General features: G+C 63.8%; 36 protein-coding genes, 3 tRNA genes and 1 other RNA gene. 15 read left to right on the top strand and 25 right to left on the bottom strand.

Features of this window, described 5'->3' with window-relative positions:
- Positions 1-245: 245 nt before the first annotated feature.
- From GGR17_RS18430 to acuI, 10 genes are all read right to left on the bottom strand, one after another.
- Entirely contained in the window at positions 246-1,328 is a 1,083-nt protein-coding gene (locus GGR17_RS18430) for a DNA cytosine methyltransferase (RefSeq protein WP_082386618.1), read from the bottom strand.
- A complete protein-coding gene (locus tag GGR17_RS18425; RefSeq protein WP_162231824.1) occupies positions 1,325-2,662 on the bottom strand; it encodes a DNA cytosine methyltransferase in 1,338 nt (445 codons plus the stop codon). Before GGR17_RS18425 ends, GGR17_RS18430 begins: the two co-directional genes overlap by 4 nt.
- Before the next feature lie 741 nt (positions 2,663-3,403).
- A tRNA-Ser gene (locus GGR17_RS18420) sits at positions 3,404-3,493 on the bottom strand.
- 94 nt (positions 3,494-3,587) lie between these two features.
- A complete protein-coding gene (locus tag GGR17_RS18415) occupies positions 3,588-6,029 on the bottom strand; it encodes a DUF3772 domain-containing protein (protein WP_054539394.1) in 2,442 nt (813 codons plus the stop codon).
- 5 nt (positions 6,030-6,034) lie between these two features.
- Entirely contained in the window at positions 6,035-7,060 is a 1,026-nt protein-coding gene (locus GGR17_RS18410) for a cysteine synthase A (RefSeq protein WP_054539395.1), read from the bottom strand.
- Positions 7,061-7,115: 55 nt separating this feature from the next.
- On the bottom strand, positions 7,116-8,240 hold the full coding sequence (locus GGR17_RS18405; RefSeq protein ID WP_054539396.1) for an NUDIX domain-containing protein: 1,125 nt from the start codon (positions 8,238-8,240) through the stop codon (positions 7,116-7,118).
- A 3-nt stretch (positions 8,241-8,243) separates the two neighbouring features.
- Entirely contained in the window at positions 8,244-8,687 is a 444-nt protein-coding gene (locus GGR17_RS18400) for a TrgA family protein (RefSeq protein WP_054539397.1), read from the bottom strand.
- A 105-nt stretch (positions 8,688-8,792) separates the two neighbouring features.
- On the bottom strand, positions 8,793-10,214 hold the full coding sequence (locus GGR17_RS18395; RefSeq protein WP_054539398.1) for a cryptochrome/photolyase family protein: 1,422 nt from the start codon (positions 10,212-10,214) through the stop codon (positions 8,793-8,795).
- Between the two features lie 26 nt (positions 10,215-10,240).
- Positions 10,241-11,464, bottom strand: a complete 1,224-nt coding sequence (locus tag GGR17_RS18390; protein WP_054539399.1) for an aminotransferase class V-fold PLP-dependent enzyme — start codon at positions 11,462-11,464, stop codon at positions 10,241-10,243.
- Positions 11,465-11,562: 98 nt separating this feature from the next.
- Entirely contained in the window at positions 11,563-12,552 is a 990-nt protein-coding gene (acuI, locus tag GGR17_RS18385; RefSeq protein WP_054539400.1) for an acryloyl-CoA reductase, read from the bottom strand.
- Positions 12,553-12,819: 267 nt separating this feature from the next.
- On the opposite strand from acuI, the gene GGR17_RS18380 reads away from it, so the two are divergent.
- The 7 genes from GGR17_RS18380 (at position 12,820) to GGR17_RS18350 (ending at position 18,450) form a co-directional block, all read left to right on the top strand.
- Positions 12,820-14,328 (top strand): SLC13 family permease, encoded by a 1,509-nt coding sequence (locus GGR17_RS18380; protein WP_082386620.1) that lies wholly within the window; start codon positions 12,820-12,822, stop codon positions 14,326-14,328.
- A gap of 9 nt (positions 14,329-14,337) precedes the next feature.
- Positions 14,338-14,688: a transfer-messenger RNA gene (gene ssrA / locus GGR17_RS18375) on the top strand.
- 61 nt (positions 14,689-14,749) lie between these two features.
- Positions 14,750-16,009, top strand: a complete 1,260-nt coding sequence (chrA, locus tag GGR17_RS18370; RefSeq protein ID WP_054539401.1) for a chromate efflux transporter — start codon at positions 14,750-14,752, stop codon at positions 16,007-16,009.
- A gap of 85 nt (positions 16,010-16,094) precedes the next feature.
- Positions 16,095-16,559, top strand: coding sequence for an SspB family protein (locus GGR17_RS18365; protein ID WP_037208113.1), 465 nt, complete (start codon positions 16,095-16,097; stop codon positions 16,557-16,559).
- An 81-nt stretch (positions 16,560-16,640) separates the two neighbouring features.
- Positions 16,641-18,035: a class II fumarate hydratase gene (fumC, locus tag GGR17_RS18360; protein ID WP_054539402.1), complete on the top strand. Its 1,395-nt coding sequence runs from the start codon at positions 16,641-16,643 to the stop codon at positions 18,033-18,035.
- Positions 18,035-18,220 carry a DUF4169 family protein gene (locus GGR17_RS18355; RefSeq protein ID WP_054539403.1) on the top strand — a complete coding sequence of 62 codons (186 nt, stop codon included), beginning with the start codon at positions 18,035-18,037 and terminating at the stop codon, positions 18,218-18,220. Before fumC ends, GGR17_RS18355 begins: the two co-directional genes overlap by 1 nt.
- Positions 18,217-18,450 carry a ribbon-helix-helix domain-containing protein gene (locus GGR17_RS18350; protein WP_054539404.1) on the top strand — a complete coding sequence of 78 codons (234 nt, stop codon included), beginning with the start codon at positions 18,217-18,219 and terminating at the stop codon, positions 18,448-18,450. Before GGR17_RS18355 ends, GGR17_RS18350 begins: the two co-directional genes overlap by 4 nt.
- Before the next feature lie 35 nt (positions 18,451-18,485).
- On the opposite strand, the gene GGR17_RS18345 is transcribed toward GGR17_RS18350, so the two are convergent.
- Positions 18,486-18,911, bottom strand: a complete 426-nt coding sequence (locus tag GGR17_RS18345; RefSeq protein ID WP_054539405.1) for a SufE family protein — start codon at positions 18,909-18,911, stop codon at positions 18,486-18,488.
- 127 nt (positions 18,912-19,038) lie between these two features.
- Here GGR17_RS18345 and GGR17_RS18340 point away from each other — a divergent pair, with 127 nt between their 5' ends.
- Positions 19,039-19,524, top strand: a complete 486-nt coding sequence (locus GGR17_RS18340) for a hypothetical protein (protein WP_054539406.1) — start codon at positions 19,039-19,041, stop codon at positions 19,522-19,524.
- On the opposite strand, the gene rnd is transcribed toward GGR17_RS18340, so the two are convergent.
- The 3 genes from rnd to purM all read right to left on the bottom strand — a co-directional run bounded on the left by rnd (position 19,521) and on the right by purM (position 22,398).
- Entirely contained in the window at positions 19,521-20,672 is a 1,152-nt protein-coding gene (gene rnd, locus GGR17_RS18335; protein ID WP_054539407.1) for a ribonuclease D, read from the bottom strand. The two genes, GGR17_RS18340 and rnd, sit on opposite strands and share 4 nt — an antisense overlap.
- A gap of 89 nt (positions 20,673-20,761) precedes the next feature.
- Positions 20,762-21,355 (bottom strand): phosphoribosylglycinamide formyltransferase, encoded by a 594-nt coding sequence (gene purN / locus GGR17_RS18330; protein ID WP_054539408.1) that lies wholly within the window; start codon positions 21,353-21,355, stop codon positions 20,762-20,764.
- Positions 21,352-22,398 carry a phosphoribosylformylglycinamidine cyclo-ligase gene (gene purM / locus GGR17_RS18325; RefSeq protein ID WP_054539409.1) on the bottom strand — a complete coding sequence of 349 codons (1,047 nt, stop codon included), beginning with the start codon at positions 22,396-22,398 and terminating at the stop codon, positions 21,352-21,354. The genes purN and purM overlap by 4 nt, the downstream gene beginning before the upstream one ends.
- 112 nt (positions 22,399-22,510) lie before the next feature.
- Between purM and GGR17_RS18320 the strand changes: the two genes are divergently transcribed.
- Positions 22,511-22,587, top strand: a tRNA-Ile gene (locus GGR17_RS18320).
- Here GGR17_RS18320 and GGR17_RS18315 read toward each other — a convergent pair.
- On the bottom strand, positions 22,588-23,898 hold the full coding sequence (locus GGR17_RS18315; protein WP_054539410.1) for an ATP-binding protein: 1,311 nt from the start codon (positions 23,896-23,898) through the stop codon (positions 22,588-22,590). It lies immediately after the preceding tRNA gene.
- A 44-nt stretch (positions 23,899-23,942) separates the two neighbouring features.
- Between GGR17_RS18315 and GGR17_RS18310 the strand changes: the two genes are divergently transcribed.
- The gene (locus tag GGR17_RS18310; RefSeq protein ID WP_054539411.1) at positions 23,943-24,845 is read left to right on the top strand and encodes an MBL fold metallo-hydrolase; all 903 of its coding nucleotides are present in this window, start codon (positions 23,943-23,945) and stop codon (positions 24,843-24,845) included.
- A gap of 70 nt (positions 24,846-24,915) precedes the next feature.
- Positions 24,916-24,990 (top strand) — tRNA-Asn (locus GGR17_RS18305).
- A 192-nt stretch (positions 24,991-25,182) separates the two neighbouring features.
- Here GGR17_RS18305 and GGR17_RS18300 read toward each other — a convergent pair.
- The 10 genes from GGR17_RS18300 to GGR17_RS18255 form a co-directional block, all read right to left on the bottom strand.
- The gene (locus GGR17_RS18300) at positions 25,183-25,830 is read right to left on the bottom strand and encodes a hypothetical protein (RefSeq protein WP_054539412.1); all 648 of its coding nucleotides are present in this window, start codon (positions 25,828-25,830) and stop codon (positions 25,183-25,185) included.
- Between the two features lie 324 nt (positions 25,831-26,154).
- A complete protein-coding gene (gene folK / locus GGR17_RS18295; RefSeq protein WP_054539413.1) occupies positions 26,155-27,000 on the bottom strand; it encodes a 2-amino-4-hydroxy-6-hydroxymethyldihydropteridine diphosphokinase in 846 nt (281 codons plus the stop codon).
- Complete coding sequence (gene folP / locus GGR17_RS18290; RefSeq protein ID WP_157445578.1) at positions 26,997-27,827, bottom strand: dihydropteroate synthase; 831 nt, start codon at positions 27,825-27,827, stop codon at positions 26,997-26,999. Before folP ends, folK begins: the two co-directional genes overlap by 4 nt.
- A complete protein-coding gene (locus GGR17_RS18285; protein WP_082386621.1) occupies positions 27,809-28,687 on the bottom strand; it encodes an aminotransferase class IV in 879 nt (292 codons plus the stop codon). The genes folP and GGR17_RS18285 overlap by 19 nt, the downstream gene beginning before the upstream one ends.
- Positions 28,674-29,270 (bottom strand): anthranilate synthase component II, encoded by a 597-nt coding sequence (locus GGR17_RS18280; RefSeq protein ID WP_054539414.1) that lies wholly within the window; start codon positions 29,268-29,270, stop codon positions 28,674-28,676. Before GGR17_RS18280 ends, GGR17_RS18285 begins: the two co-directional genes overlap by 14 nt.
- On the bottom strand, positions 29,261-30,679 hold the full coding sequence (gene pabB / locus GGR17_RS18275) for an aminodeoxychorismate synthase component I (protein WP_054539415.1): 1,419 nt from the start codon (positions 30,677-30,679) through the stop codon (positions 29,261-29,263). Before pabB ends, GGR17_RS18280 begins: the two co-directional genes overlap by 10 nt.
- Before the next feature lie 124 nt (positions 30,680-30,803).
- Positions 30,804-31,415: a GTP cyclohydrolase I FolE gene (gene folE / locus GGR17_RS18270; RefSeq protein ID WP_054539416.1), complete on the bottom strand. Its 612-nt coding sequence runs from the start codon at positions 31,413-31,415 to the stop codon at positions 30,804-30,806.
- Positions 31,416-31,959: 544 nt separating this feature from the next.
- Positions 31,960-33,285: an NAD(P)/FAD-dependent oxidoreductase gene (locus GGR17_RS18265; RefSeq protein ID WP_054539417.1), complete on the bottom strand. Its 1,326-nt coding sequence runs from the start codon at positions 33,283-33,285 to the stop codon at positions 31,960-31,962.
- On the bottom strand, positions 33,282-33,656 hold the full coding sequence (locus GGR17_RS18260; RefSeq protein WP_054539418.1) for an SHOCT domain-containing protein: 375 nt from the start codon (positions 33,654-33,656) through the stop codon (positions 33,282-33,284). The genes GGR17_RS18265 and GGR17_RS18260 overlap by 4 nt, the downstream gene beginning before the upstream one ends.
- Positions 33,657-33,740: 84 nt before the next feature.
- Positions 33,741-34,541 (bottom strand): hypothetical protein, encoded by an 801-nt coding sequence (locus GGR17_RS18255; protein ID WP_235974540.1) that lies wholly within the window; start codon positions 34,539-34,541, stop codon positions 33,741-33,743.
- Positions 34,542-34,727: 186 nt separating this feature from the next.
- On the opposite strand from GGR17_RS18255, the gene GGR17_RS18250 reads away from it, so the two are divergent.
- The 4 genes from GGR17_RS18250 (at position 34,728) to GGR17_RS18235 (ending at position 40,662) form a co-directional block, all read left to right on the top strand.
- The gene (locus GGR17_RS18250) at positions 34,728-35,342 is read left to right on the top strand and encodes a TetR family transcriptional regulator (protein WP_054539420.1); all 615 of its coding nucleotides are present in this window, start codon (positions 34,728-34,730) and stop codon (positions 35,340-35,342) included.
- A 146-nt stretch (positions 35,343-35,488) separates the two neighbouring features.
- Complete coding sequence (locus tag GGR17_RS18245; RefSeq protein ID WP_235974539.1) at positions 35,489-36,640, top strand: efflux RND transporter periplasmic adaptor subunit; 1,152 nt, start codon at positions 35,489-35,491, stop codon at positions 36,638-36,640.
- Positions 36,641-36,643: 3 nt separating this feature from the next.
- A complete protein-coding gene (locus GGR17_RS18240; protein WP_054539421.1) occupies positions 36,644-39,808 on the top strand; it encodes an efflux RND transporter permease subunit in 3,165 nt (1,054 codons plus the stop codon).
- A 185-nt stretch (positions 39,809-39,993) separates the two neighbouring features.
- Complete coding sequence (locus tag GGR17_RS18235) at positions 39,994-40,662, top strand: TetR/AcrR family transcriptional regulator (protein WP_054539422.1); 669 nt, start codon at positions 39,994-39,996, stop codon at positions 40,660-40,662.
- Positions 40,663-40,766: the final 104 nt, after the last annotated feature.

The following is a 40,766-nucleotide window of genomic DNA, read 5'->3' as shown; positions in this document are numbered from 1 at the left end:
TGTCGCCAGAAAGGGTAAAGGTGGACGACTTTTACGCCGCCCGCAGCAGGCTCATCCCGCCGCTACCGTGGCCGACTTTTGCACCGCCGTTCTCACACGTCGCTGTCCGTCGCTCCATCACTCGACAAAAGAACTCGAAATCCCCCTTCAGTGATAGTACGGTCAGGACCATGAGTTAGCGCCCGCAAGAGGTCTGGGAAATTCCCGGTCATTCCGCCAGCCCAAGTGGTCAGTAGCGGCATCGTTCAGGCTTCTCGCAGTAAGGGTAGAGCGGTATCTTCATCGAAAAGCGACGCATCCTCTAGCAGAGTTTGTCGCAGTGAAGTCCCGACCGCCTTGGCCAATGGGGGAGGAATGGCATTTCCGATTTGCTTTGTCATTTCACGTTTCGAACCAACAAAAGCGTAATCGTCAGGAAACCCCTGAAGACGTGCTCCTTCACGTAGGGTCAGGTTCCTGTGCTCGAATGGATGCCCAAATCTACCACGCGTGAAACTATCGAACATCGCGGTGATGGTTCCAGCGGGCTTGTCGGGATGCAGTCGTCCATACACCGCACGATGTCCGATACGTTCAGCGCCCGCCTTGTGGCAGTTCGACCGTAGTTCTAGCGGCAGGTCTTCGAAGCCGCCACCTGGTGGCACAGCTTCGATTCTCAGCCTGTTAAGAGGCGATAAAGGTGTCACGATGTGCAGGGGATCAGCTGGCATGGTACAACGCTCTTTAGCGGGAGGCGGTAGTCCTGCCAAAGCCTCAGCGACAGTTTGATGCCGCAAAACGCATGGCTCGGGAAATACAAAATCTCCTGAAACATCATGTCTTATACCAACGACGAACACACGCTTCCTCAACTGCGGCAGGCCAAAATCAGCCGCATTGAGAACCTTCGTCCTGACCTCGTATCCCAATGTTTGCGCGAGTTCCTCAAAACGATTTAGTACAACTCGTCCACGCGCTCCGAGAAGGCCGGTAACATTCTCCATAAGGAAAACCTTTGCGCGCATAGCTGCCGCTAAGCGGACGAACTCCAAAACCAAATCATTTCTGACATCTTCGTCAGCACCAATTCGTTGAATGGAAAACCCCTGACAGGGAGGTCCACCAGCAACTAAATCGACTTCCTTGGGCAGCCCAAGCCGACCGAGGCGTTCAGAGGTAAGCGCAGCCACATCTTCCTTAAAACACGGGTGATGGCGAAAATTCTGACGATAGCTTCTTACGGCCGGCTCCCATGCATCAAAGGCACCGACAACGTTGAATCCGGCAGATTGCAAACCGAGCGACAGCCCTCCAGCTCCGCAAAACAAATCAATGGCGGTAGGTTTCATCGTGCGGCCATTGGTTCATGAGCGGCCTGCCGACCAGCTTTCAGAGCAGGAATTCTGCGAGAGAAAGTGGAACCTAGGGAGCCCGAGATGTCCATCTCACGATCTGTTACTTCAGCAGGCTCGCCGAACATTTCCCCGAGAATGTGAACAGCAAGGAAGGCGGCGAACGGCGGTGGCACCGCATTGCCAACCTGCAGGAAAGCTGAGCTCAGGCCCCCTGCGAACGTCCATGATCGCGGAAAGCCCTGGAGTAGGGCAGCCTCTCGTACAGATAGACCACGGTGTTGCTCAGGATGTACATACCTACCGCTCGCCGGATTTCTTGCATGACCTGTTATGGTGATCGCCGGGCGGTCCCACCAAAGCCTGCTGTAGACATCCTTGAAAGCCAACTCGCCCGTGCGTTCTGCGTAGCGACGTAGGCTCTCCGGGCCGACGTCAAATGGACGCCGCCCGCCGTCCAAAGGAACAGCTTTGATCGTCTCCACTGTCGACGACTTGTGTCCCGCCGTATAATGCATCCGATCCGAAGCGCAAACTTCTCCTGGAGTAATGCTCGGTAGAAACTCAATTGCTTGCCGAACTGTGCGACGTCCCTCTCCCGTCAAGAATCCCCTTGGCATTTTGAATGGTCTCCGCATGCCAACCATTACGGCGCGATATCGGTGCTGAGGGACGCCGAAATCTGCCATATCGTGAGCGGTCAATACGACTTCGTAGCCAGCGCTCTCGAGAACACGTCGCGCTTCAGCGACAACGGGCCAATAGCGGTCTGTCGCTACCTCCGGAACATTTTCGACAATGACTACATCCGGAAGAATTGCGATCGCTGCCCTTGCGAACGTAACAAACAGCGTGTTGCGAAGATCTGCTTCCCCTGCGGAATTCCTATGTGAGGAGAAGCCTTGGCAAGGCGCACAGCCGATTAGCACAAGCGGAGCATCGGGCGCTCTTCGCGCCTCATTCACCAACTGGACTAAGCCTTCTTGGCTCTCGGAATATGCATGCAAGTCAAGCTTCAAGGGCTTGAGACCCAAGTTCGCTTCGTAAGTTTTCATCGCGACGTCATCGATATCGATGGCCGTCGCAAGACGATACGCTGGCAAAAGCGCGTTCGCCGCCAAAAAGCCCGCAGACATGCCTCCACATCCCGCGAACATGTCGACCACGTCCACGGGACCAGTTTTCGCAACCCGGGCGGCCGACCACTGTTCGTCTAACGACAGCGCAAGCTCAACACCTGCTTCACGTACTGCGTCACGGCTCTGCGCAAATTCACGTAGCTGCGCCAGTGTCCCGCCGGGCTCTTTTGTCCCGTTTATGCGATCCGCCATCTCACTAGTCCCTCCTGAAGCGTCCACGTGCTGGTCCGAACTCCGGCAGCACGTCTCGCTTGCGTAGGAAGATCGGCTCGCCCCGGCATTTCTTGATCGCCCGAATACATCTTGTACCTTATCATCTTGGCATCCCCCGTCCATAGTAGTTTGTCTCGCTCGTTCCAAGTCGAAAAGCTGTCAACCGCACCCGCAATGGAAGCGGCGACAAAGTCCTAGGCATAGGCTCCCGCCGACACGCAAGGCCACTCTCACATGCACGCCCGCGCGACGGCCAGCTGAGGTTGCGAAGTTGGACTGCGCCTTTCCAGAAGCCTGCACAGGTAAGTGGCACGACGGTAGTCTTCCGGCCAGGCTGGTCGTGGGGGCCCGTCAGCGTTTGGATCGGTCTAAGCGCTTGCTGCAAAACGGCAATGTTGCTACCGGTAGCGAGCGCAGCGGCTAAACCGTCACCCAGCTGCTTCGCCACCTTTGGTATTGTTCGATTTCGGTTCCTTTTCGAAGCTTGACCCTGAAATCGAAGTGTTCAGCAGGCAGGGGATTAACCCTCGCAATTTCAGTGGCTTGTCAAGACTTCACCAAATCGGCGCAGTCATCAGGTCCAGAGAATATCGGCCCGGAGAGACCGCTTCCGGCCCGTCTGGCGCCGGGGCCAGTTCTTAGCCCTTCCCGCATAACCCTCGAAAACAACGGAAAAATCCGGCCGCAGCCGGATCGAGAGAACGCTTTCGCGAGGGCAAGTGGCGGAGAGACAGGGATTCGAACCCTGGAGACGGTCTCCCGCCTACACACTTTCCAGGCGTGCGCCTTCGACCACTCGGCCACCTCTCCGTTCCCCTGCTCCTACAAAAGTCGCGCAGGGCATGCAAGCGCTGTTCTGATCTGTTTTTCTGATCGGCCGGAAGCGTGGCTTCCCCCTGCCCCTCTACCGGTCGCCATCACCGTCGGCGCCGCTGTCCTGCACCGGCTCGCGCAGTGCCACATCCGCTGCGGACGGGGGTCGTGGCCCGCTGAGTTGCGGCGTCTCCGTCTCTGGCGTGGCCGCGCGGCCCGCAAGCGTTTCGGGATTGCGCAGCCAGATGTCATGCTGCGCAAACGGAATCTCGATGCCCTCTTCAGCGAAACGGCGGTTGATCTCGTGGTTCATCTCCGAGCGCGCGCTCAGGCTGAAGCCGACGTCGCGCAGGATCACGCGGATCTCGAAATCCAGTGAACTCGCGCCGAACCCCATGAACAACACCTGCGGCGGCGGGTTGACGATGACGATCGGGTGCGATTCCGCCACTTCCTTCAGGATCTGTTCCACCTTCCGCGTGTCCGAACCATAAGCCACCCCGACGGGCAGGATCAGCCGGCCGGTCAGGTTGTGCTTGGTCCAGTTGGTCACGGCACCCGACACCAGATCGGCATTGGGGATGATCACGTCCCGGCGGTCGAATGTCTCGATCGTGGTCGAGCGGACGGAAATGTCACGCACCGTGCCCATCACCCCGCCGACCTCGATCCAGTCGCCCTCGGAAACCGGGCGCTCGATCAGCAGGATGATGCCGGACACGAAGTTCGACACGATGTTCTGAAGGCCAAAGCCGATCCCGACCGACAGCGCACCGGCGACGATGGCGAGCGAGCTGAGGTCGATCCCGGCGGCGGTAATGGCCAGTATCCCCGCGATGAAGATCCCGACATAGCCAAGCCCCGAAACGATGGCATTCTGCCCGCCTGCATCGATCTTCGTTTTCGGCAGCACGGTAGAGCGCAGCCCCCCCTGTACCAGGCGGGTGACCGTGTAGCCGATGGCGAAAACCACCAGGAAGGTCACGAAATCGCTGGGGGAGATCCGGGTATCGCCGACCACGAAGCCTTCGGCGAACCGGGCCCAAAGCTCTGTCAGATCGGCCACGCGCGCGCCCCAGATCAGCGCCAGAAGCGGCAGCGCCAGAACCGACAGGAACAGAATGATCAGCACGGGCGCGAGCGCGTTCTCGGCGCCCTCTTCATCGCCCGCCAGCAAGGCGTAGACGTCGACGACAAAGCGCTGCAGAACCGCCAGCATCCCCACAAGCCCGAGCGAGCCGATCGCGGGATAGGTGAAAAAGGTCGCCGCCTCGGCATAGCCGACGGCCGCCAGCGCGGGCCCGGCCACCGCCACCGCCATCATCCCCCGCCCGGCCAGCTGCGCCAGCCGGTTGCGGTACACGCGGTCTTCGCTTTCGGCCGCGTCGGCCCGCACATGGGCCAGCAGCAACTGGCCCAGCCGGAACATCAGGATGCCCGCCAGAACAAGCAGCGGGAAGCCGAGCGTCACCTCCGCCTCTATCGGGAAGTTCCCGAAATCCGCCACCTGCCGCAGCAGGCCGCCCAGCGCCAGCACAAGGCCCAGCCCGGAGGCAAGCCAGCGCCCCTCGGCCGTGCGCTCGGGCGACAGGTTGAACAATGGTGCCCGCAGGCTGACCTTGGGAAAGATCCGCCCGCCCAGCCAGCGCCCGAAAAAGAAGATCATCACCGCCGGCGGGATCAGATTGGCGATCTGGCCGCCGCGCAGGCCCAGAACCCCGGCCACCGAAAACGCCTTGATCAGCGCCAGAAGCCCGATGAAAGGCAGGAGGATCTGGCCCAGCGAAATCAGCGAGGCCCACACGCTGCGGGCGCGGTGCGATTTGCTCTGCGACAGGCGCATCGTCGCCGCTTCCATCCAGCGCCGCCCACGCAGCAGCAACAGCAGCGCCGCTGCCAGATACAGGATGATCGCCGGCAGGCCGTTGCGCAGTTCGGTGCGCAGGATCGGGCTGTCGAGCGCGCGCGTCGTTTCCTTGGTGACAATCCGCAGCGTGCCCGTCACCGCCGACAGCCCAGCGCGCCAGTTCGCCGGGTTCAGCGGCGACGGCCCCAGACGAAGCAGTTCGTCCGCCTGCCTTTCGCGGATGATCGTGTCAATTTCCCGGATCAGGCCATCGGCGCGGCGATAGGCCTCCTCGGCGCTCAGCACCGGCGCCTGAAGCCGGGCAAGCTGGGCGTCCAGCGCCGCCCGCCGCTCGGCGATCTCGGGGGCTTCGACCGCGCCATCGGTGGGCGCCGGCCCAAGCGCGGCGATCTGCTCGCGCAGGGTCTGGATACGGGTCTGGTTGGTCGACTGGGCGCTCAGGAAGGTGCTGCGCCATGTGGCCAGTTCCTCGCGCAGCTGCTCCAGCGCCACGTTCGACGCACGCCCGGCCTCGATCGCATCCTCGGCGCGCCGCGCCGTCGCCTCCCATGTGGCGTAGTCGGGGGCGGTTCCCTGCGAGATGTCGGCGACGGCCCCGCCCTGCGCCAAGACCTGCGGCACCGGCCCGGCAAGGGCAAAGATCACCAGCGCCAGAAGGCGCAGCATGACAATCACGGTTCATACACCTCGGGCAAGGGGCGCGGTGCGGCGTCCAGCCAGGCAGGAACGGGCAGCCCCTTTTCCTTCAGGAAGGCGGGGTTGAACAGCTTGGACTGATAGCGCGTGCCATAGTCGCACAGCACCGTCACGATCGTATGGCCCGGCCCCATGTCGCGCGCCATGCGCATCGCCCCGGCCACGTTGATGCCGGTGGAGCCGCCAAGGCACAGCCCTTCGTCGGCCAGCAGATCGAACACCACCGGCAGCGCCTCGGAATCAGGAATCCGATAAGACATGTCGGGGCTGAAGCCCTCCAGATTGGCGGTGATGCGGCCCTGCCCGATCCCTTCGGTGATCGAGCTTCCCTCGGCCTTCATCTCTCCTGTCGTGTAATAGCTGTGCAGCGCGGCGCCCTCGGGATCGGCCAGGCCGATCTTTACCCCCTTGGGCTGAAGCGCCATGGCCACGCCGGCCAGCGTGCCGCCCGAGCCGACCGCGCAGATGAACCCGTCGACCTTGCCGCCGGTCTGTTCCCAGATCTCGGGCCCGGTGGTTTCGACATGGGCCTGCCGGTTGGCGATGTTGTCGAACTGATTGGCCCAGATCGCGCCGTTTGGTTCGGATTGTGCAAGTCTTTCCGCCAAACGTCCGGAATACCGGACGTAATTGTTCGGATCCTTATAGGGTTTCGCAGGCACCTGAACCAGTTCGGCACCGGCCAGGCGGATCATGTCCTTCTTTTCCTGGCTCTGCGTCTCGGGGATCACGATGACGGTGCGGAACCCCATCGAGGCCCCGACCAGCGCCAGCCCGATACCGGTATTGCCCGCCGTGCCCTCGACGATCGTGCCGCCGGGGCGCAACAGCCCGCGCGCCACCGCGTCGCGGATGATGTAGAGCGCGGCGCGGTCCTTGACCGACTGGCCGGGGTTCATGAACTCCGCCTTGCCCAGGATGTCACAGCCCGTTGCCGCGCTGGGGCCCCGCAGCCGGACAAGGGGCGTGTTGCCGATAAGCTCTGCCAGATCTTTGCGCATGGTCCTCTCCCCTTGTGCCAGGTTGCTTCCTGAGTATCGCCCGCACCGCGGGAACTCAAGCTTCGGCGCGGAGACGATCACGGTTGCGTGCCAGCCAGAAGGCCGAAAGCAGCAGCGGCGCGTTGTCCAGCTCGCCCGCGTCCAGCAGCGCCATCAGCCGCTCATAGCCGATGACATGGGCGCGGATGTCCTCTCCCTCGCCCGGCACACCGCCCAGCCCGGCGGCGCTGTCGGGCAGATCTGCCAGCCCGACGAAGGAATAGAGATATTCGCTGACCGAACCGGGCGACGGGTAATAGCCATGCACCCGGTGCAGCGCGCCGATGTCCAGCCCGGCTTCCTCTTGCGCTTCGCGGCGCACGGTCTGCTCGGGTGTCTCGCCCGCGTCCACCCGGCCGGCGATCGCCTCGAGCAGCCAGGGCTGGCGATCGCCCCGTGCCATCGGGCCGACGCGGAACTGTTCGATCAGCAGCACCCGGTCGCGCCCCGGATCATAGGGCAGCACCGTGGCCGCGTCGGGCGCGATGAAGGCGGCGCGGGAGAGTTCCGCGCTGATCGTGCCGTCAAAGCGGCGATGGGTCAGGTCGAACTCTTCGACCGCGAAATAATGCGCATAGGGCTGGCGCGTCTCACGGATCGTCACATCGCCGTCCCGCGCCCGGTGGCGTAGCGCGGTGGGCCCGGGCGTGGCCGCGCGCAGGCGCGAGGCGGCCCTGGCGCGGATCTGCGGAAAGCGGCGCGCAACCTCGGCCGCGGGCCGCTGCCCGAAGGCCATCATAACCTCTTGCGCGGCCAGCAGCGTCACCGCGCCCTGATCCGCGACCCAGTCAGACAGCCGCCAGTCCCCGTCGGGCGTTTGCACATGATCGGGAAAATAGACCTGCGCGGGGCGCGGCCCTTCCGCCGTTTCCACCGTGGCCGGGCGCAGGGAATAGCCGTGGCCGCCTTCGTAGAAATCGAGCCGCGCCAGCGCCGCCGCCGTCAGCCCGCGCGCCAGCACCCCGGCGGCGCGTGCGCCTTGCTGCGCCGTGATCGTCGGATAGTCCTGCCCCGCGACGCGCCGCACCGCGTACCCGGTCAGATGCGCCGGTTCACCCGTCACCCCGCCCCGTTCGGGGCCGAGCACGCAGTCAAGCAAGGCGGGATGGCACAGGGTGCCATAGAAGAACAGATCGGCCAATTCTCAGCTCCAGCGCCTTGAAACCCATTCGGCCAGCAAGCCGGCCAGAACGCCGCCGATCAACAAAATTGCCATGACCTGCGGCGATGTGACCATCAGCGTGCCATATTTGACAGCAAGATCGAAGGCAGAGACGATCGCATCCATCACCCCGTCATAAACCATCCTGGTGGAGCGTTTCAGCATCTGGTAAACTGAATGAACCAGCAGCGTGTAGAACATCAGCGTCAGCGCCGTCCGCAGGCCCGACGCCATCGCCGGCTGGTACCCGTCGCCCACGAGCCGCCCCATCACCCGCCATCCGATCACGGCGCCCAGCAGCGCGTTCAACTCGCTGAACATGCGGGTGTTGGTGCCGGTGGGCAGCAAGGGCTTGTAACTGTCAGAGGCCAGAAAGGCGATGGCGGCAAAGCATAACGCGGCGACAAGGCGGGCGGCGGTGGGCATCGTGCGGGTGGCCTCTTATCTTTCCTGCATCGCTGCCAGTTTCCGCGCGCGGCACGGTTTGCGCAAGGGGCGCGCGAGATTTTCACGCCCCGTTGCGGCGGCGCGTCAGCCGCCCCGGTTCGCAAGGGCGGCAAGGGCGCGGGCGCGGCCCTCGGCCAGCCCGACTACCGGCGCCGGGTAGATGTCATGCGGCGACAGGGCCCAGCGCCGCGGCACCGCGTCGAAATAGCGGAGCGCGGAGGGATGCGGCGTGCGCCGCCCCTCGGCCAGCCAGGTGTCGGCATAGGTGCCGTCGGGGTCGAACTTTCGCAGTTGCGTGTCGGGGTTGAAGATGCGGAAATAGGGCGCGGCATCGGGGCCGGACCCGGCCACCCATTGCCAGCCCATCGCATTTGCGGCCGGGTCCCAATCGACGAGGCATTGCTCGAACCAGGCCTGCCCGACGCGCCAGTCGGTCAGAAGATGTTTGGTCAGGTAAGAGGCCGCGATCATCCGCGCGCGGTTGTGCATGGTGCCGGTCACATACATCTGCCGCATCGCCGCATCGACAAAGGCCACCCCGGTGCGCCCCTGCTTCCAGGCGATGACCTCGGGCCGGCCGTCCTCTTGCGACCAGGGGAATCCGTCCCAGCCGGCGCGCCAGTTGCGGGTCGCCATATGGGGCGTGTGATACAGCAGGTGCCAGGCGAATTCGCGCCAGATCAGCTGTTTCAGGAAGGTCTCGGCCCCGGCCGCCCCCGCATCGAACGCGTGCCGGGCCGCGCGCCAGACCGTGCCCGGGCTGATCTCGCCGCAGCTCAGGTTTTCCGACAAGCGCGAGGTGGCCGCCCGCGCCGGGAAATCCCGCGCCTCGCCGTAGCCAGCGATGCCTTCGGACAGGAAATCATGCAAACGCGCCCGGGCGGCGGCCTCTCCCACCGCCAGATGCGGGGCGACGATGGCCGCGCCACGCCCCATCGCCGCACCCATGCCCCAATCGGCCGGGTCATCGCTTCGCGGCCAGACATGCGGGCCGGCAAGTGCCGCAGGCGCGGGCAACGGCGCGGGCGGGTCGCGCTGCTTTACCGCGCGCCAGAACGGGGAATAGACCTTGTAGAACCCGCCTGCCCCGGTCGCGACCGTCCAGGGCTCGAACAGCAGATGGCCGGGAAAGCTCTGCGCCGTCAGCCCCGCCGCGCGCAGCCCCGCCTTGACGCCGGTATCGCGCGCCCGGCTGTCGGGGTCGTAGAGCCGCGACCAGAACACCGCCCCGGCCCCGGTTTCCGCCACCAGCGCCCGCAGCACGGCCAGCGCGGGGCCCCGGCGGCAGATCAGCCGCGATCCGGCCCCGGCCAGCGCCTGCGCGAACCGCTCCACCCCCAGCCCGAGGCGCCATTTCGGCGCCGCGCCGAGGCGCTCCACCACCTCATCATGAATGAACACCGGGATCACCGGGCGCCCGGTCCGGCAGGCCGCGTCCAGCGCCGGATGGTCGGTCAGGCGCAGATCGCGGCGCAGCCACAGAAGGATCGGGCGTTCATCGGTCATCGGCCCTGTTTCCCGGCGCGGGCCGCCTAGAGATGCTGGTCGAGCGCCGCGATCAGGCGGTCGACCTCTTCGGCGGTGGTGTAGTGAACGAAGCTCAGCCGCAGCACGCCCCGGTTCGGGTCCACCCCCAGCGCCTCGAGCGCGCGCACGGCGTAGAAATCTCCGCCACCCGCCATGATGCCGCTTTGCGCCAGACGCGCGGCGACCGGCCCCGCCGGTTCCTGCAGCGACAGCGCGACGGTGGGCGCGCGCCGCTCGGCCTGCCCGGGCCCCAGAAGGCGCACCGCGTTCTTCGCGCCGAGATAATCCAGCAAGGGCTTGAGAAGCGCGGTTTCATGCCCCCGCATCAGATCATGCACCGCCTGAGTGCGCACCGTGGGCGCCGGATGGTGGCCGAAGTGATGATCATAAAGCGCATCGTTGTAATCCGCGATGCCGGCACAGGCCGCCACCTGCGCATGATCGGGCCCCGCCGGTGTGAAGCGTTTGTAAAGCGTGCCGCCGTTGAAGAAATGGCCCTGGTTCGGCAGTTGCTCGGCCAGCGCGCGGTTGACGACCATCAGCCCCTGATGCGGCCCATAGGTCTTGTAGGCCGAGAACAGATAGATATCGGCCCCCAGATCGCCCACGTTCGGAAGACCATGCGGCGCATAGCTGACCCCGTCAACGCAGGTGAACGCCCCCGCCGCCTGCGCGGTGGCGCAGATGGCGGCGACGTCATTGACCTCTCCCACCACGTTGGAGCAATGGGGGAAGCACACAAGCCGCACGTTTTCATCCAGCAGGTTTTCCAGATCGGCCAGATCCAGATGGCCGGTCTCTGGGTCCATGCGCCATTCGCGCACCCGGATGCCATCTTCGACCAGCCGGCGCCACGGGCCGGAATTGGCCTCGTGATCCTGGTTGGTCACGATGATCTCTTCGCCCGGCTTCATCCAGCGGCGGAAGGCCTGCGCCAGAACATAGGTGTTCTGCGTGGTCGACGGGCCGAAGCTCAGCTCATCGCTCTCGACCCCCAGAAGGGCGGCAAGGCGCGTGCGCGCCTCGTCCATCTCCTCGCCCCCCAGGCGGGACGCGTCATAGGGGCCGTAGGGCTGCACCTTGCGCGCGTGATAGAACCGGGTCAGCCGGTCGATCACCGCCCCGCAGGTGTAGGAGCCGCCCGCGTTTTCGAAAAACGCCTGCCCCTCGAGCGTGGGTTCGCGGAACGCCGGAAAGCTGGACCGGACGAAATCAATATCAAGCTGCACCTTCTGCCCCCTCTCGCGAATCTGTCACGCGTTTTGCGCAGACGAGCTTACAGCCCTCTGCAAACCGCTGACACCCCACAGAATTTTCGCACCGCGTGTCAGGCGTTCACATCCACCACCACGCGGCCCCTGACGTGCCCTTTCAGGATATCGGCGCCAAGCCCCGGCAGATCGGCCAGCGTGGCGGGCCGGATCATCGCCTCCAGCTTGTCCATCGGCAGGTCGGCCGCGACGCGTCGCCAGGCCCGAAGGCGGTTATCATAGGGCTGCATCACGCTGTCGATGCCCAGCAGGTTCACGCCGCGCAACAGAAACGGGATGACCGTGGCCGGAAGCCCGGCCCCCCCGGCAAGCCCCACCGCCGCGACCGAGGCGCCGTATTTCATCTGCCCCAGCACACGGGCCAGCATCGCGCCGCCCACGGCATCGACGCAGCCGGCCCATGTCTCGGCCTCCAGCGGGCGCTTGACGGTCTCGTTGATCTCATCGCGCGGCACGATCCGCGCGGCGCCCAGCGCCGTCAGGTACTCCGCGGTTTCGGGCCGGCCCGTCACCGCCGCGACCTCATGACCCAGATGCGCCAGAATGGCGGTCGCCACCGAGCCGACACCGCCGGCCGCGCCGGTCACCAGCACCGGGCCGCCCCCCGGTTTCATCCCGTGATCCTCCAGCGCCATCACCGCCAGCATCGCGGTGAAGCCCGCGGTGCCCACGGCCATGGCCTGCCGGGTGGTCAGCCCCTCGGGCAGCGGCACCAGCCAGTCGGCCTTTACCCGCGCCTTCTGGGCATAGCCGCCCCAATGCACCTCTCCGACGCGCCAGCCGGTCAGGACCACCTTGTCGCCGGGGGCATAGCGGGCATCCTCCGACGCCGCGACCGTACCGGCGAAATCGATGCCGGGCACATGCGGATAGCTCCGCACAAGTCCGCCGCCCGGCCCGATGCACAGCCCGTCCTTGTAGTTCACGGTGGAATATTCGACCGCGACAGTCACCTCGCCTTCGGGCAGGCGCGCCTCGTCCAGCTCCTGCACGGCGGCATGTGTCTTGCCCTCATCGTTCTTTTCGACAACCAGTGCCCTGAACATGATTTATCTCCTCCTTTTCGATGACGTCCCGCAAAGCCTTCGCCGTTGCGACGGGAAAGGCGTGCCTCCCGGCCCCGTTCGTGTCGGGCAAAAAAGTGTCACACATTCGGGCTTGCGACAAATGGAAAGGGCAACCGGCGGGCCCGGCGGATTTCCGGCTTGTGGGCGCGGCGGGGCTTTTCTAGCCTCGGGGCGTACGGTCGAGATCAGGCCCCGGCACAAACGCCGAAAGCGGGCGCGGCAAAATGTTCCGCGCGAGGAGTGGCAATGCCCGAAACATACGAAGACCCCGGCCGCAGTCCCATCCCGCCGGGCAGCCCCACCCCGCGCGCCCTGCCCCTGAAGCGCCGTATCGGGCTGGTCGGCGGCCCGGCGCTGGCGCTGATACTGCTGTACTGCCCCGCCCCGGCGGAGATGCCGCCAGAGGCTTGGCGCATGGTCGCCCTGGCCGCCTGGATGGTGATCTGGTGGCTGACCGAGGCCATCGCGATCGCGGCGACCGCCCTGCTGCCGCTGGTGCTGATGCCGCTTCTGGGCATCGCAGACATGAACAGCACCGCCGCAAGCTATGCCGATCCGCTGATCTTTCTGTTTCTGGGCGGTTTTCTGATCGCCGCCGCGATGCAGCGGGTGGGGCTGCACCGGCGGATCGCGCTGAAGATCATCACCCTGGTCGGCGGCACGCCCGCGCGGATCGTGCTGGGTTTCATGATCGCCACCGGCTTTCTGTCGATGTGGATCTCGAACACGGCGGCAACCATCATGATGTATGCGGTCGGCCTGTCGGTGATCGACTTCCTGCGCCGCAATACCGATGACGCCGGCGCGGTGCGCCGGTTCGGCGTGGCGTTGATGCTGGGCATCGCCTACAGCGCCTCTATCGGCGGGGTCGGCACGTTGATCGGAACGCCGCCCAATGCGCTTCTGGCCAGCTTCCTGCGCAGCGCCCATGGCATCGAGATCACGTTTCTGGACTGGATGAAGCTTGGCCTGCCGGTGGTTGCGGTGATGCTGCCCGCCGCGTGGCTGTTGCTGACGCGGATCCTGTTTCCGGCCGGCCGGATCGCTGTCGGCAACCCGGGCACGATCGTGGCGGGCGAGCTGCGCGCGCTTGGCCCCATGGACGCGGGCGAGCGGCTGGTCGGCGTGGTCTTTGCCTGCGCCGCGCTGGGGTGGATCTTTCGCGCCCCGTTGGCCGGGGCGACGGGCCTGCCGCTGAACGACACGATCGTCGCGCTGACGGCGGCGCTGGCGCTGTTCGCCATTCCGATCCCGTCCGCGCAAGGCGGCAGCTTCGCGCTGGATTGGCAGGCCACCCGCGCGCTGCCCTGGGATGTGCTGATCCTGTTCGGCGGCGGACTGGCGCTGGCCGGGGGCTTCGGCAGCAGCGGGCTGGCGGAATGGATCGGCGCGGCGGTCGGCGGGTTCCGGATCGGCACGGCGGCGCTGGTGCTGGCGGTGACGGTGGCCATCGTCTACCTCACCGAGATCACATCGAACACGGCCTCGACGGCGACCTTCCTGCCGGTGCTGGCCGCGATCGCGGTGGGCATGGGGCTGAACCCGCTGGTGCTGACCGTTCCGGTGGCGCTGGGGGCATCGATGGCCTTCATGATGCCGGTCGCGACACCGCCAAACGCCATCGTTTTCGGCTATGAGGAGATGCGCATGGGCGACATGGTCCGGGCCGGATTCGCGCTGAATATCATCGGCATTCTGGTGACCTTTGCCATCTTCACCCTGCTGGGTCCGATGATCTTCGGAATCTCGTTCTGAGTACGGCACCCCCTTGCACAGCCCCCGCCGCGCGCCTAGATTAGCGTTGTTCCTTCGGGAACTATGGCGATAAACGCGCCCGTAATAAGCGGATCGGACCCGGGGGCGGTACCCGGCGGCTCCACCAAACATCCCTCATTTGGGGATCATGGGGCCGAAACAGGATCGACGGACGTCTAAAGGGGTTAGCTTTCGCTCGGTGAGGAACCACCGTTATCGGTCCGACAAAGCTAGTTGCAAATGACAACAAAGCTCCGATGGCTCTGGCTGCTTAAGCAGTTCGATCTATCGAAATCTAAGCCCTTGCGCCTAGCAGCGTAAGGCGGGGTTCGCAGGCACCTGGCAACAGAAGCCTGCACTTAATTCCCCGAACCGTCGCGCCGCTGTTGCAATTTCAGGCCAATGCTGTTGCCTGATCACCATGGCCGACGCTTATCTCCCCTTTTCCGCCCTTCTCCGCGTCTTCGGACGCATCGGCCTGCTGTCCTTCGGCGGGCCGGCGGCGCAGATCGCGCTGATGCACCGGGAACTGGTCGAAGAGCATGGCTGGCTGAGCGAAGAGCGGTTCCTGCGCGCGCTCAGCTTTTGCATGCTGCTGCCGGGGCCCGAGGCGATGCAGCTGGCCACCTATGCGGGCTGGCGGCTGCGCGGCACGCCCGGCGGGCTGATCGCGGGGCTTTTGTTCGTGCTGCCCGGCGCTTTCGTGGTGCTGGGGCTGGCGATGGCCTATGGCGCCTATGGCAACCTGCCGCTGGTGCAGGCGCTGTTTCTGGGGGTCAAGGCCACCGTGGTGATCATCGTCATCGAGGCGCTGCTGAAAGTGTCGAAACGGGCGCTGCACGGGCGGGCGCGGTGGGCCATCGCAGGGCTTTCGTTTCTGGGCATCTTCGCCCTTGGCCTGCCCTTTCCGCTGATCATCGCGCTGGCGGCGCTTTACGGTTTTGCCACCGCCGACGGAACGGCGCCCGCACGGGCCGCGCCTCAGGGCAGGCCCCGCACACTGCGCACCATCGCCATCTGGGGCAGCCTGTGGCTGGCGCCGGTCGCCGCGCTGCAACTGTTCTGGCCGGGGCTTCTGGCGCAGCTCGCGATGTTCTTTTCCAAACTGGCCGTGGTCACATTCGGCGGCGCCTATGCGGTGCTGGCCTATATGACCCAGGCCGTGGTGGGCGAATTCGGCTGGCTGACCACGCCCGAGATGATGGATGGGCTGGGTCTGGCCGAGACTACGCCGGGGCCGCTGATCCTGGTCACCGAGTTCGTGGGCTATCTTGCCGCGTTCAAGGCGGGCGGCGCGGCGATGGGCATCGCCGGTGCGGCGCTGGTGCTCTGGGTCACCTTCACGCCCTGCTTCCTGTGGATCTTCACCGGCGCGCCCTATATCGACCGGCTGGCCGGGCTGCCGCGCCTCTCGGCGGCGCTGGCCTGCGTGACGGCGGCGGTTGTCGGGGTCATCCTGAACCTGTCGCTTTGGTTCGCCGCCCATGTGTTCTTCGGCGAGGTGGGGATCTGGCGATCCGGCCCGCTGCGGCTGATCGCACCGGATCCGGCCACGCTCGATCCGCTGGCGGTGGGGCTCGCCGCGCTGGCGGCCGTGATGCTGTTGTGGCGGCACTGGCCGCTTCCGGCGGTGCTGGGGGCGATGGCGGCGCTGGGGGCCGTGGTTTCCGCCGTTTTCTGAGCGCGGAAAAATTCCGGCGCGCCTCCCCTTTTATAAAATCCCGAATCCCCTATGCTGACGTTCAACTCAGGCGTTAGAGGGCCACATGTCCCGCGGGATCGACTACGGAAATCTGATGCACAGCGCCATGCGCGGCCTGATCCGGCAGGTATTGTCGGACGTCGCCGAACGGGGCTTGCCAGGACAGCACCATTTCTTCATCACCTTCGACACGACCCATCCGGAGGTCGTGATCGCCGACTGGCTGCATGATCGCTATCCCGAAGAGATGACGGTGGTGATGCAGCATTGGTTCGACAATCTCGAGGTGGGCGAAGACGCCTTCTCGGTCACGCTCAACTTCGGCGACAGCCCGGAACCGCTTTTCATTCCCTACGATTCCATCCGCACCTTCGTGGACCCTTCGGTCGAATTCGGCCTGAGGTTCGAAACCCAGGACAGCGGCGATGACGAGGATGAGGACGAGGATCTGCCCGAGCTGCACGAGGTCGAGGAAGACGACACGCCGCAGGATGCCGAAGTCGTCAGCCTCGACAGTTTTCGCAAATAGCGCTAACCCCGAAACTGAAGATTGTCATGCCCGCCCCCCGGCGGTAAACCGCATACAACCGTATGCCGGAGGAGCCTATCCATGACCCAGACCCGCACCGAAACCGACAGCTTCGGCCCGCTCGAAGTTCCCGCCGACAAGTATTGGGGCGCGCAGACGCAGCGCTCGATCATGAACTTTCCGATCGGCTGGGAAAAGCAGCCCGTGGCCATCGTGCGCGCGCTTGGCGTGATCAAACAGGCCTGCGCGCAGGCCAACAAGGCGTCGGGCAAGCTGGACGCGGCGAAGGCCGATGCGATCATTCAGGCGGCATCCGAAGTGGTGGCCGGCAAGTTCGATGACAACTTCCCGCTGGTCGTGTGGCAGACCGGGTCCGGCACCCAGTCGAACATGAACGCCAACGAGGTGATCGCCAACCGCGCCATCGAGATTCTGGGCGGCGTGATCGGCTCGAAAGACCCGGTGCACCCGAACGATCACTGCAACATGGGCCAGTCGTCGAACGACACTTTCCCCACCGCCATGCACATCGCCACCGCGATGACGGCGCGCGATGTGCTGCTGCCGGGGCTCGAAAAGCTGCATGGCGCACTTCAGGCCAAGGTCGAGGCGTTCGAGGGCATCATCAAGATCGGTCGCACCCATACGCAGGACGCCACCCCCCTGACCCTGAGCCAGGAGTTTTCCGGCTATACCCATCAGGTGGCCATGGGCATCAAGCGGGTGAAAACCGCGCTCGAGCATATCTACGAACTGGCCCAGGGCGGCACCGCCGTCGGCACCGGACTGAACACCGCCAAGGGCTGGGACGTGGCCGTGGCCGCCAACATGGCCGAAATCACCGGCCTGCCCTTCGTGACCGCGCCCAACAAGTTCGAGGCGCTGGCCGCGCATGATGCGATGGTGGAAATCTCGGGCGCGCTGAAGGTCGTGGCCGCATCGCTGTTCAAGATCGCCAATGACATCCGGCTGCTGGGCTCCGGCCCGCGCTGCGGGCTGGGCGAGCTGATCCTGCCGGAAAACGAGCCCGGCTCCTCGATCATGCCGGGCAAGGTGAACCCGACCCAGTGCGAAGCGCTGACCCAGGTCTGCGCCCATGTGATGGGCAATGACGCCGCCGTCGGCTTTGCCGGCAGCCAGGGCCATTTCGAGCTGAACGTCTACAAGCCGATGATGGCCTACAACGTGCTGCAATCCATGCAGCTTCTGGGCGACAGCGCCGCGGCCTTCACCGACAATCTGGTGGTCGGGCTGAAGGCCGATGAGGTGCGGATCGAAAAGCTGATGCGCGAAAGCCTGATGCTGGTGACGGCGCTGGCCCCCGAAATCGGCTATGACAATGCCACCAAGGTCGCCAAGACCGCGCACAAGAACGGTACCACGCTGAAGCAGGAGGCGATCGCCCTCGGCTTTGTGGACGAGGAAACCTTTGACCGCGTGGTGCGGCCCGAACAGATGATCGGCCCGAAAGGCTGATGACGACGCCCATCAACCTCCGCGCCGCCCGCAAGCAGCGCGATCGCGTCAGGAAACGCGCGGAGGCCGATGAAAACGCCGTGAAATTCGGGCGCAGCAAGGCCGCGAAGGTGCTGGACGCCGCGCGGTCGGACCACGCCCGCCGGATGCTCGACCAGCACAGGATCGACGGCGAAGAGGAATGAGCGGGCGGCCTGTCAAACGCTCGCTCACCCTTCGGGGGCACCGCACCAGCGTGTCGCTCGAACAGGAGTTCTGGCAGGCGTTCCGCGACATCGCCGAAGAAAAATCCATGCCGATCAACGCGCTTGCGGCCGAAATCGACGCGGAACGCGGGATGGAGATGGGGCTTGCCTCGGCGATCCGGCTCTATGTGCTGCGGCATTACCGCCAGCAGGCCGCTCATCCGCGCTGACGGTCTTTGTCACAGGCCCCGGTGAAACGGCACGCTCAGCCCGCCGCCTCTGCCGCCAGCAGCCGGATCCGTTCGACCATCGCGCGCAGCCCGTTGGAGCGTTGCGCCGACAAATGATCGTTCAGCCCCAGCCGGGCCAGTTCGGCGGCGGCGTCGGTCTTCAGCACATCGGCCACCGTCTGCCCCGAATAAAGCGCGTGCAGGATGGCAACCAGCCCGCGCACGATCATCGCATCGCTTTCACCGCGAAAGCGGAAGGTGGCGCCGGGCCCCGTGCCCTCGATCTCGGGCAGCAGCCAGACCTGGCTGGCACAGCCCTCCACCTTGGTCGCCGACACGCGGAACGCCTCTTCCAGTTCGGGCATCGCCTTGCCAAGCTCGATCACATGGCGGTACCGGTCTTCCCAGTCGTCCAGAAACTCGAACGTCTCCACGATGTCTTCGAATGCTTCGCTGGCCATGGGCACCCCCTGCTTTTGCCATTTCCGACCTAAGCCCTTGCGCGTCCAAGGTCCAGACCACGCTTCGAGACGGCTTTTCAACGCGCCCGGTTTCGGCTAACCCAAAGGCGCTATGCAAAGGACCGTCATGAAACCATCGCTTCTTCCCGCCCTGGCCGCCATCCTGATGCTTGGCGCCTGCGAGGCCATCGGCAACTCGCGCGCCAACCCCTTCAACTGGTTCGGCGGCAACCAGGAGGCTGGCGGCAATCAGGAGCAGGCGGCCGATGTCACGGCCCAACCCGCGCCCGCCACGGACCCGCGACCGCTGGTGGCCGAGATCAGCGCGCTGCGCCTCGACAAGGCGCCCGGCGGGGTGATCATCCATGCCACGGGCCTTCCGCCGACCCAGGGCTATTGGCAGGCGGCGCTGGTGGCGCCAAACAATGGCCTGCCGCAAAACGGCGAGTTGCTGCTGGAGCTGCGCGCCCGCCCCCCGCTTTCGCAAGCCGCCACAGGCACGCCCGCTTCGCGTGAGATTTCCGCGGCCCGTTTTCTGACAGATCAGAGCCTAGAGGGCGTGAGCACCATCACCGTCCGCGCCGCGCAGAACGCGCGAAGCGCCCGCCGCTAAAGCTCGACCACGTCCACGCTGCTGCCGCGCGCGACCAGCGCCAGTTCGCCCTTGCACAGGCGCAGCGCGTCATCGCCGAACACCTCGGCGCGCCACCCCTTCAGCGCCATGACCCCGCGCTGCCCCGCCGCGATCTGATCCAGATCGGCGGAGGTGGCGATCAGCTTTTGCGCGACACCGGCGTTTTCGGCCTTGGCCTTCAGCAGAACCCGCAGCAGATCGGCCAGCGCAGGGTTGACCTGCAGCTTGTCGTTCGAGGTGTCGGGCTGCGGGTAATCCTCGGGCGGCGTCTCTTGCGCGGCCTTGACCGCGGCGATGATGCCCTCGGCGATCTCGCCCCGGCGCGCCTCGCGCAGCAACAGGCGCGAGCGCGACAGATCCTCGATGCTCTGCGGCTTGGTCGAGGCAAGCTCCAGCAGCGCGTCATCCTTGTACACGCGGTTGCGCGGAACGTTGCGGGATTGGGCATAACCTTCGCGGAAGCGCGCCAGCTCTCGCACCACGGCCAGGAACTTGCCCGAATTGGTGCGCGTCTTGACCCGCTTCCAGGCCTCCGACGGGCGTACGATATAGGTTTCGGGATCTGTCAGAACACGAAGTTCCTCGCCCAGCCACTTGCTGCGACCATTCTTTTCCAGCTCGGACGCCAGGAATTCATAGATCACCCGCAGATGGGTGACATCGGCCAGCGCATAGGTTTTCTGCGCATCCGACAGCGGCCGGCGCGACCAGTCGGTAAAGCGCGACGTCTTGTCAAGCGGCGCCCGGGCGATCTTGCGCACCAGCGTCTCGTAGCCCACCTGCTCGCCAAAGCCGCAGACCATCGCGGCAACCTGGGTGTCGAACAGCGGCTCGGGGAAAACCTGCCCCTCGACGAAGAAGATCTCCAGATCCTGCCGCGCGGCGTGGAACACCTTTACCACGTTGGTGTCGCGGTAGAGATCGTAAAGCGGCTCTAGCGACAGCCCGTTGGACAGCGGGTCCACCAGCACGGCTTCGCCATCGCCCGGAAGGGCAAGCTGCACAAGGCAGAGCTTGGCGTAATAGGTCCGCTCGCGCAGGAATTCGGTGTCGACGGTGACATAGGCGCCCTTCCGCGCTTCTGCGCAGAAGGCGGCCAGTTCGTCGGTCTTGGTCAGTGTTCTCATTCAGGGCCGTGTTATTTTCGTAGTTTCGCGTCTTGCACCGCTCCACCCCATCGACCTGTCTTAGGCAATCGGCGCGGGAAAGGAAAGGGTCAGGGCAGCAAGACGGGTTTTCTGTCTCCAACCGCGAAACGGCGCAGCACTTCGGGGTAGAGCTGATGCTCCATCGGCAACACCCGCGCGGCCAGCGTTTCCGGCGTATCGCCGGGCAGCACCGGCACGCGGGCCTGGCCGAGGATCGGGCCATCGTCCAGCTCTGCCGTCACCTCATGCACCGAGCAGCCATGTTCGGCATCGCCGGCCTCGATCGCGCGGGCATGGGTGTGCAGGCCCTTGTATTTGGGCAGCAGCGACGGATGGATGTTCAGGATCCGCCCCTCCCATTTCGCGATGAACCCCGGCGTCAGGATGCGCATGAATCCCGCAAGGCACAGGATATCGGCCTGCGCCTTTTCAAGCTCTGCCTGCACTTCCGCCTCGAACGCCGCGCGATCCTTGCCGAAGGGCCGGTGATCGACGGCGGCGGTGGGCACGCCCATCTGCGCGGCCTTGGCCAGCCCGGTGGCCTGCGGGTTGTTCGACAGCACCAGAACCGCGCGGGCCGGGTGATCGCCCACCATGCTTTGCACCAGCGCGACCATGTTCGAGCCGCCGCCGGAAATCAGAATAGCAACGCGTCTGGTCACAAAAGCGTCCCGGCATAGCGGATGCCCGCGCCTTCGGTGACGGTGCCGATGGCAAAGACGGTTTCGCCCTGGTCCCGCAGCAGCGCCGCCAGATCTTCGGCCCGGTCGGGCGCGACCGCCAGCACCATGCCCAGCCCGGCGTTGAAGGTTTTCAAAAGCTCCGCCTCGGCCATTCCGGCGGTGTCCGCCAGCCAGCGAAACACCGGCGGCAGCGGCCAGGCACCCAGATCGATATCGGCGCCCAGATCCTCGGGCAGCACACGCGGCAGGTTTTCCGTCAGCCCGCCGCCGGTGATATGGGCCAGCGCGTGCACGCCCCCTGCCCGCACCGCCGCCAGCGCCGGTTTCACGTAAAGCCGCGTGGGCGTCAGCAGCGCCGCGCCCAGCGGCCCGTCGGCGAACGGCGCCGCCGCGTCCCAGCCCAGCCCGGCCATCTCGACCACCTTGCGCACCAGCGAATAGCCGTTGGAATGCACCCCGTCCGACGCCAGCCCGAGCAGAACATCGCCCGCCGCCACACCGGCCGGAAGATCGGCGCCCCGCTCCATCGCGCCCACGGCAAAGCCCGCCAGATCGAAATCGCCATCGTGATACATGCCCGGCATCTCGGCCGTTTCGCCGCCGATCAGGGCACAGCCAGCCCGGGCGCAGCCCTCGGCGATGCCTTCGATCACCTGCGCGGCCTCATCCAGCTTCAGCTTGCCAGTGGCGAAATAATCCAGAAAGAACAGCGGCTCGGCCCCCTGGCACACCAGATCGTTGACACACATCGCCACAAGGTCGATGCCGACACCGCCAACTTCGCCCGTGTCGATGGCGATGCGCAGCTTGGTGCCCACCCCGTCGGTCGCGGCCACCAGCACCGGGTCGGTGTATCCCGCCGCCTTCAGATCGAACAGCGCGCCGAACCCGCCCAGCCCGGCCATCACACCGGGGCGCGCCGTGCGTTTCGCCGCCGGTTTGATCCGATCCACCAGCGCGTTGCCCGCATCGATATCCACGCCCGCATCGGCGTAGGTCAGCCCGTTCTTGCCATCGCTCATTGCACATTCCCCGGTCGTTTCGCGCTGCGATAGACGATCAGGCGCGCGCTGTCCACGGGGCAAGCTCCGTCTTGACGGCGCGCGCGGGTCTGCTAGTCACTTGGCGGCAGGCGGGCCTGTAGCTCAATTGGTTAGAGCAGAGCGCTCATAACGCTTTGGTTGGGGGTTCGAGTCCCTCCGGGCCTACCACTAACGCGCCAGCACCAGCTCCGCCTTGAGCCCGCCCAGCGCCGCGCTTTCGCCCAGCCGCAGCACGCCGCCATGGCTGCGCGCGATGTCCGACGCGATGGCCAGACCCAGCCCGACGCCGGAGCCGCGGTTCTGGTTGCGCGCCTCGTCCAGCCGGTTGAACGCCTGCATGGCAGCCGTGCGCTGTTCGGCGGGGATGCCGGGGCCGTCATCCTCGACCGTGAACCGCAGCACGCGGTCGGTCACCTCCAACCCGACAGTGCAGCACGTGCCGTAGTTCAGCGCGTTGCCCACAAGGTTCTGCAGCGCCCGTTCCACCGCCAGCGGGCGCAGCATCGCCATTGTCCCCGCGGGCACCGGGCCGAGCGTGACACTGGGCCCGAACCTGTCGACCACATTGTACAGCAGCTCCGCCGGATCCACCTCTTCGGGATCGTCCAGCGCCTCGGACCGGGCGAAATCGAGAAACGCGTCGAGCATCCGCTCCATATCCGACACATCGCGCAGCATCTCGGCGGTTTCGGGGGTTTCTTCGGCCAGCGACAGGCTCAGCTTCAGCCGGGTCAGCGGCGTACGCAGATCGTGGCTGACGCCCGACAGCATCATCGTGCGCTGTTCGATCTGCCGCTCGATCCGGGCGCGCATATCGAGAAAGGCGCTCCCGGCGGAGCGGACCTCGGTCGCGCCGGTGGGCCGGTAGCGCACCGGGCGCCCCTTGCCGAACGCATCCGCCGCCTTGGCCAGCCGCTTGATCGGGCGCAACTGATTGCGCAGAAAGATGAACGCGATCAGCGTCATCAGCAGGCTGGTGGCGATCATCAGCACCAGAAGCTGATGCGGGTTCGAGGCCGAGACGCGCCGGCGGTCGACCACCACCACCATATCGCCGTGGCGGGTGGTCAGCAGCATCCGCACCTCGCGGATATCGCTTTTGAGATCGATCCCGCGCAGCGCCGGCAGCCCGGTGCGCAGGGCTGAAACGACGGTGCGCCCCGACAGATCGTAAAACGCCCGCCGCTCCCCGGCCACACCCTGACCCGGCAGCGCGACCTGAAGCTGAAGCGCCATGGCCAGCCCCGCGACCCGCGCAAAGGCCGCATCCGCGTCGGGGGCCGCGTTGACCTGGGCCAGCACATGCGCCACCTCCAGTTCGACACTGCGCGACATCTGCCGCGTCACCCCATCGAAATGGCGCTGGATGAACACAACCGACACCACAAGCTGTATCGTGACGACCGGCAAAATCAGAATCAGCGCCGCCCGTCCGTAAAGGCTGCGCGGCAATGCGCGTTTGATCCATCCGTCCTTCATCGGATAAGACCGTATCGGGCGCAGCCTTCGGAAGGAAGCGGAAGATGGACGAACCAGCCGGGTTCAACCCGCCGGTGGGCGTGGTGCAAAGACCGGAACCGGGGCTGCGGATGGTGCTTGCCCCGAACCCCTCGCCGATGACATTCCGCGGCACCAACACCTATATCCTGGGCGAAGGCGACGTGGCGGTGATCGATCCCGGCCCCGACGCGCCCGCGCATCTGCAGGCCATCCTCGGGGCGCTGGCACCGGGCGAGCGGGTCAGCCACATCCTGATCACCCATTCCCATGTCGATCATTCCGCGCTGGCCCCGGCCCTGTCGCGCGCAACCGGCGCGCCGGTTCTGGCCTTTGGCGACAGTTCCGCCGGGCAGCGGCCCGAAATGGCGCGGCTTGCGGGGCTGAGCGGCGGCGAAGGCGTCGACCGCGCCTTTCGCCCCGACGCCACCCTCGCCGATGACGAGGTCTTGCACGGCGCCGGCTGGTCGCTCACCGCGCTCTGGACGCCGGGCCACATGGCCAATCACCTGAGCTTTGCCTGGCGGGACGCGGTGTTCACCGGAGACCATGTGATGGGCTGGGCCACCTCCATGGTATCGCCGCCCGACGGCGATCTGGCGGCTTTCATGGCGTCGCTGGAAAAGCTCGTGCCCCGGCAGGACCGCGTGTTCTACCCGGCCCACGGCGCCCCCGTCACCGCCCCGGCCGCGCGTCTGGCCGGGCTGATCGCGCATCGCCGCAGCCGAGAGGCGCAGATCCTTCAGGCGCTGACCCACGGTCCGGCCACCCCGGCAGAGCTCGCCGCGCGGATCTACACCGACACCGCCCCCGCCCTCCTGCCCGCGGCGGCCCGCAACGTCCTGGCCCATCTCATTGATCTTACGGAAAGAAATCTGGTCGGCCCTGATGAAATCCTAGGAAGCGAAAGCCGCTTTTCGCGCCGTTGACGATTGTCACACTTTCTTTGGAAAAGCCTCTGGACGGGGCCAGCCAGTGTTGCTATATCGCCCCCGGTGTTCCGGCGTAGCTCAGCGGTAGAGCAGTTGACTGTTAATCAATTGGTCGTAGGTTCGATCCCTACCGCCGGAGCCAATTCCCCTTGATTTTATTGGGACAATTGGCGCAACACGAATCCTACTAACAACCTACTATTGCTTTAGCGTTGGTTGGTCGGGGCGTTTCGGCCCCTCTTTTGCTCACGAAGACGTGACCGCATGTCGAACCCTGCGCGGTCCCTTAGAGCCGGTTCGCTACGATGATGCCGCGAACCGGCCATGGCGCAGATCATGCCTCAATTACGATCTTCACTTTTTCAGCATCAACTCCCAACGACTGCGCCAAACGGCGCTTCGCTTCGGCGATGGTCAAGGGCACTTCGTCGCCGGGCGTGGACGGCTTGACGGAAGGTTCGGACAATCCTTCGTCGGCGGGCGCGGCAATCTTCATGGAAAGCAACGGCTCCCTGCCAAGCGCGATACCGCCACCAACCGAAGAAGCTGCATTCGGGTCTTCTTGCAGAAACATGGACACCCACACGCCGCGACCAACGGGGATTTTGTGCCCCGCGTCAAGCCGAGCGCGATATGCGCGGTCAAAGCGGTCCCGCATTTCGTCGCCATCCACTAGATAGGCCAACCCCTTCTTCGGGTCGTCCTTGTCGTCAACAGTAACAGCCACGACGTAATCTACGTCGTCCAACGTCACCCAACCGTTGTCATCGTCGTTGCGCGGGAAGGCAATCCAAGTGTCCTGCGTGGTCCGAATGGATACGGTGTGTTGTTCATCGTCCTTGACGATCCGGCGGACGCTCGACTTGCCAATTCCTTGGATGCGCTCCACCCGCCAACCGGCTTGCTCCAATGCCCGCTCACCCAATTCAAACAACTTGCGACGATTGGATACCTTTTCGGGTGTTCCAGAAACATTTGTCATACCGATTCTCCTTTATGCGTTTCGCCCGACCCACACATAGGACTAAATCCGGAATACGCCAAGATGGTCCAGATTTAGTCCACAAACCAAACACGGACGAAATAAAAAGAAACCCCGGCCGCGTCGTTATACGCGAACCGGGGTCAGTTGCCCTTGGCACTTAGGGAAGGGCTCTCCGCGAGTTGGAGGAAACTTGGGGCTCAGGTCAGGCGCAGCGCGAGCGAGCTGGGCGCGGCGAAATGTGCAGGCGCAACGAAGTAGAGCTGCGTCATGAACGCTCCCAGCTCGGACCCTGCGAAGATCTTGGCACGGGACGGGACGGCTTCACTCCTCCAGCGGCACGATATCGCCGTCCGCGACATCAATCCCGATGGCCGCGTCACCGATCTTGCGGCCCTGCACCGCCTGCTCGGCCGCGATCTCCGCCAAAGGGACGAGGACGAAAGCGCGGTTGAACATGTCCCGGTGCGGCAGAGTCAACAACGGCGTTTCCATCTCGAGGTCGTCGATGAAGAGAATGTCGATATCGATCATGCGCGGCCCCCAACGCCGCGCCGGAACGCGGCCCAAAGTCAGTTCGATACGTTTGACTGCCTGAAGAAGCACGACGGGTTCGGCGGTGGTCCAGCCCATGGCGCAGGCGTTCAGGAACCAATCCTGGTCCGTCTCCCCCCAGGGCTCGGTCTTGTAGAAGCGCGAGACACGGTCGATCACGGTCCCCTCGAGCGTGTTCATCCAGGCCAGCGCGGTGCGCAAATTGCCCGGCTTGTCGCCGATGTTGCTGCCGAGCGAGAAAGCAACCCGTCGTCGCCGGGTGCGAACGATCTCGATCTCCACATGATCGAGCGCTGCGGCGATGGGGGCCGAGGGCTTGCGCACCCGCACCCGGACCTCGCCGACCGGGTCGAACCGCGCCAAGACCGCCTCGGCGATGCGCGCGCCCAGCGTCTCGATCAGGTTATAGGGCCCCAGCCCCGAAATCTCGGCCGCCAAGTCGCACAGCGCGCCGTAGCAGACGGCCTTGCTGTAATCGTCCTCCCCTGCGCAAGCCGCGAGGTCCAGCCGGCAGTCGATGTCGACGAAGAACTTCTGGCCCAGCTTCCTTTCCTCGGGGTACACTCCGTGGAACCCATGCAGGCACAGGTTTCTGACGCTGATCCGGTCCGTCATCGCGCGGCCTCCATTGCATTGTAGATCCTGATCGCGTCCGCATGGGCGCGCACATCATGAACGCGCAACACTCGTGCGCCATTCGCCAGGCCAAGCACATTCGCGCCGAGCGTGCCGAATAGCCGGTCTCCAACATCGGTCTTGAGCGCCGCGCCGATCATCCGCTTGCGCGACAGACCGAGCAGGATCGGGCGACCAAAGACGGCGAGCCGATCCAGCTGGGCAAGCAAGGCGTAATTTTGTTCCAGCGTTTTGCCGAAGCCGAAGCCGGGATCGAGTATGACGTGTCTTTCCGGAATTCCCGCCTCGCGCGCCAGACGCAGCGTGCGCTCGAAGAATCGCAGCACGCCATCGACGATGTCGATGCAAGCATCGGCTCCCTCTCGGTTGTGCATGGCAACCAGCGCACAGCCCGTGTCCGCAGTGGCGAAGGCCATATCCGGGTCGCCCTGCAACCCCCAGATGTCGTTTACAACCGAGACCCCCAGCGCGGCGGCCTTGCGGGCCACTGCGGCTTTATAGGTGTCGATAGAGGCCGCTACGGTGAGCGCGTCGCAGATCGGCCTCAGGACATGCCCGAGACGCGCCAGCTCCTCCGTCTCGGAGAGGGGTGTGGCGCCGGGACGGGTGGATTCGGCACCGATGTCGATGATGGCCGCACCCTCTTTCTCCATTCGCAGCGCACCCGCGACGGCTGCGGCGGGCTCCTCATGCTGCCCCCCGTCGGAAAAGGAATCGGGGGTCACATTAAGGATCCCCATCACGACGGGCGCGGCCTCAACTGCGGCGAGGAAGGCATCGCGTTTGCTCAGGCGAAGATCGGCCATGCGGAAAGTCCCTTCTCTGTCCACGGGCAGGTGCCGTGGCGGTGTCGAATTTCTGACGAAAGGGCGTTGGCCAGCCCGGCGATCGCGGCGAGGCCCGCAGTCGCAAGCGGCGCACCGTCCAGCGCGACGATCGGCGCGATCAGGCGCAAGCTATTCGTCATGAATACTGCATCGGCGCCTGTCAGTTCCTCGGGCACGAGATGACCCTCGACCGGCGTCAGCCCCACCTGCGGCGCCAGGGTCAACAGCTCGGCCCGCACCACCCCGCCCAGAACTCCGTCATCGAGTGGCGGGGTTTTCAGTTCCTCTCCGCGGAGCGCGAAGATGTTCCCAGCTGCTGCACAGGCCACGCGCCCCGCCGAGTTTAGAAACAGAGCATCTTCCGCCCCTGCCTCGGCGGCAGCCGAAAGCGCGAGTACCGCGTCGAGATAGCCGAGGCATTTGTGGCGTGAGGTCGGAGAGGTCTCGTTGCGCGTAATCGCTGCGGTAACCGCTGTCACCGGCCGCCAGACCGCCCCCGGCGGGCCGGGCCGGGCTGACAGGATGGTGCGGGGACGCGGGTCGGCAGGGGGCTTCAGTCCCCTTGGTCCGGCCCCCCGCGTCACGGTCAGGCGCAGCGTTCCGGTACCTGCCTCGGCCGCCGCCATCTGCAGCAGGCCGGCGATTTGAGCCGACGGCATTACGATGCCAAGTGCCGCGCAGGTCTCGGCAAGCCGGGCTACATGGCGGTCGGCAAACACCACGGCGCCGTTGATCGCCAGCGAGGTGTCAAAGGCGCCGTCGCCGAGCAGCAGCCCGCGGTCACTCAGATCGAAGGGCGCGGCACCTCCGTCGACGGCGCATCCGTCAAGCCACTGCATTGGACCGCCACTCCGCCGTCATCCGGAAGAAGTTTCCGAAAATTTCGTGGCCTTTCTCAGAAAGGATGGACTCAGGGTGGAACTGCACCCCGAAGGTCGGATGATCCGTATGTGCCAGCGCCATGATCTCTCCCTTTTCGGAACGGGCCGTAACGCGCAGGCAGCGATTGAAATCTGGCGTCTCGGCAACGATCAGCGAATGGTAGCGTCCCACCGTCAGAGGCACAGGCAGTCCATGGAAAAGGCCGGCCCTGCCGTGGCTGATCGCGCTCGCACGGCCATGCATCGGCTCTCGCGCCCGGGCGATCCTTCCGCCGAAGGCGGCACCGATGCACTGATGGCCCAGGCACAAGCCTAATATCGGAACCCTTCCCGACAAGCGGCGCACCACCTCCAGCGACACGCCAGCCGCGTCGGGAGCGGCCGGCCCGGGGGAGATGATGATCTCTGTGGGCGCAAAACGCTCCACCTCCGCCACGTTGACCGCATCGTTTCGTATAACTTGAGCCGGGTGGCCAAGCTCGGCGCAGTAGCGTGCCACGTTGAAAACGAAGGAATCATAATTATCGATGATCAGAAGCATGGCGTGTCGCTCTCGGGGCTGGCCGCGAAGGCGGCGAACAAGCGGTCGGCCTTGCACAGCGACTCCGCATATTCCGCGACCGGATCGGATAGCAGGGTGATCCCCCCGCCAGCCTGCACAACCGCCCGGCCCGCGCCGAGAATTGCGGTGCGGATGGCGATGTTCAGATCCATCGCTCCGTCGAATCCGACATAGCCGATGGACCCGCAATAGATGCCGCGGGCAATCTTCTCCTGTTCGGTAATGATGTCCATGGCGCGGATCTTTGGCGCGCCGGTAATGGAACCGCCGGGAAAGCAGGTTTCGATGAGGTCGATCGCGCCACGTCCGGGTTGCATGCGGCCGCGCACCACGGAGGTCAGGTGATGCACCGAGGCGTAGCTTTCCAGTCCGCAAAGCACGGGCACCTCGACGCTGCCCGGCGCGCAGACCCGGGAGAGGTCGTTGCGAAGCAGGTCCACGATCATGATGTTCTCGGCCCGATCCTTTTCCGAAGCCTCAAGCTTCGCCGCCAGTGCCCGATCCTTCGCCGGATCGGCGTCGCGCGGGCTCGTGCCCTTGATGGGCCGCCCCTCCACCTCTCCGGCCCGTAAGCTGAGGAACCGCTCGGGTGAGCTGGAGGTGAAGACCGTCTTACCGTCCTGCAGATAGGCGGCAAAGGGGGCGGGGTTCATTTTTCGCAGGATGCGGTAGAAAGCCCAGGTGTCAAACCCCTCGGGCAGCGCGGCCTCGAACCGCTGCGTCAGGTTCGCCTGATAGATGTCGCCGCTGAGGATATGCGCGCGCACTCGGTCAACCGCATCCCTGAATCCCCGCGGGGTGAAGTTGGAGCGCCACCCCGAAACCGGCGCACAGGGTGCGGCCCGCCCGGGTTGGTTCTCCACGAGGGACGTGCTCTCCAGAAATGCCAGCGTTTCAGCCAGCCGCGCCTTTGCCCGCGCCGCGCGCGACGCGCCGTCCTGTTGGGGGAAACCGCTGGAGAAAATGCGGAAACGCTGCTCCAGGCGGTCGAAGGTACAGATGAGGTCGTAGAACGCCAGGCGCAGATCAGCGCAGCCCGGCTCCCCTCTTTCCGGCCGTGCCAGCTGTTCCAAACTCTGGCCCAGATCGTAGGAGAAATGGCCGATGCAGCCGCCGCGCAGAGGCGGTCCTTCAGGATCCGGGTCGAGCCGCCACCGACCCAAAATCTCGCGCAATCGCATGAGCGGCGCACCTTCAAGCGGCGCACCACACCAAAAGGCACGCCCGTTCTGTACAACGAACTCTCCGTAAGGCGAGTGGCCGATGAAGGCGTAGCGCCCCGTGGAAAGGTCCTCGCCGCCGCTGTCCAGGAAGGCGAACCCCGGCACATGGCGGAGGCGGTCGGCCGCCTCTAGCGGCGGGACCCAGGGGAGTTCACGCTCGATCATGGCACGCTCCTGAGCGCCGCCCAGGCAGCGGTTCGGTGACCGCGATGACGGCGGCGGCGGCGCGGCGCTCGGTGCCGACGATAGCCGCTTGGGGCGTTTTCACGAACATGTCGCGGCGCGCCCGTCAGTCGCGCAGAAGGCGCAACGTCTCACTCCGCAAGCGCGGATCGGTGGACAACTCACCGCGCGTCACAAGGGTGATGGTGGTGCTTTTGTCCGCGCGCACGCCCCGCATCGCCATGCACATGTGTTCTGCCTCTATTGATACCATCACGCCGCGCGGGCGCAGGGCTTGATCCAGCGTGTCTGCGATCTGCGCGCATAGCCGCTCTTGCAGCTGTGGGCGGGCTGCGATGGTGTGGGTAACGCGTGCAAGCTTGCTCAGTCCTGCCAAGCGACCGCCATCGGGCAAATAGGCTACACTGGCCTTGCCGAAGAAGGGCAGCAGATGGTGCTCGCACATCGAAAAGAAAGAAATGTCCTTTACGATGACGACGTCCTCGTGGGCGTCGGCGGTGAATTGTGTCTGCAGATGCACCGCCGGGTCTTGGTTCCGACCGGCGAAGACCTCCTGATACATCCGCGCCACGCGCGCCGGAGTTTCCAGCAACCCCTCGCGCCCCGGGTCTTCCCCCAGTGCCTCCAGGATGGACCGCACCGCGGCCTCGATTTGCGCCTGCACTTCCGCCGCAGATTTCACCTGCGGTCCAGCGTCACCGGTTTTTGAGCAATTCATTTACGTCCCCCCAACATTGCCGCAAAACTCGTGGTGCCACAGGATTGGCGGTGATTAAATCAAGGAATTCATAGGTTGATAATCATTTGAAATGATTATCTGAATCCGGATCGCTGTTTTATGGTTGCGCCCACAACCATGTCAACTGCGCCTCGAGGTGATTTTCAACAAGTGATTCGAGGTGATTGAATGCTAACTTCCAGAGACGCAGATGGATCGGCAGGGCGCTTGTCGTCCAGCAAGGCCCGCAACAGCGGCACAAAGGTTTCCTGCCTGTCTGTAATCTTTACCAGCGTTTAAAAACGGCAACATACCCGCCTCGATCGCATTGGACACGGCCGGAAGCCTGCCTCCGGTTTGGCGGTTTCCATATTCGTCAGCGGCCGCTCTCACAGCGTCCTGCGCTGCGGGTCCTTGTCTCAAAATTGGCCACGAAGGCGTCCACGGAACATGGCTGTCGGTTGGATGAAAGTTCAGTGACAGGCCACTCGCCATCGCACAAGCTGCACCGAGACCTCGCAGCTCATACCGTACTGCCTTCTCCCTAGTCAATCCGCACTGAAGGGCGGACCAGCGCAGCAATCCTGCCCGACAGCCAGAGAAGAGCCGTCCGCGGTGCCCCATGGAGTTCAGCCTGATGCATCCGGTACAGCATCGCGTGGCTCAACTGCGCAAAACGACCCTCGATGAAACCGTCCCGGAAAAACCCGCGCCGGGCAAGCGTACCGAAGGCATTGTACTTGCTCAGTGATACCAGAGACCCGAAATCGCGGAACACGAAGGGGGGTATCTTGGTCCCCTCAATCCAGGCCGGAAGATGCCGCCCGAGGTGAGCAGCCTGTTGGCGCGCTACCTGCGCCGTCGGTGGCAGCGGTCGCTCTGCGCCATCAAGGCGCAGACTTGCACAATCGCCGACCGCGAAGACATGCTCGTCGGTCGTAGTCTGGAAGGTCGGGTTAGTGACGATCTGACCGGTTCTGGTTTGCTCGAAGCCGGACAAGTGGGCAAAGGCGGCCGGGGCCTTGATCCCTGCGGCCCACACACGAAGCTTGGCCTCGACGCGCGTCCCATCGGCAAGCGCAAATCCATCCTTGTCAGCGCCAACGACCTGCGCGTCGGTGAGCACGGTAATGCCAAGATCCCGCAACTGTCGAGTCGCTGCTGTGGCCACCGTCTCAGGGAAGCTTGCGAGAATACGCGAGCCGGCCTCGATGAGCGTAAGTTCGAGACATGGTCGCAAATCGCCGCCGTAGTTTCTGATCAGTTCGAGAAGCTGGCTGATCTCGGCGGCGAGTTCAACGCCGGTTGCGCCACCACCCACGATCGCAATTCTCAGCGCGCCGCCATATTCCGCTGTGCGCAGAAGATCGTCATATAAGCGATCATTGAAGGACTGTGCTTCATTGATATCATCGATGAAACGGCAGAATTCGGCGACGCCCGGTGTGCCGAAATCGTTGGCCCGACTGCCGGCGGCGAGGATGAGCACATCATAGTTGATCAGTCGACGATGGAGTATGGTCTCGCCTTCGTCGGATACAAGCGGATCAAGGGCGACGGTGCGGGCGTTGCGATCGATGTCTGCGAGCGCACCCAACACATATCGGAAGCCGTGCTGAGACGCATGGGCGAGGAAGGGAATCTTTTCTTGATAAACGTGCGAGGTACCGGCGGCGAAAGTATGCAGCATCGGCTTCCAGACATGAGCGGCGTTTTTGTCGATCAGCGTCACCTCGGCTTTCTTTGTCCGGCCCAACCGCGTGCCGAGCTTAGTGGCCAGGGACAGCCCGGCGATGCCGCCGCCCACGATAACAATACGCGGAACGCGTTTTGCGCGGGGCAGCGGTGTCGCCGGGATGGTCTCGGTCATGCAAGAGCCCTCTGCTTGAGCGCGTTGAATTCCTCCTCGGTCAATGTGCCGGCATCCAGCAGGCGTTTGGCCGCTTCGATCTCCTGAGCCGGGTTCTGTCCGGCAACGTCGCGGATATAGGAATCCACCGCGGTCTTTTCTTGTTCCATCTGTTTGGCGGCGCGTTCCGCCATGCCATCGCCGCGCACGACGACGTAAACAAAAACCGTGAGGAACGGCACAAAGATCAGAAAGACGAGCCAGATCGCCTTGGCCCACCCGCCAAGCGTCTGATCCCGTGCAAGATCGGTGATGACAGAGGCGAGCAGGATGATACAGGCGACAAAGGCGGTGGCCGCCAGTAACGAGCTGATGATATTAACGAAGGTCATGAATATTTCCTTTCCGTAAAGTGTGGTTTCATGTCTTTTTTCCCCGGATATCATCCTTGAGAACCGCCTCCCGATGTGGCCAGATCAACCCAGCTTCGAGAATGCGCGCTTGATTTTCTGAATGGTTCGGTCATGAGCGGCACGCGCATCCGCGAGACCGCCTTTTACGGCTTTCCAGGATTCGTCTCGAACATCCTTGACCTCGCCAATCCGCGCCTCGAATTTCTCGGTCTCATCCGACAGCCGTGTGATAGCAGCCTCGAACTCCGCGCGCGCCCTGTCCACGGAATCTGTCACCTGCTCGCGCATTGCCTTCTGGGATTCCTCCCATGACTGACGCTGGACTCGTGCCCTCGCAACGATCACGCCATTTATGGTCCCGGCCTGATCGTGCGCCGCCTTCAGGAAGGCCTGGTATGCGCTTTCAACCTCGATCCACTCTGTTTCGAGCGCCTTCTGGATATCTTCGACATCGTCCTTGACGGCTGCCTCCGCCTTGTCGCGCAGATCTCGGTCGAGTTTCAGCAAGACCTCGCGCGAAGCCTTGAAGCGGGCAAGCGCCGCATCCGCCTCCTCGCGGGCCGAATCTTTCAGCTTGTTGGCGGTCTTCTCGGCCTCGGTTATCATGGTGTCCACGTCGTCGAGACGCTGCTTGATCCAGGCGAGAGTTTCATGGGCATAGGAATGATCGTTCATCGAAGTGTTCCATTTCTTTTGGTGAGAAGGTGTATGAGGCTCTGCGGACAGGGCCTTTCGCCTGTTCCATGGGTCATTGGGTCCGGTGGTGTCGGCGTTGTTGAACGCCGGACAAGGGCCGCCGAAAGTCTCGGCGGCAAACTCGACCGGGGTCGCGACCTCTTCGGCCTCGTCCGGCGCCGGTCGCAAGCGCGACTATTCCTGAAAACTGTCCGGTCATACCGGTTCTCCTGTCTCAACTAAACCGTCGATACGCGCGACCGATAGGGCTCGGCAGAGCCAAGTCACGCAGTTTGATCTGCAGCAATGTCTCAATATCCCTTTACATACATCCATGTATGTTTGTAAGGCGGTATCTAGAAGCTGGAGATTCGAATGCGAAAGACCAAGAAAGACGCGGAGCAAACCCGTATCGCGATCCTCGATGCAGCGGAGTCGCTGTTCTGTACCCAGGGAACGGCCACAGCAACGCTGGAGAAAATATCACGCGCGGCAGGGGTGACGCGGGGTGCGCTTTATTGGCATTTCACAGATAAACTGGACATCTTGCGGGCCCTGCACGCGCGGAGTGTTGCCCCGCAGGAGAACCTGATCAGAACCGCCGCAGAAAGCGGACACGACGATCCTTTGGGCCTTCTGGAACAGGCCTCCATCGAGATGTTGAAAACATTCGAAAAAGACGAACATCAACAGCGTCTCTTTACCATCATGACCGCGCACCGACCCGACGAAGAGGGCGCAGCATGGTTCGCCGAAGTGAATGCCAACATGTTTAAAACCTTGACCCGCCTGACCGTTCAGGCGCGAGATTTAGGTATGCTCAGCCCCGATCTTACGCCCGAAGAAACGGCGGTTATGATGATGTCCACAATGAACGGGCTGCTGAGCGAATGGCTGCGCTGCAACAGAAGCTTTGCATTGGTCCAACTGGGCAGCAAGCTTTTGCGCAAGCAGATGGCGTTCATCCGTGTTCAGCGTGCCACGGCATGAACGCGGCTCATCTGAGCGTTGTCGGCATGCGCTTGCGCCCAAAAATCAGCTGTCGCCCCGGCAGCATCCAACCGGCTGGACAGCACTCTCGTTTCTGTCGCTCTGCCGTAACTGTTTTCCCCAAAGCCCCCATAAAGAGGTTCTTCATGACGCATGGTTCAATTCGGAAACACGCGAGTATGATCTCCTTCGCGGTTTCCCTGTCTCTATCGCCACTTTCGGCCCTGGCGCAACAGATGCCGCCCGCGAATGTCACGGTGATGACCGCAGAAGTCGCGCAACATGTGATCACCAAGCGCCTGCCAGGACGGGTCAAAGCCTCCACGGTGGCGGAGGTCCGACCGCAAATCTCAGGTATCATCAGCGAGCGCCTGTTCGATGAAGGCGAATGGGTCGAGAGTGGCCAGCCGCTCTATAAGATCGAAGACGAGGTGTATCGTGCCGATGTGGAGGCCGCCGAAGCGGCGGTTGCCCAGGCTCAGGCCAGTTACGATCTCGCCGTCCTCGATGCGCATCGCGCGGAAGACCTGTTCTCGAAGAACGCGGGATCGGGTGCTGCCCGCGACACGGCCCTGGCCAACCGTGCTCAGGCTGCGGCGGGGCTGCAATCGGCCAAAGCACAGCTGAGCAGAGCACAGATCAACCTGAACCGCACAACGATCACAGCCCCTGTCTCGGGTGTGATCGGTTTGTCGCAGACGACGACCGGATCGCTGGTCAGCGCGCAACAGGCGACTGCGCTCACCACGATCCGCACGCTCGACCCGGTCTATGTCGATGTGACGCAATCGGTAAATGACCTGCTGGAGTGGGGGCGCGCGTCCGAACCACAGGCCTTTTTCAGCGAAGCAGAGGCGACGCTTCTGCTGCCCAATGGGGACGTCTATGACCACAAAGGCCAGCTCAGAGCCGCCGAGCCGCAGGTCGAGCCTACGACCGGGATGGTGACCTTACGGATCAGCGTTCCAAACCCTCAGTACCGTCTTCTTCCAGGGCTTTATATCGAAGTCGAACTGCCGCAGGCCGAGACGGCCGAGGCGGTGCTTGTTCCCCAAAGCGTGGTCATGCGAGCCGAAAACGGGGATGCCAGCGTTTGGGTTGTTGAAGGCGGGAAGATCGCGGAGCGCGATGTTTCAATTGTTGGCTCCTCCGGGCGGTTCTGGGTGGTGAATGGCGGCCTGAACTCGGGCGATCAGATCGTCACGTCCGGTTTCCAGAAAGCCGGACCGGGCGCTGAGGTTCAGATCATCCCGGCCGAGGGTCAGTCTGCTCCTGCCGCCGCTGCTGAAGGGAACTGATCCATGTCACGCTTTTTCATCAACCGCCCCATCTTTGCGTGGGTGTTGGCGATCATCGTCATGGCGGTCGGCATCCTGTCCATCACCCGTATGCCGGTAGCCCAATATCCGTCGATCGCGGGACCGTCGGTCGTTATTGGCGCCACCTATCCGGGGGCGTCCGCCGAAACTGTTGCGGACACCGTTGTTCAGATTATCGAAAAAGAGATGACGGGTCTCGACGGGCTGCGTTACATCAACTCTTCCACCACCTCGACCGGGCATGCCACGATTACGTTGACCTTCGCTTTGGGCACCGATCCTGACATCGCGCAGGTGCAGGTGCAGAACAAGCTGTCGCTGGCCGAGGCAACCCTGCCCGAATCCGTCGTCCGCCAAGGTGTTACGGTTGAAAAATCTGCAACCGGTTACCTGATGATCGTTGGGCTGGTGTCGGATGACGGGGCCCGGAGCGCGATTGACCTAGCTGATTATCTGGCCTCGAACATCGTCGAGCCGGTCTCGCGCCTGTCAGGCGTTGGGAAGGTCGAGCTTTTTGGCTCGGAATATGCGATGCGGATCTGGATGGACCCGCAGAAATTGAAATATTATGATCTGACGCCCGCGACCGTCGTCGCCGCGATTACCGCGCAGAACGCGCAGATTTCGGCCGGGTTCTTCGGCGCAATGCCCGCCCCCGAAGACCAGGAGTTGAACGCGACAATCACCGCCCAGTCGCTTTTGAAAACACCGGAAGATTTCGAACGTATCGTGCTTCGGGCCGATACGGATGGCGGTCTGGTTTTGCTGCGCGATGTGGCACGGGCGGAGCTTGGCACCGAAAACTATGAAATTTCGGGCTTTTACAACGGAAAACCCGCCTCGGGTATGGCAATTCAGCTGGCCTCCGGCGCCAATGCGTTGGATACGGCCGAGATCGTCAAGGCGAAGATGGACGAATTCGCCGAGTCCCTGCCTGCGGGCGTCAGCTACGTGATCCCTTACGACACCACGCCTTTCGTGCTGATCTCGATCGAGGCCGTGCTGCATACGCTGGTCGAGGCCATCGCTCTGGTCTTTTTGGTCATGCTGATCTTTCTCCACAACTTCCGTGCGACCTTGATCCCGACCCTGGCGGTTCCAGTCGTGCTGTTGGGGACGTTCGGCATCATGGCTGCGCTCGGCTTCAGCATCAATACGCTGACCATGCTGGCCATGGTTCTGGCCATCGGTCTGTTGGTTGATGACGCCATCGTGGTGGTCGAGAACGTCGAGCGCATCATGCATGACGAGGGTCTCGGTCCAAAGGAAGCCACCGAAAAGTCGATGGATGAAATCTCGGGCGCACTGGTCGGTATCGGCATGGTCGTCTCGGCGGTGTTCGTGCCGATGGCTTTTTTCGGCGGTGCAACGGGTGAGATGTACAAACAGTTTGCCGTCACCATTGTTTCGGCCATGGGATTGTCTGTGCTTATCGCCCTGATCTTCACGCCGGCGCTTTGTGCAACGGTGCTGAAACCTCAAGAGCATTCGGGCGGCAAGCGTCAGGGGATACTGTCGCGCATGGGAACCGGGTTTTCGAACTGGTTCGAACGCAATTTCGGGCGGCTCACCAATGGCTACGGCGGGCTGGTCCGTCGCGTGACGGCGGGTCCGCTGCGGATGCTCGTGGTCTATTTCCTGATCGTCGGCGGCATGGTCCTGCTTTATCAGCGCACACCAACCTCGTTCTTGCCGGATGAGGACCAGGGGGCCTTGATCACCATCGTGCAACTGCCCTCGGGCGCGACGGCCAAGGCGACCGAAAAGGTGCTTCGCAAGGTCGAAGGCTACTGGGCAACAGCGGAGGAAGAAAACGTCGAGTCCGTCTTTTCGGTTCGGGGCTTCTCTTTCTCCGGGCAGGGGCAGAACATGGGCATGATGTTCGTCAAGCTCAAGGACTGGCATTTGCGCGAGGAATCGGAGGACTCTGTCCAGGCGATCGCCGCGCGCGGCATGGGTCCGCTCATGGGCGGCATTCAGGAAGCCATCGTCGTACCTTTCGCACCGCCTGCGGTTATGGAGCTTGGAAACTCGAACGGGTTTACGGCCTATCTGCAAGCCACCAACGACAAGACCCATCAGGAGCTTTTGGAGGCGCGCAACATGTTGTTGGGTATGGCCGCGCAGAATCCGGCCCTGACCGCCGTGCGGCCGAACGGTGTCGAGGACGCGCCGCAGTTCCGTCTGAACATCGACTGGGCCAAGGCGGGTGCGGTCGGGGTGACGGCGGCGGATGTCGGCAGTTTCCTCAACACCGTCTGGTCAAGCGCCTATGTCAACGATTTTCTCTATGAAGGTCGGGTGAAGCGCGTCTTCGTTCAGGGCGAGCCTTCGGCGCGCTCGGTGCCAGAGGATATTTCGCTATGGCGCATTCAGAACGTGTATGGCGATTTTGTCGATTTTTCGACTTTTGCCTCACAGGAATGGGTCTATGGTCCGCAGCAGGTCACCCGCTATGACGCGCTGCCGGCCATGGGGATCGAAGGGGCGGCGGCGCAGGGTTATACATCGGGCGAAGCCATTGCGGTGATGGAAGGTCTGGCGGCCGAACTGCCCCAGGGATTCAGCCTGCAATGGACCGGCATGTCGCTTGAAGAAAAAGAAGCCGGAGCAGGCGCGATGGCGCTCTATGGTCTGGCGCTGGCGGCGGTGTTCCTATGCCTTGCGGCTCTCTATGAAAGCTGGAGCATTCCGGTGGCCGTTCTGATGGCAATGCCGGTGGGTATCCTGGGCGCTTTGCTCGGTGCGCTGATCGGCGGTCAGTCGAATGGGGTCTATTTCCAGGTGGGTCTGCTGACAGTGGTGGGCCTGACCGGCAAGAATGGCATCATGATCGTGGAATTCGCCCGTGAGCGCATAGCCAGCCTTGGGGAAACTGCGGTTGAAGCGGTGCGTGAATCGGCCAAGCAGCGTTTCCGCCCGATCCTGATGACGTCGCTGGCTTTCGGCCTCGGGGTTGTTCCTCTGGTCCTGTCCTCGGGTGCGGGTGCGGGGGCGCGTCAGGCGATCGGCTATGCGACATTGTTTGGCACGATCACCGGCACGGCGCTGGCGATCATCTTTGTGCCGGTGTTCTTCGTGCTGATCGACAGGCTGTTCTCTCGTGGCAAGCGCAAGAATGAGCTGCCCGATGCCAAGACTGTGTAGGAGTTCCTCCGTTGATCCCGAACGCAGGTCAGCGGCGCCGGTGCGGCCAAGGAAAGGATGTGTAGATGACCTTTGAGGGACGCTTGCCCTAGGGTAAGGGGGGCTGCACCGGTATCGGGGCAGCCTCCTCCACGCCGCTTGCCCGGGACATGCAGCCGGGTCTGGAAAATGCATATGTTTTTATAATGTCCATTCACGAAAACGAGACCCCGAACGCTCATTCTCGCCTCGGTCGCCCCCCGGTCCTCAGCGAAGCGGCGCGGTGTGCACAAATCGTCGCGGCGGCTGAGGCCGTGTTCTTGTCCAATGGGTTCTCTGCTGCGACGATGAAAGAGATTGCCAAAGCCGCCGGCATGTCCAAGCGCACACTCTATAAATATTTCGACACCAAGGAGACGCTGTTCATTGCCTTCATCAATGAGGCGGAGGTCGTGCCTGATGCCCTACAGCTTCGCCATTCCGATCCGCGTGAAGAGCTGCGCCTGCGGTTCCAGATCCTTTTGCGGCATGCTCTCTCGCCCCGTCAAATCCGAATGACCCGGCTGATGATTGAAGAGGCCGACACCTTCCCGGCGATGGCAAAGGCGTTTTATGATCGGGCGATGAAGCGCGGCAATCGCTATATTGCCGAGACGCTCAGTCGGCTTGCCGCGGAACAGCCGGAGCGCGACAGTGGGTCGGCTGAACAGTTGGCGGCTATTGTGACGGGCGCTGTGTTCGGAGAACTATATCTTCGCGCGCTCCTGTGCGAAAACAGCGCCATGACCGAGACGGAGATGTCCCGGAGGATCGACGTCGCCCTGGGGTCGGTGTTTGCCGGGTCTCGTCCCGGCGGAGACGATCAGCCCCTCTGATGAGCTGACTGTCCGTCGTCAGAGTTTTTGGGCCAGTTGGCGGCCTGATCTAAGAGAGTATCTGGCGCATCTGGTTGGTTTGATTATGCGGCGGGTTTGCGGTG

Source organism: Actibacterium naphthalenivorans, from assembly GCF_014196965.1.
GTDB classification, from domain to species: Bacteria; Pseudomonadota; Alphaproteobacteria; order Rhodobacterales; family Rhodobacteraceae; genus Actibacterium_A; species Actibacterium_A naphthalenivorans.
Note: the sequence above shows the minus strand (reverse complement) of the source record. Positions and strands in the feature narration are given on the sequence as shown.

What these genes read in the sequence shown, in the direction of transcription:
- GGR17_RS18430 (WP_082386618.1), bottom strand. Translation starts at nt 1,328, where the DNA reads ATGAAACCTACCGCCATTGATTTGTTTTGCGGAGCTGGAGGGCTGTCG.
- GGR17_RS18425 (WP_162231824.1), bottom strand. Translation starts at nt 2,662, where the DNA reads ATGGCGGATCGCATAAACGGGACAAAAGAGCCCGGCGGGACACTGGCG.
- GGR17_RS18415 (WP_054539394.1), bottom strand. Translation starts at nt 6,029, where the DNA reads ATGCTGCGCCTTCTGGCGCTGGTGATCTTTGCCCTTGCCGGGCCGGTG.
- GGR17_RS18410 (WP_054539395.1), bottom strand. Translation starts at nt 7,060, where the DNA reads ATGCGCAAAGATCTGGCAGAGCTTATCGGCAACACGCCCCTTGTCCGG.
- GGR17_RS18400 (WP_054539397.1), bottom strand. Translation starts at nt 8,687, where the DNA reads ATGCCCACCGCCGCCCGCCTTGTCGCCGCGTTATGCTTTGCCGCCATC.
- GGR17_RS18395 (WP_054539398.1), bottom strand. Translation starts at nt 10,214, where the DNA reads ATGACCGATGAACGCCCGATCCTTCTGTGGCTGCGCCGCGATCTGCGC.
- acuI (WP_054539400.1), bottom strand. Translation starts at nt 12,552, where the DNA reads ATGTTCAGGGCACTGGTTGTCGAAAAGAACGATGAGGGCAAGACACAT.
- GGR17_RS18380 (WP_082386620.1), top strand. Translation starts at nt 12,820, where the DNA reads ATGCCCGAAACATACGAAGACCCCGGCCGCAGTCCCATCCCGCCGGGC.
- chrA (WP_054539401.1), top strand. Translation starts at nt 14,750, where the DNA reads ATGGCCGACGCTTATCTCCCCTTTTCCGCCCTTCTCCGCGTCTTCGGA.
- GGR17_RS18365 (WP_037208113.1), top strand. Translation starts at nt 16,095, where the DNA reads ATGTCCCGCGGGATCGACTACGGAAATCTGATGCACAGCGCCATGCGC.
- fumC (WP_054539402.1), top strand. Translation starts at nt 16,641, where the DNA reads ATGACCCAGACCCGCACCGAAACCGACAGCTTCGGCCCGCTCGAAGTT.
- GGR17_RS18355 (WP_054539403.1), top strand. Translation starts at nt 18,035, where the DNA reads ATGACGACGCCCATCAACCTCCGCGCCGCCCGCAAGCAGCGCGATCGC.
- GGR17_RS18350 (WP_054539404.1), top strand. Translation starts at nt 18,217, where the DNA reads ATGAGCGGGCGGCCTGTCAAACGCTCGCTCACCCTTCGGGGGCACCGC.
- GGR17_RS18345 (WP_054539405.1), bottom strand. Translation starts at nt 18,911, where the DNA reads ATGGCCAGCGAAGCATTCGAAGACATCGTGGAGACGTTCGAGTTTCTG.
- GGR17_RS18340 (WP_054539406.1), top strand. Translation starts at nt 19,039, where the DNA reads ATGAAACCATCGCTTCTTCCCGCCCTGGCCGCCATCCTGATGCTTGGC.
- rnd (WP_054539407.1), bottom strand. Translation starts at nt 20,672, where the DNA reads ATGAGAACACTGACCAAGACCGACGAACTGGCCGCCTTCTGCGCAGAA.
- purM (WP_054539409.1), bottom strand. Translation starts at nt 22,398, where the DNA reads ATGAGCGATGGCAAGAACGGGCTGACCTACGCCGATGCGGGCGTGGAT.
- GGR17_RS18315 (WP_054539410.1), bottom strand. Translation starts at nt 23,898, where the DNA reads ATGAAGGACGGATGGATCAAACGCGCATTGCCGCGCAGCCTTTACGGA.
- GGR17_RS18310 (WP_054539411.1), top strand. Translation starts at nt 23,943, where the DNA reads ATGGACGAACCAGCCGGGTTCAACCCGCCGGTGGGCGTGGTGCAAAGA.
- GGR17_RS18300 (WP_054539412.1), bottom strand. Translation starts at nt 25,830, where the DNA reads ATGACAAATGTTTCTGGAACACCCGAAAAGGTATCCAATCGTCGCAAG.
- folK (WP_054539413.1), bottom strand. Translation starts at nt 27,000, where the DNA reads ATGACGGACCGGATCAGCGTCAGAAACCTGTGCCTGCATGGGTTCCAC.
- folP (WP_157445578.1), bottom strand. Translation starts at nt 27,827, where the DNA reads ATGGCCGATCTTCGCCTGAGCAAACGCGATGCCTTCCTCGCCGCAGTT.
- GGR17_RS18285 (WP_082386621.1), bottom strand. Translation starts at nt 28,687, where the DNA reads ATGCAGTGGCTTGACGGATGCGCCGTCGACGGAGGTGCCGCGCCCTTC.
- GGR17_RS18280 (WP_054539414.1), bottom strand. Translation starts at nt 29,270, where the DNA reads ATGCTTCTGATCATCGATAATTATGATTCCTTCGTTTTCAACGTGGCA.
- pabB (WP_054539415.1), bottom strand. Translation starts at nt 30,679, where the DNA reads ATGATCGAGCGTGAACTCCCCTGGGTCCCGCCGCTAGAGGCGGCCGAC.
- folE (WP_054539416.1), bottom strand. Translation starts at nt 31,415, where the DNA reads ATGAATTGCTCAAAAACCGGTGACGCTGGACCGCAGGTGAAATCTGCG.
- GGR17_RS18265 (WP_054539417.1), bottom strand. Translation starts at nt 33,285, where the DNA reads ATGACCGAGACCATCCCGGCGACACCGCTGCCCCGCGCAAAACGCGTT.
- GGR17_RS18260 (WP_054539418.1), bottom strand. Translation starts at nt 33,656, where the DNA reads ATGACCTTCGTTAATATCATCAGCTCGTTACTGGCGGCCACCGCCTTT.
- GGR17_RS18250 (WP_054539420.1), top strand. Translation starts at nt 34,728, where the DNA reads ATGCGAAAGACCAAGAAAGACGCGGAGCAAACCCGTATCGCGATCCTC.
- GGR17_RS18245 (WP_235974539.1), top strand. Translation starts at nt 35,489, where the DNA reads ATGACGCATGGTTCAATTCGGAAACACGCGAGTATGATCTCCTTCGCG.
- GGR17_RS18240 (WP_054539421.1), top strand. Translation starts at nt 36,644, where the DNA reads ATGTCACGCTTTTTCATCAACCGCCCCATCTTTGCGTGGGTGTTGGCG.
- GGR17_RS18235 (WP_054539422.1), top strand. Translation starts at nt 39,994, where the DNA reads ATGTCCATTCACGAAAACGAGACCCCGAACGCTCATTCTCGCCTCGGT.